This is a genomic window from Oribacterium sp. oral taxon 078 str. F0262 (genome assembly GCF_000160135.1).
Taxonomy (GTDB): Bacteria; Bacillota; Clostridia; order Lachnospirales; family Lachnospiraceae; genus Oribacterium.
The window spans coordinates 389199-445291 of sequence record NZ_GG729935.1; the positions used below are offsets into that span (position 1 = coordinate 389199).

Below are 56093 nucleotides of genomic sequence, written 5' to 3' on the forward strand. Positions count from 1 at the left end.
GCACAGACCGTCTGCCGCCCCGGCGTTTAGCGATTTGGTCCTGTAAATCGCTTATGCGCCGCTGGCTGCGGCAGTCGGAGTGAGAACGCCCTGTGCCGGACGAACAAGACGGCGGGAAAACAAGGGACTTATGCGGCAAATCCGTCCCTTATTATACATAATTTTTTATTCTTTTCAACTTTTAATCATAATAAAATCTTTTCCGTCTCTTCCGCCGTCTCCCCCGAGGCGCCACCAATAGCCCTTCCTCCGGCGGCATCCGAAGCACTAAAAAGCCGCCCGCAGAACGCGGGCAGCGAAAAGAGCAGTGCGGCGGCTCTTAAAAGTAGCTCATGCTTCCCGGTCTTAGAATTCGGTTCAGAGCCTCCATGAAGAAGTAATCCCCCCAGATGACGCATTCGTCCACTCCGCTGTTTTTACAGGTATTAAAGGGAGTTTTCTTCGCATAGGTGCCGTGGAGAAGCTGTCCGTCGGACTGCTGCCTGTCCTTCACCTGGTAGTGATCGATCAGGCTCTTCAGCAGCTTCTTTGAGAGGGAGCTGTAGTATTCCGCCTCCTCCCGGGGGAGATATCTGCTCATCTCCAGAAAACCGCAGGCCGCGATCGCAAGAGAGGAGGAATCCCGCGGCTCCTCCTTATCCCCGTCCCCAAAGGAGAGATCCCAGTAGGGACAGAGGTCCTCCGGAAGGTGAGAGAGAAAATACGCGGAAATCCTTCGAAAATCCCGAAGATAATCGGCATTTTTCGTATTCCTGTACGCAATCGCCGTGCCATAGATCCCCCAGCTCTGCCCTCTCGCCCAGGCCGAGCCGTCCTGATAGCCCTGGCAGGTCGCACCGTGCGAAAATTCCCCGCTCTTCGGGTCAAAGAAAAGAGTGTGCCAGCTGGACCCATCCTCCCGGAGGATGTGCCGCATGGTGGTTTCCGTGTGAATCTCCGCGATCTCCCGGTATTCGGATCTCCCGCTCTCCTCGGACGCCCAGTACAGAAGGGGAAGGTTCAAAAGGCAGTCGATGATCAGCCTGGCATTTCCCTCGCTCCGCATCTCCCCCCAGGCCTGAATGTATCTCCCCTCCGCGCGGTAGCGGGATTTCAGTTGCTCCGCCGCAAGGAGTGCGGTCTCCCTCGCCGTCCTGTTTCCCGTGAGGCGCCATGCGTAGACACAGGAGGGTAGGAAGAGGAAGCCCATATCGTGATGATCGATATAATGCCGCTCCTCCATCCTGCGGGAAAAGGAAAGAACCGCCTTCTCCCCCTCCGAGAGGAGAAAGCTCTTTTTCTCTGGACCCTTCTCATAATCATAGGATATCCAAAGCTCCCCTGTCCAAAAGCCGCTCGTCCAGTCCGTATTTTTCCCTGTCGGGTAGAATCCGCCCACGCTGTTGGCCTCGGGAAAGGCCCCCTGATAGAGCCGGAGATTATCCTCTGTCTGCTTTACGGCCCTGTCCATGGCCCCTTCCAGCTCCTCGAAAGAAGCCTCCTCCCGCTCCCTGAGCGCCGCTTCCCCGATCCACTTTTCCATTCCTATCCTCTCCTCGCTCTCTGTCCTTCTCTATGCTTCTCTATGCTTTTTCGTCCCGCTTCGCACAAGGATCGCTTCCAGAGCAAAAGGGCGGTCGATTTTGTCTCGCTCCCCGTTTTCACAAGCTGTCACAGGCTGTTTCCCAGCTCCTATAGAAGCCGTCCTGCTGCCGGCATAGCCAGTCCATGACCCGCCCCTCCAGCTCCTTCATCAGATCCCGTCTCTCCTCTTCGCTCTCCTCCCTCTCCTCCAGGGGATGCTTTCTGAGGTCATAGAGATGCCGCCTCGCCTTCTCCCCCGGATGATAGCCGAGCTCCATGATATAGGTATAGTCCTGCGTCCGGATCCCCCTCCAGCCAAAGTCCTGAGGGCGCAGGCCCTCCCGGGCAAATTCCTCCACAAGCTCCAGTCTCCCGGGGCAGGCGCAGAGAAAACAGACCCGCTCCCTGTCCTCGAGCTCCTCCGTCAGATAGCGGGAGAGATCTCCCCCTTCCACCGTATCCGGAACCGGGATATCCAAAAGGGAGAGCACCGTCGGCATGATGTCCTGACTGCCGATGCAGGTACGGCATCTATCCTTTCGGTTCTCCGGGATATGTATCACAAGCGGAATACGGATGGCCTCCTCGTACCAGACGTGCTTTCCCATCAGGCCGTGCGAGCCCATCATATCGCCGTGATCCGCGGAGAGGACGACGATGCTCTTCTCGTAGAGACCGCTCTCCTTCAGGAAGCGAAGGATCCGTCCGAACTGTTCATCCAGCCCCGTGATGGCCGCGTAGTACTGCCTTGTGGTCAGGCGGAGCTCCTCCTCGCTCATCTCGCTCCTCTCCCCCGTGTGGTGGTGGAGCCCCGTCAGGCTGATATTCTTTTTTAAGGCCACATCGTCGTACTGCTTCAGATAGCGCTCCGGGACCTCCGAATAGATGCTGTGGGGCGGATTCCATGAGAGGTAGAGAGCAAAGGGCCTTTCATCCTTCCCCTGCTTCTCGAGATACGAAATCACTTCATCCGTCTCATACTCCGGAGACCACTTTCCGGGGCAGATCATTTTATCGTCATCTCTCCAGTAATGGGGTGAGAGATGATGATCGTAGGTCCCGTAGGAGCACCAGTAATCAAAGCCGTGCCTTCGGATCCCCGGGGGCGTGTAGGCATCCCAGTCTCTCGCACCGGAGGCGGGAGCGGGGCAATGATTTTGCTCCGGTTCATCCAGATGCCATTTCCCGATATAGGCTGTCCGATAGCCCTGCCCCTTCAGAACCTGTGCGATGCAAAGCTCCTCATCCCGAAGCCTCAGCGGAAGCCCTCTCTTGCAGTTTGTATAAAAGCCCGCGCTGAGCGGATATTTCCCCGTCATCAGGCTCGCCCTGTGCGGGGAGCAGACGGGAAAGGTGCTGAAGGCGTGGTCGCAGTAGGTGGACTCCTCGCAGAAGCGGTCCATATTCGGAGTATATACCGGATCCTCCCCGGCAAAGCCCATCGCGCCGGCTCTCCATTGATCCGCGAAGATAAAGATCAGATTCCTTCCGTTTGCCAAGATAAGACCTCCTCTCCCCTGCTTCCTCTAGCCCTTGATGCCTCCGCTGATCCCGCCGATGATCTTCTTCGAGAGGAAGAGATAGAGGATAAAGGTCGGCAGGAAGACGATGATGACCGAGGCGAAGAGACCGGCCCATTCCCCGCTGTACTTCATCCCGTTGATCATGGAGAAAAGTCCCAGCGCCACCGGACGGAGCGCATCGGAATTCACGAAGAGGAGCGAGAGAAAATATTCGTTCCATATCGCGATGAAGTTAAAGATCGTCACCGTGCTGATCCCTCCCCTTGCGAGAGGAAATACGATCCTCCAGAAGGTTTCGATGGGATGACAGCCGTCGATCGCCGCGGCCTCCTCATAGGATTTCGGAATATTGGAAAAATACGTCCCGAGAAAGGTGGTCGTATAGGGGATCTTCGCCGCGACAAAGAGAAGAATCAGTATGATTCTATTGGAGGAGGGGTGCTTCAAAAGCCCCGCCCTCGCCACAACGGTATAGATCGGAATGATGACCATGACGATCGGAACTCCCATCGCCGCGGCGAGGGAGGAGCGGATCCAGCGCCTTCCCGGGAACGTAAAGCGCTCCAGAGCATAGGCATAGGGGGCGCTGATCAGGATGAGGAGCGCGCAGGACACGCAGGCGTAGAAGAGAGAATTCCCGAAGAAAACGGAGACATTCGAGCTGACCCACGCCTTGACATAGTTTTCGAAGTGGAAGCCCGTCGGGAATTTCAGCACCTCTCCGGAGAAAATCTCCGCCGTGGTGGACAGGCTCGCCGCGAGGACCCAAAAGAGCAGCGCCGCGGTAAAGAGGACCCAGGCGATGAGCACAAGATAGCCCGGCAAAAGTCTCAGCTCCCGCCCCAGATGAAGAGTCGAATACCTTTTCCTCTCGATCGCTCTCATTCCCGTTTTCTCCATTTTTCCCCTCTCTTCCCGGATCTCCTGCGATGGGCAGTCCCGTCTTGCTTAATACTCCAAATCATCATCCTTCAGCAGGCGGTTGGTCAGCTGGAATACGAAGAGAACGAAGAGGCTCAGTATGATCCCGATCGCCGCGCCGCTTCCGGCGTCCCTTGAGATCGCATCCACGCTTTCCGCACCGAAGAGCTTGACATACAGATAGACCATGGGCACCACCGTGGAGGTGTCCGGCGTCAGCGGCGAGAAGAGCTGTGACCAGACGAAGAAGCCGGCGATGCTGATCGACCACATCACGATATTGGTCTTCAGGATCCCCCGGAGGAGGGGCAGCGTGATATGGAAAAACTGCTCTCTCCTCCCGGCCCCGTCGATGCACGCCGCCTCGTAATACTCCCTGCCGATTCTCTCGATCCCGCTGATCCAGATCAGCATATGATGCCCGATCATCCCAAAGCAGTAGGACAGAAGAAGAGCCCAGAACTTATGCTCCCCGTCCAGCCATTGGAGCTCCGCCAGCTGCTTCAGGCCGACTGCCCGGAAAAAATGAGTCAGGAAGCCGTAGCTTGGGTTAAATACATATTGGATCCACATCGTCGCCATCGCGACGGCGCTGATGACATTGGGAAGGTAGATGGCCGCCTGGAAAAAAGACTTTCCCCGAATCCCGCTGCTCAGAATGACCGCAAGGAGCAGGGATATCGTCAGAGTGATCAGCCCTCCCAAGGTCCAGATTTTCAGTAAATTCCAGATCGACTGCCGAAAGAGGCTCGCCGAGAAAAGCGAGCGGTAATTCCCGAGGCCGTTGAAATGCCAGCGGGAAACCGGATCGGTGATTTCCATGATGGAGAAAAAGCTCATGAACACCGTCCGGATGAGGGGATATACGAACATTCCCAGAAAGAGTATCGTCCCCGGAAGCGTAAATGCCAGAAGCATCGCCCTGTTTCGTTTCATCTGTCCGTCCCCCTCTTCCCGCGGCCTTCCTTACTTCGCCGCAGCCTCCATATTCTTCGCAAACTCCTCCGCCGTGAGCTTTCCGGCGTAGAGCTTCATCAGATTTTCCTTGAGCGCCGGCGTGAGCTCGGGATTGTTTTCCGCACCGCCGGAGATCGCGAAGATCTCTGTGCAGTTCTCAAAATACGGCTTTACATCCTTGAGCTGCTCCGGCCAGGACTCATTTTCCTTGTCCGCCGGAAGTCCGATCGTCTCCTTCGCAAGCATCGCATCGTACTCTCCCCGCGTGATCTTTTCGATCAGAGCGAAGGCCGCCTCCGGATTTTTGCACTTCGAGGTGATTCCGAAGCTCTGCGCCCCGATCACCATGGCGTTCTCCCCGTTGATCCCGTCCGGGACCTCCGGATAGTTGAAAAATCCCCACTCAAAGTCCGGCCCCGTAATGCCCTTCACCTCGTTGGGAAGCCATGTCCCCACACAGTACATTGCGACCTTACCCGTGGCGAACTCCGTGTTCTGTCCGGTCGGCCAGACATTGGAACCGACCATGGAGGAGAAGTATCCCTTCGATGCCAGATCCTGGAAAGCGCCCGCGGCCTTGAGCACCGCCTCCTGATCCCAGCCTCCGTCCTTTACGAGCTTCTTCACCTGATCCGTCCCGATGAGCCTCGCCAGATGGATTCCGAAGGCCTGCGGCGCGTAAGCGTCGTCTGTGGTCAGCGGCGTGATGCCGGCGGCCTTCAGCTTCTCACAGGCATCGAGGAACTCCTCCCAGTTCTTTGGGGCCGTCTCGATGCCGGCCTGCCGGAAGAGCTTTTTGTTGTAGAGATATCCGTTCGCCTTGAACTGATAGGGAATCTCCCTCAGCTTTCCGTCCTCATAATAGCTTCTGCTCAGCGCCATCATGGTGGGATTCGTGCCCGCCTCATAGTTATGGGACTTAACCAGCTCCTCAAGGTCAATCACACGGTCCCCGTAATTGCTCTTATTGCCCTGCCCGTCGAAAAGGTCCACCTGCTGGTCCGCGTCCAGAGCGGGGATCAGGCCCTCCTTGATTCCCTTCCGCCCCTTAAATTCCAGGTCGACCTCTATGCCGCTCTCCTTCTCATAGGCCTCCACTGCCTTTGTGATGACCACGCCCTGCGGCTCTGTGGCCTCCCAGTTCGACCAATAGACGAGCTTCTCTCCCTTTCCGGACTGCGCGGCCTCCGACTTTTCCGTCCCCGCCTCTCCGGAAGCGGCATCCGTCTTTGCCTCCGTCGTCTTTCCGCTCTGCTCCCCGCTGCCGCCGCAGCCGGAAAGCAGGTTCATGGCGAGCACGGCACAAAGCAGCGCTCCCGCAAATCTCTTCTCTCTTTTTTTCATAATAACTCCTTCCTTATAGATAATCCCGGAGTATTCCGGGCCCTCCGCATCCGCTTTCCTTTTTTCTGACTTTATTCCTTTTTTCCTGTTTGCTCACTTCTCTGTTCCTTATTCCCAGCTCTTTTTTCTTTCTTTTTCTGTCTTCTTCTCTTACTTCCTTCTTTTTTCCTGCTTTCTTCTTTTCTTACTTTCTTACTTTCTTACTTTCTTACTTTTTCCCCTACTCCCCGTTCCCTTGCTCCCTTTTATAGCCATCGCTCGATTTCCTTATTCTCTCCGCAGCATTCTGCCTCCGATATCCTCCTGCTCCCTCAACCTCCACGGCGTGTGGAAGTCCAGATTTGCCTTCATAACGATGTCGATCGGCTGAGGGGAGCAGCGGCGCCCCGGAAGACACTTCATGATCTGATCGCTGATCAGCTGAAAAGCACGGTAGCCCTTCTGATAAGCCGCCTGATCGATCACCGCGTCCATCCGCCCCTGCCGGAGCAAAAGGATGCTCTCCTCATTGAGATCGGTCCCCAAAAGCCGGATCCGTCTTCTCCTCCCGCTCTTTTCGATCGCCTCTACAATGGCCCGGTTATCGTGTGAAGTCAGGGCATAGACCGCGCTGACCTCCCCCTTTTCCCGGAGCCTCTTCGCCATATTTTCGCAGAGCGGCACATTGGATTCCCGCTCTCTCGAATACCCCTCAATGATCTCCTCTCTTAAGTCCGGCCTTCTCTCCCGAAGAGCCGCGATAAAGCTTTCCCTCTTCCTCTCGTGAACCGCGGAATCCAGTCTCCCGCTGGAGAGAAGCACGGAGGAGTTCTCCGCGGCGACCAAAGAGACAAAGTCCGCCGCGACAGCACTGCTTATCGTCTCATTCGACGGAATGCAGCTGACATCGCTAAGCTCCGGGGGATCATCGTCGATCACGAGGACGGAGACTCCCGTCCCGGAAATCCTCCGCACAAGATCGAAAATCCGCTCATTCCTCGTAAAGAAAAAGGTAATAAGCCCGGCGTATTCCCCGCTCTCCGAATGCAAAAGCTTCTCCAGAATCCGCTCCTGCTCTCTCTCATCCTCGCAGATCAGCCTCTCCGTCTCTATGTTCAGATAGCGGAGCTCCTCCGCACTGTCGGAAATTCCGAGCCAGAGATAGTTAAAATACAGGTTGAGAGTGCCGTGATCCCTCGGAAGAACGATGCCGATCCTGGAGATCCCCCTCTTCATGCTGGCCGCGGCATAATTTCGGATATATCCCATCTCATCCGCCGTCCGGATCACCTTTTCTCTGAGGCTCTCGCTGACCCCGCTCTTCCCGCTGAGCGCCCGGTGGACAGAGACCGCGGAAACACCGAGGCGCCTGGAAATATCCTTAAGCCTTATCTTCCCCCCGCGTTTATCCTCTCTCTGCCTCATCCAGCCCTCTCCGCACTCACCGCACTCACATCAAGCTTTAAGCTTCATCTCCATCAAATACCTACATCGGCATCAGCATCAGCATCAGCACTAGCATCAGCATCAGCACTAGCATCAGCATCAGCATCAGCATCAGCATCAGCATCAGCATCAGCATCAGCATCAGCATCAGCATCAGCATCAGCATCAGCATCAGCACTAATGTAAACATCCTCATTAACGTAAACGTTTACGTTAATTGTATTGTCATTTTCCCCTTATGTCAATTCATTTTTTTCAAATTTTGAGATATAATTCCAGTGTCGAAAGTCCTTCCTTCACGACGTGCCTCTGCACAGGAGAGTAAGGAAGGACTTTATGACACGTCTCTCTATGAGCATGAAGCGGGGGATACCCCGCGAAATGCGAATAGAGGGCTGCATGGTGTGAGCTGCTCCGCTGCGAACCCATGCGGAATTATTCTTTCATGCCGAGCTCAAAAGTCCTTCCTTCACGACGTGCCTCTGCACAGGAGAGAAGGAAGGACTTTATGACACGCCTCTCTATGAGCATGAAGCGGGGGATACCCCGCGAAATGCGAATAGAAGGCTGCATGGTGTGAGCTGCACCGCAGCGAACCCATGCGGAATTATCCTTTCAGGCCGAGCTCGAAAGTCCTTCCTTCACGACGTGCCTCTGCACAGGAGAGAAGGAAGGACTTTATGACACGCCTCTCTATGAGCATGAAGCGGGGCCTTGAGAAAGATCGTTCGGCTCCATAGGGAAGGGGGACAAACTTACAGAAGTATCGCCCAGGAGTATGGGATATCAAAAGCTGCCATCTCCAAATGATAGGAAGTGTTTCCCAAAGAATGCCAGACGGAAAGCCGTCTGCGAATAGATGGGCAGATCCCCGGACCGGATACCTGACATCCTGCTCCGGGCTGATGGCTATGAAGTTTTCTGATATCTCAAGGGCTGATCCTTGACTAACTGCATGAATAAAATTTTTCGATTTAGCCAACGAGGATCCCAAGGTTTTCAGCATTTCTTGGCTCCTTGTTGACTTATATTTTATCCTCTTTGACTAATTCCTTGACTAAACTCTGTATTCCTTGACTATCCTTGACTACATATTATTGATGAGGAACCATTCAGCATGAACAGCTCTGCCTCGAACAGCAACAATCCCTTCATTTTTCATTTTCTGAAGCAGATTAGACAGTTTTTTATATTGCTTCTCCTCAGAAAGCACTTCTGGAAAAGCATGTCTTACAGCTTCATATATGTCGGCCTTCTTCAAAGGGCCATTCTGAAGAGCTGAAACCATCAGTTCCTTCAGGATCTTTTCATCAAGCCCTTTATTTCTCACATAACCGGCTTTATCCCCTACAGCCTCAGCAATCTTATATGATACATACAATGCCGGATATCGTCCTTCAACCAGCTCACTCTTCTTCAGTGCCTTATAGTCTTCTTTTGATATGGTCTTACGCTTCTGCACCTGATCCAAAAGAAATACCGTTTTCAGATCCATATCTCCCTTGGAATGCAACAACTGCGTATAATTCTTATCAAGCACTTTTCCATGTATGGTGACGCTCACACGGTTCACAACGTCCAGATCGTATGACGGAAGCGGGAAGCACCTGACTTTCTGTATATTATAAATCATCGGAATTCCCATAGAATTCGTATCGATCATATACATATTCACCATTGCATTACAGAGAAATGCATTCCTGTAATATGGCGGCTTGTATCCAGGCTCCAAAGCTTTCTCTATAGTTTCCGGAATAAAGGCACCCTCATTTATAAAAACAAGATGATCCTCAAATTCTTCAACATTAATCTTACCATGACGTCGGTAGTCAGAATGTGCGATACAATTGCGGAAAAATATCTGCGGAATCGCGATAAGCATAATCCTCTGCGCGTCTCCTTGCGATCTTCGCAGCTCATGAATATAATTAGATTCTAACTTCAATTTGTGCCATAATTCAGCTTATGAACAGCGCATCCTAAGGCAAAGATCTCCGGAGGTAATGTCATGCTCTTCCTTTTGCTGAAGCCGGTCTCCGGCCTTTGCAATATGAACTGCTCCTATTGCTTCTATCGGGATGAAATCTCCCAAAGAAGCTCCGGGAGTTCCGGAATCATGTCGGAGAAAACACTGAAAAATATCCTGAAAAGGGCACTGGACTACAGCCCGGATGCCCTGCTCCTCGGTTTTCAGGGCGGAGAGCCCCTGCTCCGGGGGCTTCCCTTTTATGAGAGGCTGATCGAGCTGGAGGAAAAGCGGGGAGAAAAAGGCCGGAGGGTTCAGCACAGCCTCCAGACAAACGGCCTTTTGCTGGATGAAGCCTGGTGTCGCTTTTTCAAAAGGCATCATTTTCTCATCGGCCTGTCCCTGGACGGAGTCCGGGAGAGTCACGACAGATACCGAAGAGAGCTCTCTGGCGCCCCCAGCTATCAGCGTATCCTCGAGAGGCTCCGCCTGCTGCAGCGCTGGAGCGTGGATTTCAACCTCCTCACCGTCATCCATGAGGACAGCGCCGCCCGGATCACGGAAATCTATCAAAGCTACCGGAGTCTGAACTGTCTCTACCAGCAGTATATCCCCTGTCTGGACCCTCCGGCAGCTTCCCGCAGGGGATGCGGCTCTTACCTGAGCCCGGAATCCTACGGAAGGATGCTGATCGAGCTCTTTCAGCTTTGGTATGACGATTTTAAGAAAGGAGATCCCCCCCATATCCGAATTTTTGAGAACTATCTCTCTCTCCTCCTCGGTGCGCCTCCGGAGGCCTGTGATATGCTGGGGCACTGCAGCCTGCAGTACACCGTCGAGGCGGACGGCTCCGTCTATCCCTGCGACTTTTACTGCACGGACCCCTATTGCCTCGGGAACCTGAATCGGGATTCCTTCCCCGATCTGAACCGGCGCTTCCGGGATACGGATTTCGTCCAGCGCTCTCTTCCCATACCGGAGGAATGCAGACGCTGCTCCTTCTATCCGCTCTGCAGAAACGGCTGCTATCGCCAAAGGTGCATAGAGGGAGGCGACCCCCGCCCCAGAAACCGTTATTGCAGGAGCTTTCGAATCTTCTTTGAGGCCTGCCTTCCGCAGCTGATCGAGCTCTCCGAGCTTCTGATAGCACAAAGCGAAGGCATGCATAAAATCCCATAAGGCTGCCCAAGCCCATGACAGCCCGAAGTCCGGAAGATCGGTATCCGGGACAGCTTCCCAATATCCGTTCCCTCCTGTAGTACCGACTCTCTCTTGACTATTTCCGGCAGAATAGACTAAGCTCTTTAGCGCTCGGCAATGCTCCGCCAAAAAGGAGCAAAGAGGCAGAGGCATCATGAAGAAAAGAAGCTCTAATATAGAATTATTGAGAATCACAGCGATGATTATGATCATCGCGTATCACCTGTTCCTTCACTGCATCAAGGCTCAATTAACAGATTCAGAGTCCATTGCGGCTTTGGGAAATGACTGCTTCTGCCATCCCTATTTTTCAAAACGATTATGCATACTGGCTCTCATCTCCCCGATGGGATAGGCGGGAAATGCCATTTTCCTGATGATTTCCGGATATTTCATGGCGCATAAGGACTCGATGGATCTGACTAAGATCTCAAAGAAATTGCTGCTTCAGCTTGGCTTTTCGGCAATGCTGCTGGGCTTTTTGTCGATATACGCTTATACGAATATAGATCGATTTCCGCCCAGGCTGATACCCTTCACCGTGTTTAACAACATGTCCTGGTTTGTCGGATATTATTTTATTGTAATGGTGATCGCAAAGGTATTTTTGAATCAATTTCTGAATAAGCTGGATCGGAAAAATTATCTTATGTTCCTGCTGGTTTTGTTTTCTCTTCTTCAGTTTGGCTGGAGCGCGATCATCCTTTCCAATTTATGCGGAGGGCTGGATGTCATAGCCACCGGCATATTTTTATACTCCTTGGGCGGCTATGTAAGGAAATATAATCCGTTTGAAAATATCCGCTTATGGGCCGTCCTGGCCGTCATCCTCTCGACGGATCTTATCGTTATCGGAAATTTCTATATCCATACCGCGAGCAATATCCTGGAATACGATGCGGCAGGCGGCGGCACATTTGTCCAGTCCATTCCGGAATATGCGAACAATCATCTCTTCCCGCTTCTTCTCGGGATCGCTGTCTTCGAATTATTCCGAAGAATAAAGCTTCCGAGGAATGGCATGATTAACTTTATCGGAGCTTCAACATTTATGGTATATCTTCTCCATGACAACGAATTAGTGTATAAAGCCTGGTGCAGGCAGAATTGGATCACCCTCCTGCATGAAAATGTGATCTCATTTCTGATGGTCTACATCATCTGGATCCTGATCACATTTTCGGCCGGCAGCTTATCCTACTGCATATTTTTATTGGGTGGAAGACTGTTAAGGCTCTGCAAGCCACTTACGTTAAAAAGAGCCGAGGCAAATGCGGAGAAAGCGTCTCCCGAAAAAGACGCGAAAATATAACCTGATCTAAAAGCATAGCCTGACCTAAAAGCATATCCTGATCTAAAACCACAGCGCAATCTTCTAAAATCCGATAGCCTGCCGTCAGGTATGGAGTCTCAATGTCATCCCCCGGTATTGGGATTATAGGGCATCACAGCACAGAAAAAATTACGGGAAGGGCGGCGCAGCGCAGAGAGAATTGGACAGGGCGCCGCAGACGCCGCGATAGCTTGAAGGCCATGCCTGCGCCGCCCCGCCGGACTCCCCTAGCCGGACGGCTTTAAGCTCTGCATCCACCTCTTCTTCCGGAATACAAGGACAGAGATTCCGAAGCGGACGCATTCCTCCAGAGAGAGGATGAAATAGACATACGGGACCTCAAGCTTCAGGGTGAAGGCCGCAAAGAGTCCGAGGGGAACCCCGAAGATCCAGGTTCCGATGATATCGATGAACATGACATACTTCGTCCTCCCCCCGCTCCGGATGATTCCGCCTCCCAGTATCATATTGAGCACCTTAAAGGGAGCGACCAGCGCATAGGCGATCAGGATCTGAGCGGTGAGGAGCTTCACGGAGTCCCCCACCTGATAGATCCCCGCATAGAGGCGGCTTGTCAGGATAATCAGGACGGAGAGAAGCAGGGATCCGCTCAGTCCGTAGAGAAGCAATCTCTTCGAGGCGGCGTAGGCTCCCTTATAGTCCTTATTTCCCAGCCTCTTTCCGACGATGACCCCCGCCGCCTGGGACAGGCCGCAGAGCGCGCCGATCATCAGGCCTTGTATGGGTCCGGTTAAAATCATCGCGGCGCTCGCCTCCGTTCTCATATGACCGTAGATCGCGGTATATACATTCTCGCCGAGACTCCACAGAAATTCACAGATTAAAACAGGGAGAAGCATGGCCATATACTGCTTCCAGCGAAAGCTCCCTCCCCGGCGGCTTCCCTTTTCTGTCTGCCCCGCTGCCTCGGCTCCCCTCAGCCGGAAAAACATAAAAAGCATCAGAAGAAAATTCATACCTTGCGAGAGCAGCGTCGCGGCGGCGGCCCCCCTTTCTCCCATCGGAGGAAATCCTGCCTTTCCGAAGATCAGAAGATAGTTCAGCGCGGTATTGAGAAGCGCGGCCGCAATACTCGCATACAGCGGGAGGCGCGCCTTTTCCATACAGCGAAAGAGGACGGAAAGCAGCGTCGCGCCCGCGAGCGGCAGGAAGCTCCCTCCGATGATGAAGAGATATCCGGCCGCCGCTCTCCGGACCCCGGAATCCTTTGTATAAAGCCCCATGATTCTCTCCGGAAAGAAAAGGCAAAGTCCGGAAAAAAGGACTGCCATGCCAAGACTCAGAAAAAGATTCAGGAGAAAGCTGCGTCTTACCTCAAAGCGGTTTTTCTGACCAATGTATTGAGAGATCATGATCCCCGCGACGGTCCCGACGGCAGAGGCCACGACGGAAAAAATAGAGGCGAATTTTCCCGCTATCCCAACAGCTGCGACGCTGACATCGCCGAGCTGTCCGATCATGATCTGATCCACAGCGGAAAAGGAGGACTGCAGGATAGACTGTAAGGCCACCGGCACCGCAAGGCGGCATACCGATGCGAAAAAGGGATGTTTTTCTTTTCTGTCTCTCATAAAATATCCTCCCGGCAGCATATCCCGCCGTTCCTTCTTCTCGTTCTTTTATCCTCTTATTCTCTTATCCTCTTGTCATTTTACCTTGCCGAATGACAAAGCACAAAGGTTAAGCGCATAACCACAGCCAAAAATGCGCGCGAAAAATCAGAGGAAATGACGAAATCCCCGCTGTCCGTCCTCTCTCATTCCCCCGCTGCTCTCTCGCTCGATCAAATGCACGGGAATCCGGATCTCCGGCTCCCGAATCCCGCCCTCCTTCAGAGCCAGGAGCTCCTCCAGGGCGAGCTTCGCCCGAAGCGCAGCGTCCTGCCGCAATGTCGTGAGAGAAGGGGAGATCATTTCGGAGAGCGGGATATCATCAAATCCGACGAGAGCGAGATCCTCCGGGATCCGAAATCCCCTCCCCTTCAGGAAAAATAGCAGCTCTATCGCATAGTAATCCGATACCGCAAATACCGCTGTTGCGCTCCGAAAGCGCTCCTCCATGAGGAGATAGGCGTTACAGCGCTCCTTCTTTCGGATCGGCACCCGCATAAGCTCCGCTCTTCCGGGAGAAAAGCCCTCCTGAAAGCCGTCGATCCTCTCCCGGTCGATCCCGATTTCATTATCGGAAATGCAGATCGCTCTTCTGTGCCCGAGCCTCCGGAAGAGCTCCCCCGCCTGCCTTCCCCCTCCGAAGTTATCGAGACTGATATTGACGATCCGCTCTGTCTTCTCACATAGGCCGTCGTAGACCACAAAGGGAATCCGGATATGCTCCCTCAGATATCGGTAGTCCTGACGGCAAAAGCCGATCACCACCAGACCGTCCATATTCCACATAGAGGCAAAGCGCAGGATTTCCTCCGCCCTCTTCGCCTTCTTCACCATCATAAACTGTCCCCGGCTCTCGATCTCCGCAGAGAGATGATTGAGGGAGGAGGCGATAAAGGCATCCTCCAGTGTATGCCCCTCGTACTTCTCATGGTCGTTGAGGAAGACGCCGATGATCCGGGAGGAATTCTGCGAGAGAAGAATTCCGGCCATGCTGGGGATGTAGCGCCGCTCCTCAAGGAGCGCCTGCACTCTCCTCTGCGTCTCATCCGAGACCTTCTTTGTCTTCCCATGGATCACATTGGATACCGTGGCGCTGCTGAGTCCAAGCTCCTCCGCGATATCGCTGATCCTCACTCGCCTTCCTTCCATGACAGAGCTCTGCCTCCTCTCTTTCCTTACTGCCGCTCCCGCTCCTCCGGGGAAAATGCGGACTTATCTCCTTCCTTGCCTCCCGCGGAGATCCTTCCCGCTCTTTCTGATGGGATAGCAGACCTCGACAACCGCCTCCCGCTCCGCTTTCGGCGCGACATGATAGATCGAAAACATGGGGCCGTCCGGCTCATAGTCATTTTCCATCAGCCAGCGAGGGAGGAAGCGATTCAGCCCGCGGTAAAAGGACAGCTCCCCCCGCATGGTCACCGTCGCAGCGAGCACCGGGCCCCTGACAGAGATAAAATCCGTGGGAAGCACTGCCCCGGTCTCTCCCTCTCTCTCCAAAAAAGAAGCGGAGATCCCTCTTTGGACCTCGACATCGACCTCTCCTTCCCGGAATCCTCCGTCGTGATAGACCGCGATATTAAAAGGCGGAGAGGAGAAGGAGATGCGCTGCTTCGCGGCATAATCCGAAAGTCTTCTCCAAAGAGCGGATTCCATCTGATAGGAGGCTATCCTCCGACGGAGCCGGACGATCCTCCTCCTCGGAAATTCCTTCACCGTGATATTGAACGCATAGCGATAGCCTTCGTCCTCCAGATGCCCTGACGCCTCCTTTAGAAGCTGAAGCTGCTCTTCTGCCTTTACGATCTCCGCCTCCTTCCGCGCGATCTTCCGGAGAAGAAGCGCTCTGAGTCTCTCCTCGCTTTCATAGTCCTTTAAGATGTCTCCGATCTCCCGAAGACTAAGACCCATGGAGCGGAGCGCCTCTATCCTGTTTGCGAGCACCAGCTGCTCCTCCTTATAATAGCGGTAATTGCTCGCTTCATCGATATAGGCGGGCTCCAGAAGACCGAGCGCCGCATAATAGCGAAGCGTCCGTATCCCGATATTGGATAATGCAGAGAATTTCCCGATCGGCAGCATGGCGTCCTCCCTCCCTGAGCTTTTATATCCTATAAAATAAAAAACACAGTCCCGGGAACTTGTCAAATCCTTTCCGCTCGCCTCCGAGCTTTTCCGCCTGAGTTCAAGCTCTTTTCTCTCAGAATCGGAAGTATTTTAAATCCGACGGGCCCCGGTCGTTTCCGCTTGACTCTACATCGGATGCAGAGCTTAGAATATTTCCCGAGAAGCAAAATATTCCCTGGCGAGCAAAATCTTATGTAAAAGGCAAAATCCTTCCCGGAAGGAAAGGAGAGGTCTTGTGCCTTCTTTATTAAAAAAACGGATTTAAAAAAGCGGAAAGGAGAGAAAAGATGAGTACAATCTGCGAGGAATGCTATTCCGAGAGGAGACGAATCACACCTCTGATCGAGCCCCGGCACTGTCTGGAAAAGCATCTACAGTATATCTGCGGATCCTGCGGCAGATGCATCTGCATCGACCGGGATGAAAAGAGGGGACTGCAGCGATGGAACTTCCCCTTCCGCTCCCTAAAAATCGCAGGGCTCTATCTCCGCACTGCGGATGTGAGCAGAAAAAAGTCCTGCGGGATTTATGAGATAACTTCTCCCGGAGGCAGAAGCTCCTTTAAGATCTTCTGCGGCTCTGAGGAGCTCCGGGAATATCTTAGAAAAAACAAGGGAAAGCACTGTAAATCCATGAAGTCGCTGCTCACGATGAGCCCCTATCGGGAATTTCCGGACTCCCAAATCAGAAGGCTCTCTTCGGAAGAGGTGGAACGGTATCTGAAGGAGCAGCAAGAAGAGAAAAACGACGGAAAAGACGGATAATAGGAGAAGAAAAGGATAAGAGAAAGGGAAAGGAACAGCGGAAAAGAAGAGTGGAAAAGGAGAAGAGAGAAAGGAGGAGAAATGGAGCGAAAATTCATCTCTCACTGCACGGAGCTAAAGGGGAGTCATTATGCGATAGGCTACCAGCTCGGCCTTCTGGTACATTCTCTGGCCCCCCTAAGAGAGCGGCTTCTCTCCGAGAGCAGACCGATCAGCGAGAGGAAGCTGAAGCGCCTGAAGGATATCTTCCGCTCGTATTGCCCGGGGCTGAATGAAGAGCTTCAGGGCTTTTCGGATGCCAATGAGATTTGCAGCTCCCAGGTTCTCTATTATGCGGCAAGCTGCATCTCCCCCGGATGCAGCCAGCTCGTCCTGTCTCCAAGGCTCACGGAAAACGGCCATGTCTATCTGGTCAGGAATTATGATTATTTTCCGGAAATGGATGATTGGGTCCTCTGCAGGACAATGGTAAAAGGGCGCTATGCTCATCTTGGGACAAATATCATGCAGTTTGGCCGGGGAGAGGGCATCAATGAGCACGGGCTCGCCATAGGCTGCAGCGCACTTCCCCCCTTCGATAAAAAAGAGTTCGCGGTCGAGGGACTGCAGTTCTGGGCCGTCATCCGAACCATCCTGGAGAATACAAAAAATGTCGAGGAAGCGCTGTGCCGGATGAAAGAGATCCCCATCGCCTGTAATGCCAACTTTCTCCTCGCTGACAAAGATGGAGAGCTGGCGATTTTTGAGAGCTTTGAGGGCCGGAAGGCATTTTTCCGCATGGAAAGGGAAAATCCCGAGGGCTTTCTCGCCGCCGCAAATCATGCTCATCTTGACGCCATAATCCGCCTTTCCCCATTCGCCATGAAGCATTCCGTTCAAAGGATGAGAATCCTCCGGAGCTATCTCGAGAAAAAGCCTGTCTCTTCGGATAGACTTCGCTCTCTTCTTTTGACGGATTTTCCGGACGGATGGAAAATGAGCTATTATCCATGCTCCTTTGGGACATTAAAGAGCATGATCTTTGATTTAAATGAGGCCTCCCTGGAGATCTGCTGGGGAGGACTCTTCGAGAATCGCTGGGAGCGCCATTTCCTGAGGGAAGCGCTCCCGGATTCCGAGCGGGAAATCAAAATCATCGACCGCCCCTGCCCGGAGGATTTCTCCGAGTCCGTTCGGCTTTCTCCTAAGGACGAAAGCTTCCCCCTTCCGCCGCGCAGTTAACCGCTCGGAAATTCCGCCTGACAAGGCGAGCTCCCGATCGCTGTAAAGCGAGAACGAGCTCCCACGAAAAGATAACTGCAAGCTCTGACGAAGAGCCGCGAAAAGGGAAGCTGCAAATATCCCCTTTCGCGGCCCTGCTCCTCCTACAGCGTCACGGGCCTTTTCTCCCGGAAGGACTTCGTCGTCGCGAAGCTGAGCTCCGTGGCTCTCGTCCCGTCATAGACGGAGACCTCCGGCTGTTCTCCGCTTCGTACGCAGCGGATAAACTCCTGCATCTCATTTCGGTAGGCCTCCCGGAATCTCTCCGGAAATCCCTCGACGCACTCCGTCACGACGCCTCGTTTATCATAGAGCAGCGCGAGATTCTTCGCCGGCATCGGGCTGATCCGGATGCTTCCCTCCGTCCCGACGATCTCCGTCTCGATATGGTAGCCGTGGGCGGCCGTCCTCCCCACGTGCAGCATTCCGATCGCGCCGTTTCGGAACTGGTAGAGCGCACAGCCCGTCTCCACATCCCCCGCCTCCGGAAACTCCGGATGCTTGAAATTCGCGCCCAGGGCATAGACCTCTCTGGCCTCGCTCCCCAAAAACCAGCGCATGAGATCGATGTCATGGGAGGCCATATCGATATACAGTCCTCCGCTTGTGGGAGCAAAGCGGATCGCACCCTCCACAGCGCTCTCCGGATCGATGCCGGTGGCCTTCACCAGATAGGGCCTTCCGATCGCGCCCTCCGAGATCTTTTTCTTCGCGTAGAGATAGGAGGGATCGAAGCGCCGCATGAATCCGAGGAAGAAAATCCGGTCCGGATGCGCCTCCACGGCCTTCTCCGCCTCTTTGCATTCCTCTACATTGACACCGAGGGGCTTCTCCGTAAAGACATGCTTCCCGCACTCCAGAGCCTTTTTCAGCTCCTCACAGTGGAGAGGACTGCTGGTCACGATGACCACGGCGTCCAGCTCCGCCTTGGAAAGCATCTCGTCGTAGTCGGAAAAGACGGACTCTGCCCCCAGGCGGTCTCTCGCAAAGGAGAGCTCCTCCGAGACGATGGAGCAGGCCGCTGTGAGCCTGACCCCGGGGATATGGAAGGCCAGATTCTCCGCGTGGACCTTCCCAAGTCTTCCGAGCCCCGCGATGCCGACTCTGATCTCCTTCATGCTTTTTCCCCTCCCTTCTCCTGTCCTGCCTCCTTCTGCCTCTTATTCCGCTGCATTCTCTCCCTCGTCACATCCAGAAGGACCGCCCCGATAATCACAAGGCCGAGGACCAGATTCTGCCATGCGGACGGCACGGAGAGCAGGGTGAAGCCGTTTCGGAGCACCGCGATGATCAGCGCTCCCAGCATAGTCCCCACCATGGTTCCCTTTCCGCCCATAAAGGAGGCGCCTCCGATGATGCAGGCCGCGATGGCATCCGTGTCGTAGGGCTGGATCGCATTCGCCCCGTTGCAGATCCCGGAGCGCCCAATGGAGACGATCCCCGCAAAGCCCGCCATGAGGCCCGACATAATATAGCAAAAGGTCAATACATTCTCCGCATGGATGCCGGAGAGCCGGGTCGCCTCCATATTTCCCCCCGCGCAGTAGATCGACCTTCCGAGCGCCGTCCTGGTCAGAAGGATATGCATCAGGATATAGATGAAGAGGACGACCAGAAAGCTGATGGGAAATCCCCCCAGAATCGTCGCCGAGCCGAGGAGCATGATCCCCTCCGCCCCGGTATTGCTGAAGCTGATCATCTGTGAGGCCGTGATGATGAGAGCCGCTCCCCAGAGCACGTTCTTCATGCCAAGCGTCGACACGAAGGGGTGGGGAAGATGAAGTCTTGTGAGAAGCAGCCCATTGATCAGTCCGATCGTCCCGCTCACAGCGAGGACGGAGAAGAACAAAACGATGGGATTATGCACGCCGAGCCTCACCATCGCGCCGGCCACACAGGCGCCGAAGGTCGCGGTAGCCCCCACGGAGAGGTCGATCCCCGCCGTGATCAATGTCAGGAGCATCCCGGTGGAGAGCAGCGCGTTAAAGGAGGTCTGCTTCAAGATGGACATCAGATTCGTCTTGTCCAGAAAATTCGGCGAAGCGATGGAGAGCGCCGCACAGAGGATGATCAGAGCGGCAAAGGTTCCGATATAATTCGCAAGTCCGTTCCATTTATTTTTCATCACTTATACCTCCCACGCCGCCTTCATCACATCTTCCTGATTAAAGGCATCGGTTTCCCGTCCCATCTCCCCGGTGATTCTTCCCTCTCTCATCACGATCACCCGGTCGCTCATTCCTAGGATTTCCGGCATCTCCGAGGAAACCATGATGACGCATTTCCCCTCTTTTACCAGCTGATTGATGACCTGATAGACCTCCACCTTCGCCCCGACATCGATGCCGCGGGTCGCCTCGTCAAAGATATAGATGTCCGCATCCGTGTTGATCCACTTCCCGATCACGACCTTTTGCTGATTCCCTCCGGAGAGCTGACTGACCCTTTCCTCCTGCCCTGTCGCCTTGATGCTGAGCTCCGACATCCTCTTTTCTCCCTGCGTGCGGATCTTATTTTTGTTCAGAAAGAGCCCTCTGGAGAAGCCCCTGAGATTCGCGAGGATCAGATTATTCTGGATGCTCTCCGCGAGAACCAGCCCCTGTCCCTTCCGGTCCTCCGTCAAAAACGCGATCTTCTCCCGGATCGCATCCCTGGGGGAGCGGATCTTTACCTTCTTCCCCTTCACGAGGATCTCTCCGCTGTCGATGGGGTCCGCGCCGAATATCGCTCTCATGGTCTCGGTCCGGCCGGCCCCCACGAGCCCGGAAAATCCGAGCACCTCCCCGCCGTAGGCGCGAAAGGAGATGTCGTGGAGGACGCCGCTTCGGCTTAGATTCCGGACCTCGAGCATCGGCTTTTCGCTTCTTTTCCCGTACTCCTTTGGAAACTGGTTGTCCAGAGAACGCCCCACCATGGCCTTTATGAGAGCATCGTTGTCCCAGTCCTTGGTCTCCCTGGTATCCACATATTTTCCGTCCCGGATCACGGTGACGCGGTCACAGAGGAGGAAGAGCTCCTCCAGCTTATGGGAGACAAAGAGGATTCCGATCCCCCTCTCCCGAAGTCCCCTGCAGATTTTCAGGAGCTGTTCTACCTCCTTCTCCGAGAGGGAGGAGGTGGGCTCATCCATGATGATGCACTTTGCATCTGTCAAGAGGGCCTTGGAGACCTCTATCATCTGCTGCACGCCCATGCCGTAGAGCCCCGCCGCTTTATGCACATCGACATCCAGTCCCAGGCCCTTTAAAAGCTCCGAGGCCTTTTTGTGCATGGCGGCATAGTCCAAAAGGGCTCCCTTTCGGATCCACTTATTGATGAAGATATTGTCTGTGACGCTCAGAAGCTTCTCGATATTGAGCTCCTGGTAGACACAGGCTATCCCCGCCTCGATCGCCTGCTCCGGATTCCGGAATACCCTCTCCCTCCCGTCCACGATGATTTTTCCGCTGTCAGGGCGGTGAACGCCGGTGAGCACCTTGATCAGGGTGGATTTTCCCGCTCCGTTTTCGCCGATCAGCCCGAGAATCTCCCCCGGCTTTACGCCGAGCTTCATGGCATCCAGTGCGACTACACCGGGAAAGCTCTTCCTCACATCTCTTAATTCCACGATATATTCACTCATCGGCACTCACCCTTCCGTATCGCTCCCTCTCCGGCGGCAAAGCTGAGGCCGCGCTCCCTTTTGCCGCCGATCCCTCTGTTTCGTCTGTCCTCCGCCACATCGCCCGGCGATTCGTCCTTTTCCCTCGCCGGGCAGATCCGGATGCCGCTTAGTTTCCGAGGTAGGAATTCAGAGAATCCAGCCTCTCCTTCGCATTGTCCGCGGTGATGATGGATACCCGGAGTTGATGAACTTCGGGAGCTCCTTCCCGTTCAGATTCGCCACTGCGGCGGCCACAGACTTATATCCCATCTCATAGGCCTCCTGCGCCACGGACATCGTCTCGCTTCCCTCAAGGATTGCGTCGCAGGCGGACTTGATTCCATCAAAGCCCATGAATACCGTATTCTTATAGGCCTCATTCCCCTTGGCCGCTCTCGCAGCGGCGATGGCCATGTCATCATTGTTGCAGCAGATGATCGCGACCCCCTCCGGGTGGTTCTGCATGATCGCCTCCATGGAGGTGACAGCCTTATCCGCCACTGCATCCGCGTATTGAATCTCCGCCTCCAGGAAGGTGCCTCCCGCGGACTCGATCCCCGCCTGGTAGCCCTTTAAGCGGTCTGTCGCGGTGCCGTCTCCCTGCACGCCGGAGATGGAGATCGCCTCGATCTTTTCCCATCCGGCCTTCTTCGCGGCCTCGACAGCTGCCTTTCCGCCCTCCTCCGCCGCCGTCTTGTTGGAGGTTCCGACAAAGGACAGCACCTCCGGCGCGTCGATATTGGTATCCACCGCGAGGATGGGCTTCTTCTGTCCCGAGATCAATGTCTTCACAAGATCCGCCTGGAGAGGCGCGATCACATAGCCGTCGTAAGTCCCGGCGTTCAAGTCGGTCTCGATGATATTCTGCTGCTCGTCATAGGCCGTCTCGGAGCTTGCGCCCTTGACATCGACCTTTATATTGCTGTGTTCCTTTTCGAAGGCCTTGGCCCCCGCGACGACATAGCTCCAGTACTCCGAGGAGGTCGTCTTAAGAATCACGTCGATCTTGTAGCTTCCGGAAAGGTCCGCTCCGGCAAGAGGATCCTCTCCCTCCCGGCTCTTCCCCTCCGCCTTCTCCGCGCTCTGTCCGACAGAGCTCTCGTCCTTCTTCTCCTCCGTCATGGCCTCTGTCCCGGCCTTTGCCTCTGTCCCGCTCGTTCCCGCCTTCTCCGCGCCGCTGTCCTTGTCGCAGGCTGCGGCAGAGCCCAGAAGAAGCACCGCCGCCGCTATCACACAAAGTCCTCTCCTAAACATCTCTCTTCCTTTCTGTCCTCCCGGACCTTCCGCTGGCCTCCCCTCCGGGAAATGCGGATCGCTTTTCCCCCTTTGTCCCGGTGAAAACGCCGTTCTCCCGGGAAAGCCGATCTTCTTCCTCTTTCGCTATGCCTCTATCTCCGACAGCTTCACGGCTCTCCCCTCTGAGAGAGACCTTCCCGCTGCTATTGCGACTCTCACGGACTCAAGCCCGTCCCGGCCTCCGACCGGAATCTCCCCTCCCTCCCGGACAGCCCGGATGAAGGCCCTGAGCTCCTCGATGAAGGCATCATTATATCGCTCCAGGAAGAACCAGGTCGGCTTCGCGGACTCCACTCCGGCGGAGGAGCTGATGAAGGCCTCATCCTCCAGGTGATTTTTATCCTGCACGCAGCCCTTCTCGCAGTGCACCTCCACTCTTTGGTCGTAGCCATAGGGCGCCTGTCTGCAATTATCGATCACTCCGATCGCGCCATTTTCGAACTTCAGCGTCACGACCGCAGTGTCCACATCCTTGTACTTTGAGAAGTCCGGATTGATCAGGCAGGCTCCAAACGCGGAGACCTCTTCGATATCGCTCCCGGCCAGGTAACGCGCCATATCGAAGTCATGGATCATCATATCCAAAAAGATTCCTCCGGAGACCTCCACATAGGACATCGGAGGGGCCTCCGGATCTCTGGAGCAGACCTTGATTACACAGGGCTTTCCAAGCCTCCCGGAGGCGACGATATCCCGGACCTTCTTATGACTTTTGTCAAATCTTCTCACAAAGCCGAGCTGAAGCCTGACCCCCGCCTTTTCCACGGCAGAAAGCGCCTCCTTGATCTTCGAAATATCCGTGTGAATCGGCTTCTCACAGAAGATCTGCTTCCCCGCCTCCGCCGCTTTAACGATGAAATCCGCGTGCGTATCCGTCGAAGAGCAGATGAATACGGCGTCAATCTCCGGATCCGAGAAAATCTCCTCTGTATTTTTCGTGCATCTCGGAATGCCGATTCCCTTCGCAAAAAGCTCCATTTCCTCATTCAGAAAGGGATCCGCCGCAAGCGTGATCTCCGCATCCGGGATCGCATTCTGAACATTCGCGGCATGCAGCTTCCCGATCCTCCCTAGTCCGAGAAGCCCGATCTTCAGCTTATCCTTCATCCTATTCCTCCCTTTTCCTTTCATAGACGATATCTGCACTTTCTTTTCTGCCCCGATCCTCTTACAGTCCCGTATGCTCCGCAATATACTTTCTCGCCTTGATCGCGTACTCCAGCGGATTCGCCCTTGCGGGATCCTGCTCCGCCTCCACGAGCACCCAGCCCTCATAGCCGGATTCCTCTATGATCTGAAAGAGCGGAGCGAAATCGACATCCCCGTCCCCGGGCACCGTAAAGCAGCCCTCTCTCACGCCCTTTAAGAAGCTCCATCTCTCCCTCGCGGCTCTTTCTGCGACCTTTTTCCTGAGATCCTTTAAATGGATGTGCCGGGTCCTTCGGATATATTTTTTCAGGACCTTCTCCGGATCGATCCCGGCAAAGGAGCAGTGTCCGCTGTCGAAGAGAAGAAATACAAGCTCCGGATCCACGCTGTCCATAAAGCGGTCGATCTCCTCCTCCGTCTGCACCACCGTTCCCATATGGTGGTGATAGCAGAGCTTCATGCCCCTCTCCTCCGCGAGCTTCCCGAGCCTGTTTAAGCCCGTGACGAGCCTCTCCCACTCCTCCTCGCTCATGACATGCTTTCCCTCCAGTATGGGCTGATCCAGTATGCCCTGAGTGCTGTAGCTTTGCTCCGATACGCCGATTCTCTCCGCACCGACCGCCTTTAGGAAGGAAAGCTCCCGGAGGAAGGCGGCCTCCGTCTCCTCATACGGTCTGCTGATCAGAAAGGAAGAAAACCAGCGGTTGCAGATCCGAAGCCCTCTGAGATCCAGCGCCTTTTTCAGAACGATCGGGTCGCTCGGATAATGACTCCCCACCTCCGTCCCCTGAAAGCCCGCGAGGGCCATCTCGCTCACGGTCTGCTCAAAGCTGTTTTCCTTCCCAAGATCCGGCATATCATCATTCGTCCAGCCGATCGGCGCGATTCCCAGTGAAATCTTATTCTTGTCCAGCATATCCTCTCTTCCTCCTCCTATCCTTTCTGTCTCCTCGAAGAGACCTGCTGCCGCCTTCTCCGGCATCTGAGCGCCCACAGCAGGTCGGTCTCGGTCTCGCCCCGGCTCTCCTGTACAGCGATGCGTGGGCACCCCGAAAGATCAAATCGCAAAATGCCGGGACGGCAGACAGTCTGCTCAGGATCCGCAGCGGCGCTGAAGTCTCCGGCATGGCCGTCACCCGCATAATCCGACCGGAGACATATGTCTAAAACTTCGCATCGTGGAGCCAGGTATATCTTTCGTCCTCACAGCGGTCTGTCTGAAGCCAGGGCCTTCCGTCCAGATGCCGGATCATCCAGCAGGTATACATCTGAAAGCCCGGCGCGGCCGCCTGCGGATGGAGCTCGCCCCCCGGGATCGCAGAAAAGCTTCCGTCCACGCTCTTAAAAACCCGGTCCCCGACAAAGCTCGCCCCGAAGCCTTCCGGCCTGTCAAACTTAAAATAATAGGTCTCCGGCTGCGCGTGTCGGTGCGGAAGATATCCGGACCAGTTCCCCGGATCATTCAGGACCTCCCCCAGTACCATATTGGACTTTGGGGAGATCTCATGGTCGAAAATCGTATTCACCCGCCGCTTCGCTGTATTTCCGAATTTTCCCACGCAGCTGTACTTCCAGGGTGCCTCCTCCGGGCGGTAGAGATGAGACGGAAATTTCGCTTCATTCTTCGTGCACTGCACCAGGATCTCTGCCTGTGTTTCGGCCCGGACGCAGACCGGCGTCCCTCCGGGCACATGCAGGGCATAGGGTCCCTCGCTGAAAACGTCCTTCCTCGATGCGGTCTCCTCCCTCCCCTCCCAGAGATAGCGGATCTTCCCGGAGAGAAGGAGAATTGCCGTCTCCTCTCCCTCCCTGTGGAATTCTCTCTTCGATCCCTCCTTCATCCGGTAGACGCGGATGTCCATCAGCATATCCGCATACTCATTGTCATAGCTTGTGAGAAGCTGCTCTCCGTTTTCGTCAAATTCCGGATATCCAAAGACCTTTTTCATAGATGAGCTCCCTTCCCTAGTATTTTCTCGCCTCTTCCCGACAGCGCGAAAGTTCCCGATAGGCCTTCCTGACGCTCTCCTTTTCCGAGACCTCGGCCAGCCCGGTATCCCACCAGGCCTCATAGCCGTCCGTCATGGTCTTCGGAAGGACCTTTAAATCGAAAAGGCAGCTCCCGCTCTCCTTCTTCGCATCCTCCAGCGCCGCCGTAAGCTCCGGGATCGTCCGGCAGCAGTAGCTCTTTAGTCCATAGCCTTCGCCGATCTTCTTATAGTCCACGAGGATCAGCTCTCCGTCCGGCTTTCTCCCGCCGCTGTAGCGAAACTCCGTCGCGAGGCTTCCGATCCCCCTCGTCATCTCCAGATTATTGATGCAGCCGAAGCCGCAGTTATCAAAGATCAGGATATTGACCTTCCTCTTCTCCTGCTGTATCGTCATGATCTCACTGTGAAGCATCTGGAAGCTCCCGTCTCCCACCACGCAGTAGACCTCGCAGTCCGGCTCCGCCATTTTGACGCCGAGTGTCGCGGCGACCTCGTAGCCCATGCAGGAGTAGCCGTACTCCGCGTGATAGGCTCCGCGCTTGTCCGTCGTCCACATCCTCTGCATGCAGCTTGGGAGAGATCCCCCCGCCGTGATGACGATGCCGTCCTCCGGCATGCACTTTCTGAGCGCCGCTATCGCCGCGGTCTGCGTGATCTGCCCTCCTGTCTTTTCCAAGAACTCCGGAATCGTGCGGGGATCTCTCTCCCGTATCATCGGTTCAAAATCGGATCCGGTATAATGGATCTCAGAGAGTCTCTCCATCTCCCTGCTCCACTCCTCCTTAGCCTCCCGGATCTCTGTCGTATAGGAGCTGTGATAGCCCCTCTCTCTCAGCCTTTCCGAGAGCGAAAGCAAGGTCCGCTTCGCGTCCCCGACTGCCTTTACGGCGTCCATCTTGCAGGCGTGAAAGCGGCTGTTGTTGATCGTCACGATGCGGATATCCCGTCTCCCGAAGAGCCACTTGGATGCGGTCGTGAAATCGGACAGGCGGCTTCCCACCGCGATGACGCAGTCCGCCTCCGCCGCGATCCGATTCGCCGAAAGGGTACCCGTCACGCCGATTCCTCCGAGGCAGTTCTCATCCGAGGATCGGCACGCGCTCTTTCCCGCCTGCGTCTCCCCGAAGGGGATTCCGAATTCGCGGCAGAAATTCTCCACCGTCTCCCCGGCCTCGGAATATTTCACACCCCCGCCCACGATCAGGATCGGCCTTTTCGATGCGGAGATCGCCTCCGCGATATCCGTAAGCTCCTCCTCCGCGGCGACAGGCCTAGTAATGCGATGCACTCTTTTCCGGAAGAAATACTCCGGAAAATCATAGGCCTCTCCCTCGACATCCTGGCAGAGGGAGATCGCGCAGGCCCCGGTATCCGCCGGATCCGTCAGGACACGCATCGCCTGGATCAGCGCCGTCATGATCATCTCCGGGCGGGTGATCCGATCCCAGTACCGGCACAGAGGCCGGAAGGCATCATTTGTCGTAAGGGCGAGGCTGGACGGCTGCTCCAGCTGCTGCAGTACCGGATCCGGACGGCGGCTCGCGAAGCTGTCGGCCGGGAAGACGAGAAGGGGGATATTGTTCACTGTGGCAGTCGCACAGGCCGGAAGCATATTGGCAGCCCCCGGTCCGATGGAGGAGGTACAGGCGATGATCCTCTTTCTGTTGCTCTGCTTTGCGAAGGCGATCGCCGCATGACACATCCCCTGCTCATTCCGCCCCTGCATCACGCGAAGAGAGCCCGGATCGCTGTCCAGCGCCTCCCCCAGTCCCACCGCGATCCCGTGTCCGAAAATCGTAAAGAAGCCCTCGACGAATTTATTCTCTGCTCCGTCCATCAGGATGTACTGCTGGTCCAGGAACTTTACGATGGCCTGCGCCACTGTCATGCGAATCGTCTTATCCATTGTCCTCCCCCCTCGCGATCCTCTCCCCATAGACTGCCTTTTCTTCTTTCATGAAGCGCTCCAGCTCCTCCTCATCCGGAAGGTCGAGGGAACAGTTATTGCTCCTCACCATCATCGCTGCCTCGGCGGAGCCGTATTCCAGGCAGTCCATGATCTCCCTTCCCTTGAACAGGGAGGAGAGAAATGCCGCATTGTAGCCGTCACCTCCGCCAAAGCCCTTCCTCGCTTCCACCGGGAACGGCTTTACACTGTAGCTTTCCCCATCGTCCGTGTAGGCGCTGGAGCCCTCCATGCCATGCTTTATGACGACAATTTTCGCATTATGCCTCATCCAGTACGCGGCGCTCTCGCGGTCCGTCATCCCCTCCCGGATCAGGCGCTCTGTGAGGTCAAACTCCTCCCGGGAGCCGATGATGAGATCCGCCTCCTTTGCGACCGCAGCATAATAGATGGAGATCTCATCCTTATTCTTCCAGTTATAGGCCCTGTAATCGATATCAAAGAAGACCTTCACCCGATTCCTCCTGGCGAGCATCACCGCCTTTAATGCGGCCTCCCGGGAGGGGCTCTCCGAAAGAGCCGTGCCGGAGATCAGGATCGCCTTTGCCTTTTTCAGATAGTCCTCGTCGATATCGGAGACATCCAGCTGCAGGTCCGCCGCCCGGTTCCGGTACATTAAAATCCTGCTCTCCCTGGAGGAAAGCATCTCCGTAAAGGTAAGCCCTATATTCTCCCCGTTTTTGCAGCGCCGGATATGACTGACATCAATCCCTCTCTCCTGAAAGAAGTGAAGCACGAAATCTCCGAGCTGATCCTCCGAGATCCTTGCGAAAAAGCCCGCCTTCAAGCCGTGCCTCCGGACACCGCAGGCGGAATTTGCTGGAGAGCCTCCCACAAACATCTCAAAATAATGCACCTCTCTGAGAGGCTTGAAGTCCTCCTTCACCTTCTCGCTGTACGCCGGATTGAAATCGACGGCGATGCGCCCGAGAAAAATGATATCCAGCTCCCTGTCTCTCTCGAAATCAAGATATCCCATGCCAGAACCTCCCCTATTCAAAGCTCTTCCCCATTGAAGACCCGGATATGATGCTCCGCCACCTCGCGCACCTCCTCCGCGATCCTTCCGCTCATCCGGTAGAAATCCGCCCTTCCATCGCGCTTTACCGAAGAGAGATAGTCTCCGGAGGCCCGCACCACGGCATCCGCAATCGCCGTTGCGATATTGATCTTTGTGATTCCCTCCTTGATCGAACGCTGAAAATCCGCATCGGAGATCCCGCTCCCGCCGTGCAGTACCAAAAGCTCATCCGGAATTCTTCTGTGGATCTCCCGGAGGATATCAAAGCGGAGCTTCGGCTCCCCGGTATAGTTCCCGTGCTTATTCCCGATCGCGATTGCCAGGGCATCTACGCCGGTCCTCCTTACGAATTCCTCCGCATCATCCGCCCTTGTATAGAGAATCCCGTGGTCCTCCCCCCCTCCTTCTCCCTTTCCGATCAGCCCAAGCTCCGCCTCCACATCGGCATCAAAGCCCCTCGCCATCTCCACCGCTCTCCGGCTCCCCTCCACGTTTTCCTCGAAGGGAAGGAGGGACCCATCATACATCACAGAGCGAAAGCCCAGCTCCAAGGCTCTCTGAATTGCGGAAAAGCTGGTCCCATGGTCCAGATGAACCGCGATCTCAAGCTTGGAATTCTTCGCCGCCGCGATCATCATGGGACCCATCAGCTCCAGGGGCGCCGTCCCGAATCTCGCCTCCGCAAGCTGCAGAATGAGAGCCGTCCCGCTCTCCTCCGCCGCCCTCATCACGCCGATCAGAGATTCCATGCTGTAGACACTGAAGGATGCACAGCCTCTTCCATCCCTCCGAGCACGCAAAAGCAACTTACTCATTTTCACCAATGGCATGGTTATTTTTACCTCTATTTTCGCCCGACCAACTCTGATTTACGTTAATATTATCTGGAATACCCCTTTTTGTCAAGCAAGTTATGGGTATATATTTGTATTATATTTGTATTTATTGGGTATATTATGGATCTGAACGCAAAAAATCCCCCACTCCGTGCCTTCACGAATGTGGGGGGAAGTCCTATGACAAAAGCTCTATATTCTGACTTCGGAAGTAATCCCGATACTCCGCCGCCGGGGGCATATCCGTGATTACGGCGTCCAGATTTTCGAAATCGCAGAAGGTGTAGAGCGCCGTCTTTCCGAACTTACTGTGATCCGCCATCAGAAATCTCTTCCGGCTTCTGGAAATTACCTCCTTCTTGATATTATACTCGTAGACCGAGGCATTCGTCAGACCGCGGTCCAAAGAGAGGCCGGTCGCCGCCATGAAGGCCTTGTCAATATTATAGATCCGGAGCCGCTCCACCGTCTCAATCCCCACAAAGGACATGGTCTCTCTCCGAAGCGTCCCCGGCAGCATGATAAGCTGAAGCTTCTCGTAGGGCTGCGCATTGCATGCCACCCTGAGACTGTTGCTGACGATGCTGCAGGGGATCTTTCCGATATATTTCACAAGATTCGTGCAGCTCGTCCCCGTATCAATAAATATCGTATCCCCCTCCTTCACGAGGGCGGCCGCCTTCTTGCAGATCAGATCCTTTTCCTCCCTGTGCGAGATCGTTCTTTCATCGAAGGCGGAGAGCTCCACCCTCCCCGCCGCGTCTCCCGCGAGCTTAACCCCTCCATATACCTTTTGGATATTGCCCCGGCGGCTAAGCTCCTCCAGATCCCTCCGTATCGTATTCTTGGAAACCTGGAACTCCTGACAGAGAAGATCCAGACTTGCATTCTTCTTCTCAAAGATATATTGCTCTATCGCATCCAGCCGCTTCTCTCTCATCTCCTCTTTGTTCCATCCTTTCCGCCGTCCGATCTCCATTCCTCGGGAAAACGTCCGAAGACATGCCGCAAAGTCCCTCCTCGTAGTGAAGTCCAAGCCTTGACGGCGTTCTCATAGGCTTCCTTTTCTCCTGCTCTTTCTATCATTATAATTTTCCTTTCGGAAAACTCAAGTTAATTTCCGGAACAAGGCTCTTGATTTGCTCATTTTTTTATTCTTTTATTGTTAAATTGTGCTCTTATTTTGCTATTTTACTTGAAAAATATTGACATATGACCATTTTATGATAATATTATACCCAATAAATACTCATTCCGGAATTTCCGGCATCACAAATATGGATAAGTCCCACGCGCGCCTGTGCAGGCAAGGCTGCTTCGCATTTACCCGCCGGGCAGGGGCTTATACACTTATATCCATGGCCGCCTTCTCGCGGTCAAAGGCTCTGTTTCATAAGGAGATCTGTGCTATGGGAGAAGTAAAACGATTAAAGTACTGCATCGACGGGGAATGGCTGGAATCCAAGGCGGAACGTTATATGCCGATCACCGACTCCAGCACCGGAGAGCTGATCGCCGAGGCGCCGTGCTGTACGAAAGAGGAGGCAGAGGCGGCCATCGAGTCTGCGGACCGCGCCTTTCCGGCCTGGAGCTCCCTCTCCATCTCAAAACGCCAGCAGTATATGTTTACCTGGAGGGATGTCCTGGTCCGGCATAAGGAGGAGCTCTCCCTGCTCTGCGCAAAAGAGCTCGGAAAAACCATAGGAGAGGCCCGCGGCGACGTGCAGAAGGCCATTGAGCCGACAGAGCTTGCCTGCAGCCTCCCGGCCCTCATTCAGGGCGACGCCTCCATGAATGTGACGACAGGCTATGACAGCACAAGCTACCGCTTCCCGCTCGGCGTCGTAGCCGGAATCGTGCCGATGAATTTCCCGGCCATGATCCCCTGGGGCTGGATGGTCCCTCTCGCCATCGCCACCGGAAATACTGTAGTACTGAAAGCGAACAGTCAGACTCCCCTCACCTCCATCCGCATCCTGGAGCTTTTCTATGAGGAGGCGGGATTTCCGAAGGGCGTCGTCAATCTCGTGACCTGCGGCAGACAGGAGGCCGAGATCTTCCTCACGGACCCGCGCATCAAGGCCGTGACCTTTGTCGGGACCACCGGCGTCGGAAAGAAAATCTACTCCATCGCCGCAGAGCACGGAAAGAGAGTTCAGGCTCAGACCGAAGCGAAAAACCACGCCCTCCTTCTCGAGGACGCCGATCTCGAGAGTGCCACAAATGCCATTATCAATTCCACCTATGGCTGCGCCGGAATGCGCTGCATGGCTCTCCCCGTGATCTGTGTCCAGGAATCCATCGCAGACCGCTTTGTCTCGCTCCTGAAGGAGAAGGCCCAGGCCATGAAGGTCGGCTGCGCCTATGAGGAGGATACCAGGCTTGGGCCTGTCGTCTCCGCCGCGCATCAAAAGAGTGTCTGTGACTGGATTCAGAAGGGAATCGATGAGGGAGCCAAGCTGGTTCTGGACGGAAGAGATTTCAAGGTCCCCGGCTATGAAAACGGCTTCTTCGTCGGTCCTACCATTCTCGATCATGTCACAGCGGAAATGTCAGTCGGAGACTGCGAAATCTTCGGGCCGGTCACCTGCATCAAACGGGTTCGGGACTATGAAGAGGGCATCAAGATCATGAATCGAAACCCCTTTGCAAACGGTTCCGCCATTTTCACACAGAGCGGCTACTATTCCAGAAGATTCGTCATGGATACCGACGGAGGCATGGTGGGAATCAATGTGGGCATCCCCGTTCCGACCGCCTACTTCCCTTTCTCCGGAAATAAGGACTCCTTCTTCGGGGATCTGCATGTGCTCGGAAAGGACGGTGTCCGCTTCTACACGAGGGCAAAGACCGTGACCACCCACTGGTTCGACGAAAAATCCGCGAAGCGGGAGGTCGGAACCTGGGAGGGGAGCACAGAGATCTAGGGAAATACTGATTTATTCATGACTCATGCGCCATGCCTTGTGCCTCAAAGGACACTCTCGTTCGGGGCTCCACGCAGCGGTACTAAATTTACACCTTTTTACACTCGTGTTCATTAAGCGCCGGCGTTCCGCACGTTTTTTCGGCATCAGGCCCGTTGGCACGAAATTTTTCTGATTGAGTCAGTGTTTCCCTGGGGGAGCGCTGCTCCATCCCTCCCCCGGTCTACAGCCCGGTTCCAAGCTTTCCCGTTCGGCCTGTACAGCGGCGTATCTGCATTACAGTAAATGCAAAAACGCCGCTTTTTTGATTCTTTATGAAGCTCTCCCGGCGTCTCTTCCTTCTTCCTCGATCTTTTTAAATGCGCTCCGTGAAATTCCACCTCCGGATTCCCGTGCTTTATCGGAACACAGGACATTTTACACATCCATTTCTCGCTGCTGTCCGTGAGATTCGATCGCTGCCTTATTATCTTCGCAGCTTATACCGCTGCCTCCGCAATATATTTTGCGGCTTTACAAATATTTAAAAAAAGTGTAGAATGCGTTTAACAGAGCTTCAGGCAGAAGCTTATCCATAGGCCACATGTCTTCACTCTGTATCTCTATGGGCTTGTACCGGTTTCGACGGGGACAATGCAGCTTTAGAAGCTATCCGAAAGACAGTTGCGTTAAACTTCAAATTAAATTTAAACGCTAACGACAACAGTTACGCACTGGCAGCCTAAGGGCCGCCGGCCAGCCTCAGTCCACTCATAGTCTGAGAATCTGACCTCATTTATGTGAGAAACGACATGGGCGCTTCCCCTCGCTCATGGGCGTATCCGGGGATACCGGCCGCAGCAGGACGTGCGCATCCTTCTGCGGCGGGGAATCACAAAAGCGTACTATGATAGTAGAAGGAAAGGGAATTTGTTTTCGGACACGGGTTCGACTCCCGTCAGGTCCATCCATAAAAAAGCAAGGAAATCCGCCGGAAATGGCTCCTTTCCTTGCTTTTTTCATGTTCGGATATGATGAAAATATCGCTTCAGCGGATGAAAAATGCGCTTTGGCGGTGCATGATGCAACACGAAATGCAACACGAAATGCAACACGAAATCACCGCACCCGCTCTCCGGAAATCGATACGAGAGCTCCGCTGTCATCAGTCTTAATCACTGGATCTTTCACACAGTAGCCGAAGACGTCGAAGAAGTAAAGTTTCCCCTCGATCCGGACCGCATTGTTAATGTGATACTCTCCTTTACGATGCCCGTAGGCATACCACCATCCGGTATCATCGTGGATCCACCCCAGTTTCTCATAGTCCGGCTTCGCTGCAGGAGGCATCGGATTATCTGTCGGGGCGGGATCCTGTGCCATCACTCCGCGATCCAGATTGATTGCTGTGTGATGCCCAGTGCAGAGCAGGACATCCCCAGGAAGAAGGCTCCGATCTGAGGTAAGATACTTCGGATCCTTCAGCACGATAAATCCGGCCCGTCTGAGCGTCTCCGTCTCATTGCCGGTATACATGTCTGGGCTCACCGCCTGAAGCGCCTGATCTCCCAGACGATACCCTGCTGCCTTTACGATTGCCGCCACTCCTGCGGAGCAATCGGCATCACACGGAGTTGTGATCCGAAGGGGATCATATCCAGACCGGGAGAGCTCCCGCCAGAATGTCGTCCGCTTCGCCTGATTATAGCCGATCAAGTCATTTCTTGCGGCGCTCTTCGCAAGATAGACAATCATAAGCCTAACCTTCACGCCCGGATGCCGAAGGACCGTATCCCATGGGCGGGAATACCACGGGATCACGGCCCATTCCCTTCCGGTCTGATCTCCTGCGCGCCCTCCGCTGTACTTTCCTCTTTCATCGTGCCCGCTATTTGCGATCATATCTTTCTCCTTTCTACTCAAAAGAGGAGAGCTCGCGCCCTCCACCCCTTTCTTTGTCTCACTTCTTTACCCCGGGCCCATTCCCAAGATCCTGCATCTCGTTGGGATCCTGAGACAGCGGACGCTTTGGATCCGGCCCCACATAGCTCATCTTCGGATCTCTATGGATTTCCGTTCCTGGTCCCTGCCTCTCATCCTTCCGCTTCCCATCATACCCGCTTCCCGGCTTCTTCGTATTCGTCTTGAGTCTCTGTACCTTTCTCATATCAGATCCCCTTTCACTTTTCTCTCCGTATTGATTCTGTATTTTAAGCGGGTTTGCAGGGTGGTCTACTTTTAAGTCTTTGTCCGCCCCGCTTTGCTTGAGGAGCTCCCGCATCATGCCCCTCTCTCAATATTTAATCAAACACCAGCGGTCATCTGTCGCCCGAGCTGATTGACGCCCGTAGCCGCCAGGCCAGATACAATCCCGATCGCCATGGCGTTAATGACGTCCTTTGCCGGATAGTCCGGCATGAGCTGCAGAGCTGCAATGCCGAGCAGCATCCCGGATACGCCGCATACGGCGGGGATCGCCTTGTCTGGCACAATCGGCCATGCCTTGCAAAGCATCCCGATCAGATAGCAGATCACCGTAATTCCCACAACACTCGTAAGCCCAAAATCCATGTTCTTTTCCTCTCTTTCTTAATCAATGCATGTGCAGAGCCAGCCCCTGCGCTACCCACATGGCAATCCCTCCGGCCAGGGCGGAAACGATCGCCGTGATTGCCGTACGTATGATCGCGTCCCAGGTCTGCCCCGGTTTATCCTCTAAGCTCTTTACACGTCCGGACAGAATCTTTTGCTCATCAAGCATTCTGGCCATGTTCAAGGCCAGTTCCTTCACCGACAGGATGATGTCGTTGATCTGCTTGCTGGCAGTTTCCTGATCGTTCATTCGGCGCTTTAGGCTTCCGATCTCCTTATCGTGCCCTTCGAGCTTTACCGCTACCTCCTCATCCGTCACATTTCAGCCTCCCTTCTCTTTCTTCAGTCCTTCTTGACGCCGGGGCCGTGCTCCTCATCTGCTGCAGCATCCGGATTGTGCTTTGCCCCGTTCGGTCTCCCGATATCATCGTCCGGGACGTAGAACTTGTTACCGTCGGAGTCCTCATGGATTCCGGCGTAGCGGTCTCCGGGCCTTACGTTGTTCGGATCCGTGTTGCGGATGATCCTTGTTTTCCTCATGCTTTCACCTCTTTCTTTGTAAATAAAAGGCAGGGGAGATTCCCCCGCCGGTTTTAAATTAGTTTGTAGTGCGGCTTCTCCTCTCCGAAGAATCGCCATCGCAGATAGTCGTCCAATACAATGCCGACAATGCTGATCGGGATCCAGAGGAGCGTGAATTGTGGGCAAATCTGGCCAAGGATATTCCCCGGCATGTGCGAGTAATCCCAGACCTGCCAGCCGAAGTGCCGATTGACGATCATCCCTGTGACGAACTCCAGGAGCGTTATAATCCCGGAGCCAAGCACGGCCTGCTGCCAAAGCGGCGTCTCCCAGGGGATCACCTTGTTAATGAGGCCGAGAGTGATAAAACAAACCCCGCCAAGCAGAAACATGCTCCAGTGGGACCGTCCCCGCCACATCAGCTCCATTACGACATAAATCAGACCTCCCGCGCCGAAGAGCCCGGTGTACTTCCCTAGCATCTTGCTCATGCTGCCCCTCCTTTGATCTGCTTTACAAGGTCCTTCAGGACCGGGTTTTGATGCTCCTCCGGGATCTCCGCCCCGTAAAAGATGGAAGAGAGCTCCGCCTCATCCTGGCAAGCATCCAGCCAGCGGTGCAAAGCGTTAAGATAGGTCGTGTGATAGGACACAAACCATACTGCACGCTGTACAATGGCTCTCATATCCTCCGCCGAAAAGTAGGTGCAGGGCTCCCCGTCTGCATGGTAGGCGCAGAGAGATGCCCCTGTGGTCAATTCCGCAAGCTTCCCGAAGAGATTCAGCTGGTCATGCTCTGACAGCGAGAAATGTTTTGTCTCGCCATCATTTAGCTTTACAGATATCCCACGCTGAATGATCTCAGAGCAGGCACGGTCGAGGGCGGCTTTCTTTTCCGCCTTCAATTCTGCTAGAGATGGACGGTGATCCTCTACGCTTCCTGCTCCTTTTTGATTGGCGATCCAGGCACTGAGCCCATCGCGCTTGCAAAGTATGTATCCAGTAAAGGTCCCGGCCTCCTCTCCTCCTTCTGTCAAAAGCACAAAGTGAGAAAGAGTTTCCGGAACTTCTTTTGCAAAGTCGACTCGAAGGACATGTTCTCTTTCCGGATAGATCCCCCGGATCCCGTATTCCTTATCTTCGATTCTTATCCTTTCCATGCTGTCCTCCCTTATTAGCCGTCCTTTAGAATGTCGATATAACCGACATAAGTTCTCTCTGAGAAAAAGTGGATCCGGTTCGGATGCTCCGAAGAACTCTCTCTCGTGATTTTCATGACTTTTTGATCAGAAGTAGCTCCTTCCGTCTTGATGGAAGCCGAGTCTACCCGGTTTAGCTGCTTCTGAAGATCATTCGTTACATGAGAGGATGCCGGCATATCTGTACGGTCGATAGAGGTGTTATTGACAAGGGAAGATCGATCCAGCTTTTTCACTTCCTCCCCTAGCGCCCGCTGAATCTCAGCGTCCAGTCGAAGGGAGATCCTGTCCTCGACCTCCTTCGCCCGGTTATATTCCCACTGAAGATTTTTAGACGTAGTGCTAATGTCCGAATCCAGGACCGATATTTGCCCGGCAAGTTGGTTTTCGGCTTCCGATGAGCGGTTTTGCTCCTCGGAAATCCTTTTCGATAAGGATGTAAGACGACCTTTCACGTCTTTGAAGAATTTCACGATCTTCCCCAGCAGCGTCTTCGTGACGTCCCCTGCAGCAGGGAGCGGCATCTCCTCCGATATTTCTTCGATAATAGACGCCACTGTGTCACTGATATCCCCGCCGGCACGATTTAGCTTTTCAGCGATTGCACTATCGAGCAGATCGAGATCTTGATTCAGATCTTCGATATCCACAAAATCCTCATATTCCGGCTGTTTTAATTGCAGATTCGTTGTTTTTCTCACTTTAACTTCCCTCCTGCCACTTCCTGTCTTCGTGAAGGCTTTTCCAGCTTTCCGTCCGGAGCTCTCCCCATGTAATGCGTCGGAAGCGCTCCCAGCGATTGTAGATCACCCGGATATCGAGCAGCATATTGGACGGAACCATGATGCCGGTGATCTCTCGGATAAAGTCCAGAGAACGAATTGAGGCGAGCATCACGGATACTGTCACGGTATAATGCTCATAATCCACGGTGCACTTCACGTTTTTGCTTCCGCACATCTGATAGAGCACTTCCTGAAGCTTTTTCAGAGTATACGGAAGCCCGGTCATTTTAAGCCCGAGCAGCCTTCTCCTTCGATCCTCCAAAGAGTCCGTATCAAAGGGGCGGATCCTCAGATACTCCTCAAAGCGTTGGATCCCTTCGGCGTCTGCCTCCAGAATGAAACGATTTCTAAGCCACCTCTGCAACTTCTCCCACGCGAGTACAAATTCCGGTTCCTCACTTTTCAAGATCACTCGGAGTTCCCGAAATTCCTGCATGTACTGCGGCAGGTAGCTCAGGAGGTCAACTTCTCTCTCTTCGCTCATATTGATCAGCCCCCCTTAACCCCTGAAAAAGCCGGGATCTCATTTTCCTTCAGGGAAAGATTCTCACTCTTTCCGTTGATGAAAACCGAGGTCACATCGACAATCCCCTCGATGGAAAGAAGTCGAGAATAAATTTGCGCCTGTCGGACAATGCATGGCCGCTCTTCCCAGCCCTTCCTAAGCTCCAGGAAGTAAGCTTCGATAGCAGCCTGAACCTGAGAAGCAAGGGCGGAATAGTGATACCCCGGGGCAAAGGTAAAAGATATCGTAAATTCAACAGGAACCTCCGTCGCAGTCTCTACATGGACAAGATGCCCAATCGGAGCCAAGCCGTAGCCCTCGCCAACGGGGCCAGGATCCAATGTTTTCTCTACTGTAGCGATGAGCTCCGAGGATGCCTTCCCATAATCCGACGCGAGGATCGTAAGTTTGACCGCGCCACCGGTTGTAAGCCAGTGTTTCTTCGCTGCTTCGTAAAGAGCAAAAACCCATTTTTTGACGTCAGGAGGGAGACTTTGCACCGCTGTGCTGTACCAGCTCTCGACATTTGCGTTTGGAATGAAATCAGAGGGTTTCATGCCATAATTCCACGCACGTTCCACCTTTACTGCTCCTACGCCGGGGATTGCGTTCACGCGGGAAAGATAGTCTGCTCGATTTCCCCCGAAGGAAAGATTCCGAAAGCTATCGTAGTAGCGCTTTCGAAGGGACTCGTCACTCTCCTCATCCTCCCCGGGGATCAGCACCTCTTTCAGCGTTGCTGTTTCCAGGCCGGGGATAAATTCAATCGGAATCAAAAGTCCGAAGTTCTTGTTCCCCGCCGTGCCAGGCGTCTCGCACAGCAGTTTATACTCTCCCGGCGCGATTTTCTCCGTAACGTGATAGTTCAGAGTCTCACAGGAGAAGCGGGCCCCGATCGGGACCTCTAAAGTAGCAGGAGTGCACACGGCTTTTAAAATACTTCCACTCGCCGGTTCCGGGAAAATACCTCGATCCTTCGCGTGCCGTATGAGATATTCTCGAGATGCGGTATCCGCAAAGGCCTGATCCAGCATCCAACGAAGAGAAATATAGAGACTTGCCAACTCTGCCGCGGCAGGGGCATTGCTGTCCCATACCAAAGAGCCCTCTCTTTTGTCGATATTCCCGGATATCCTGTCCAGCATCCTCCCAAGGATCGCCTCATAGTTCTGGTCCTCATACATCAGATTCTCACCGTCCTCTCTGCCTTCAGCTCTCCGAAGATCGTGTGCACGGTAAAGACTACGTGCACGACTCTCTTTTCCGGAAAGTCAAATTCGAAATCCGAAATCTCTGTGATTCGGGTATCCTGCAGAAGTGCTTCCCGGACTCTTCTCTCCAGCTCAGGAACCACCCATGTAACCGGCTCTCCATAGAGATCTAACGTCTCTATTCCGTAGTCCCAAGAATAGATTTCGTACTCATAGCGCTCTGTGTTGAGGATCTTGTAGATTGCCTGCCTCATGGCATCTTGTGCGTCTGTCATCCCCTGGATGCTTTTTCTTTCGATGTCCATCCAATGCGTAAGGGAGGGACGCTCTTCAATAGAAAAATCTCTGTCCAAAAGTCCGCTTGTTATAGGAATCATTTCGCCACCCTGTCGAGCGCCAAAAAGCTCTGCCCTCCCTGCTGACGCAAAAGTATCAGCTTATCTCCTGCTTTCAGTGCGCCGTAGAACGTCACATTCCTCTCTCCAATCCGGACCGTATGATCCGTTAAATATTCGGGGAGGATCAGGACGTCTCGCTCAAGCCTTAACTGCTGGTCCGTTATAACGACAAGAGGATTTACGCTGCCTACCGTCCCGTACAGGATGTGGACCGGATCCCCCGCCGCCACTGCATCCGCCGCCTGCTTCTTCATCAGCTCTACAAATCGCGTCATATCAAGCATTGATCTCTCCTCCTCGCAGGCTTAAATCCATCCAATGTTCCCCATCCTTATAGTTGTGGCTGCACTCCTCTACGAGCATGAAGTTCTGTATAGAACTCTCCTCCAGCATAAGCTTCACCACAATCAACGAGCCGGCGCGAACGCGATCGTCCCCCAGCACGTTTTTCAGCTTCAGTTTCTTTGTCTTTTTATTGTAGAGGGCCAAAAGGGCGTCTGCCTTTGCCTGCCCGTTTTCGCCCTCCTTTAAAGTATCGAAATACTGCAAAAGCCCCCATTTGTTGATATTCTCCCCGGACTTTGCGATATAGGTCTCCCGCTTTCCAGCCTTCTTATCCTCATAAGACAGCTTGATCTGGTTATAACTGTTCCCGTCAATGCTGATCGAATAGTCATAATCCTGCCCGCTCTCCTGATCGATCAGAAGATATTGTTCCCCAGATCCCACCTTCATACTCGAAATATTCTTAAGCGAAAGTTTTCCGAAATCGTCATATAAAACAAACATCTCCTTCGTGTTTTGCAAAGTCAGATCCAGGGCGTTTTCTATCATTTCGAGAAAGCTCTTTTTGTCCTCTGATCTGACCGGGATAACGTAGCGGGAGTCTTCCAGATCACCAATTTTAAGCTTTGCGTCCTCCGCGATCATACGGATCAGCTGGGACGCGGTTTTTTCTCGATAGACCCAAGTGTCTTGATATTTCAGATAGCGCAGCTGATCATAGGCCGTAATAGAGATTACGCCGTCCCGAGAGCACTCCCTTTGAAAAATAAATCCGAAGAAAATCGGATTCCCATCATGAAGAAAACGTACTTCGCTCCCCTCGCCGAATTGAAGAACACTGTCTTTTCTTACCTTAAAGCTCAGTTTTCCCGGAGTGCTCCTCCGCTTTGTACTCCAGCTGATCCCCTCCAAGACCGCGGGAGAGAAAAATTTTTTATGGTCCTCGCTGCTTACGATCAAGTCAATTGCCATTTGTTTTTCTCCTTTAAGCGGGGATAGTCAGAACCTGGCCGGCATAAATCAGATTGGGATTTTTGATCTTATCCCGGTTTGCTTCGAAGATCTTTGCATACTGCGCTCCATTCCCGTAAAGCCTTTTTGCGATCTTCCAAAGGCAGTCTCCCTTCCTTACGGTATAAGTCTTCGTTTCCTGTGGAGGCGACTTTTGCTCTCTCGGAGGTTCCGTACTTGCGGCAGGCGGGGCTTCCGGGGCGGCAGGAGGCTTGATTGTCACGGTTTTCGTTCCGAAAAACTTGTACTGCTTTAGCTTAAACTTGACCTTCACATCCAAGCCTTCCTTCGCATTTTCTGTGATCTGATACTCCTCGAGGCTTACCCTTATATTCGTGTTATAGAGCCTTCGCCCGCGAGGAAGACGGCGACAGACAATGAACTGTACCGGTCTTCTCGCAATTTTCAGTTTTTCAAAGATAGAGAGAAAGTATTCTGCCTTTTTGAATCCTCCCTTGTACCTCGCAAAGGGGTAACGTACCTGAGGAATCAGTGCCTCGAACTCGATTTCCGTAAGCTTCGGCTGTTTCAGGATATTGATTTCCCCGTCATTCATCAGGACCGTTGTCGAATTGTTGTTTCCGATTTTTACTGTGAGCTTCTCCGGGGCCAGCGGGAAAAGGCACTTCCCAAGATAAAAGTCGTAACCGCTTCTTTTCCCCATCAATGCACTCCTTCCGCAATCCTTTCGATCGCCTCTTCCGCGGAGTCCGTCATTCGGGAGACGATGCCGTCGAGGTCCAGGTTACTTTGGATAGTATTGTGGTTTACCATCTCAAGCTTAACCTCCGCCGTGGTAAAGCGATTTATCGTCTCCTGCTCAGCGATATCTCTGAGATACTTCAGGTCCTCCTTGCTATCGGCGAGAGAATCCGCAATTTTTTCCGTGTTCCCGGCAGTGATGCCAGAAGATCCCGGAAGCCCGGATCCCGCTATCGCGTCTCCCGCTCCGTTCTGAACCGCATTTTGAAGCCCACCTATGCCGGCGAAATTCGGAAGGGCTCCTGCTCCGCCTCCGCCCTTGAAAAGGCCGCCTAAGCTGTGAAACTTATCCGCAGCACCATCTCCCCACTTTGCCCCTGCCTGGAAGGCGTCACTGTACTTTGTTCTTTCCAGCTGGTAGTCTGCGGCGTTTAAAGTCTTTGCCTTCTCTCCTCCGGCGTTTTGAATCGTCGCGTCGATCTGTGCCTGTACTTTTCCCTGGAACTTCGCGACAGCGCCCTGCAGGTTGCTGCCGAAAAGTGCATCCAGCATGCCGGCTGCCTTACTGACGACACCCACGATGAAATTAAAAAGAGAGAGCATCACAGCTTTAATCGCCGCCACGGGGCGATTAAACAGCACGCCAAAGGCCGCCGCAAAATTCGCCGACGTGTTATAGAAATTGATCACATAAGCGATCAACGAGTTGATCAGCCCGACGACCAGATTCCGGATGAAGGCTCCCGCTGTAAATACGACTCCCATAATGATACCGAAGCCGCTTCGCGCTGCTCCTGTGGCCTTCGCGACTGCCCCCGCAATCGCGAAAATTACGGCAATCAGGGCGATGATTGCCAGAATGATCCAGGTAATGGGACAAGCCATTAAGGCCGCATTAAACCCATACTGAGCCGCGGTAGCAGCAAAGGTAGCTCCCGCCTCCATCATCATGGCCGCAGCGTGTGCGGTCGCTGCCGCCGTCTGCACTGCCTGTACGGCCGCAGCGATGCCATTGATCACGTTTACCGCAAGCATCATCCCGTAGTAGAGCCCGAGTGCTGCAACAATCCCGAGGATGATCGGTTCGATTGCCCCCCAGTTGTCCGCAACAAAAGTCGCAACCTGCCCCACCAGGTCAAAGATACCTAAGACAGCGTCCGCGGCGAGGTTCATGCCGTTGACAACACCCTCAAAAAAGGACTGGAACATCTCACTGTTTGCCATGGAATTGATCCTTTGCAGTACCGGCTCAAAGGCCTTCAGTGCCGCGTTTTGCATCATAGTCCATGCCTGAGACCAGGTTAGAGGCATCTCCGCGAATTTTTCATTGATGCTGTCGGCATCTGCGAAGACCGCTGCCTTTACAATGTCGGCAGACAGTTTTCCCTCCTGTGCCATGTTTCGGATCTCTCCAATTGGTACCTGCATATAATCCGCAATCGACTGGATCAGATTCGGGGCCTGTTCAAAGATAGAGTTCAGCTCGTCTCCCCGAAGGACTCCGGAACCCAGCGCCTGAGAGAGCTGCAGCTCTGCATTCGCGGCCTCTTGCGTAGATGCTCCTGCAATAGTCATCTGCTTCTGGATGAGATTCGCGAAGGCCACTACCTCTTCTGTTCCGGAAAAGGCGTCCTTTGCGTTGTTTCCAAATCGAGCTACCACTCCCGCCATATCGGCATAACTTCCGCGGGCATCCTGAGCGGAAGCATAGATGAGGTCCATGACCTCATCCGTGGAACGGAGTCCGTCGTTCATCAGATCGATGCGGGAACGGGTCTGCACGATCTGATCCGAAATTCCGGCGATCGTTTGCACAGATTTCATTGTCGCATAGGCCGCAGCTACCCCGACAATCTTCTGCATGAGGGAATCCGCTGCTCTTGCCCCCTGCTTTATAGCTTCATTGTGCTCCTCCTGGCCCTCTTCGTTATCCTCGATCTTCGGGTAGAGCCTTGCAATCGCCTCCTGCAGGCGCTCCGCAGCGCTTTCCGCTCTCCCGAGCTGCCCCGCCATCTCATCGCCTACCGGCGAGCTGATTGGCTGCGAAAGGCTGCTATGCAACTCATCCATCGCGCCGACGGTATCATACAGTGCGCCGATGATCCCATAAAGCTTCCCCGAAAGCTGGTCATTTAAAGCAATGCCGGTCTGTATACTTGCCATCTAATGCCTCCTCCGGGAATTTCGCATCATGCGGTCCTGCTCCGCTTTATCGTGCTCTGCCTTCAAGCGGATTGCTGCGATTACAAAGGCTTTTTCGTTTTCATCCATTTGAAAAAATACTGAGGGGAGGATGTGGAGCCTCAGAAGTGCGTGATAGGCATAGCTTGCTTCCGGGTCCTCATCCTCCCCTTCAATTAGTTTTTTGCCGCTTCCACCTTGTCTTCCAGACTCTGTGTGAAGCCCTGGAACTCCTGGATCCAGAGCCCTAGATCCTGATACTCTCCCGGATCATCCACAAGCGCGTACAGGAGCTCCCGCGGCGTTTTGACATCGTAAGAATCCTGCAGCTCTGAATCAAAGAGATCCGGCGTCACGGTCGAGGCAACGATCATCTCTGCGAGATATCGGTAGGTATCGACCTTCGGCCGGAAGATGCCAGGCTTTCCGGTGACAGGAAGTTCTGTCGTGCAGGAATCCCGAATCTCATCGTTTTCCCTTGAAGTAATATGCCGAAATTCCCACATAAGGGGCTTTCCATCCTTATCCAGGAGGCTTTTCGTCGGAGCGTAGAAGGCATTCGGCTTATCTTTTTTGTTCTGCCTCATGAAGAGCGCAAATTTTGACATGATTTCTCCTTTCTTTTACCGATCAGTTCGCGAGGAACCCGTTCAGAAGCGTGAAGGACTCGGGAATAGAGAAGTCCTCAAAGGTCCCCTTAATCGATTCCTCTATCGTATCCCCGTCTGCGTCAAAGCTGGAAAGGATCCCGCCGTCTGTATTGCAGTCGTAGAGCACAACAGTCTGTCTGCGGGCCCGGGAGGTCTTATCATCATTCGTGATCTGCATCTCGAAGTAGATATCCTCCCCGCTGTCCTTATAGTCCTTCAGCGCCTGCCGCAGCACGGACTGATTGTAGTGCGCCGTGCCTGAGAAGGTCCCCTCCATGCCGCAGGACTTATGGCCTACCATCATGGCACCAAGTCGTGCGACCTTAGATTTCGTCTTCTCGATCTTTACTTCCATGTCCTTCATCATCATGAAGTTATAGCGCCTGCCGCGGATTGTCAGAAAACACTCCGCCGCCTTTGCCATGATCGTATCTCTGGCTTTCATTGTGATATTCTCGGCCATTTCTCCTCCTTACTGGATGACAACGCTCATATAGAGCTTCCCCATCGCGTTGACGACAGAGATATCCGTATTTACCACAACGGATTTCTTTGTGCTCCCCCGCTCCACTGTGACGGCCTTGTCCTCGAAATCTTCAATCGCACCGAGATCCTGCAGTTCCTGACAAAGCTTCACAATATCCGCCCACAGGGACATCCTGCCGGATGCTTTGTTCGGAATCACACCGAGATACTTCGAGGCAAAGAGGGATGCGATATCGTTTCCGATCTGATCAGCCACGCGAACTGTCTGATTATCCTTAAAGATCTCCCCTACGGTCTCTGTCACAGACACCAGAGTATTGATATCCTCGAGCACCCGAGGGACACCGTTCACGAGGTGGACCAGAAACTTCCCTGCGAGAATTCCCTCGATCAGCTGGGACTGCGTCTCCTTCGTCTCCACCGTAAATTCCCCGTCATACTTTCGATTCTGGCAGGAACGATTGACCTCGCATCCGGCTTCCAGTCCCGCTACCCAGTAGACAAGAGACGCCTCATCCCATCCGGCGTCCAGGACCTTGTTCTCCACGGAGATCACGCCGAAATTATCAGCGGGATTTCGATAGCTCACGAGCTGAAACTTTACCCCGACCTCGTCCCGGAGGCGTTTCTGGAACGCATTAAACAGCTTCAGCGTGGTGCCATCCGTACTGAGAACTCCCATCACGTTGTAGTGATAGGCCTCGATCTTCTGAAGATAGCCCTGATAGGACGCTCCGTTTACCGTTCCGTTACTCCCGCCGGTCAGGGGCGTTGCGGCGGTTTCCGCAAGGGTCGCCCCGCTCTTCCAGGTGACAAAATCATTTGCTGTAAGCTCAGAGGCCGCCGATACCGTCTGCAGGTCCTCCCGGGAGTCCAGCAGATAGGTCATAACGTCGAAATGGGAAGGCTCGTCTGCATTCTTCCGGATCACGATCCGAAGATCGTTTCCCCTTTTCCCCGGATACTTTGCCTCTGCAAAGGTATTCGATGCCTTTGTTCCGCCACTGTTCAGCCGATAGGTATAGAGCGTCTTCGCGTTCAGGAAGAGATCTCTGAGACCCTTCAGCTTCTCGTGCCCATAGGAGTAACCCAGAAGCTTCAGGCTGCTCTTCTGGAAGTCCTCGCTGGAAAGGGTAAAGACTTCCCCCTCCGGCCCCCAGTCAAGCTCCAGCGGCAGCGTGACAATTCCTCGATCAGAAAGCGCCGCTCCCGCCATAAACTTCGAAATAAAATTGATATAAGCTCCCGGCAGAACCTTGTTCTGCGTAAGGAAGCTTCCTCCGCCAAGTGCCATTCTCACACCTTGCCTTTCCTATAGTCGTCGATTCTCTGCTCGACTTCCTCCATCGTGTACTCTTTTCCGTCCAAAAGGATTGCCTCCAGGAGATCCCTTTTGTCTCGGAAACGCCGGGACTCTAAAAGCTGTCGCTTTTCAAAGAAATCCGGAGACGTCTTCCCGTTTTCCTTTTCCATAATCACCTTGCCTTTCCATTTTGCAAAAGCTCTCCCATTTTCTCCTGATCCTCCTTTCGAAGGACAAAAAGATCGTAATCCAGGAAAAAGCTCATCACACCGTCATGGATTTCATAGCGAGGATTCTTTCCCCAGATCGGCTGCTCCTCTCCGGGAAGTGTGATGTACTCCAGGCATGCGATCATCCTCTCTGCGACCTCATGGCATATTTCCTGCTTCCCGTCCTCGGGGAAGAATTGGATCAGGATGGGACAGCGCCTAAGATATCTTCCTTCCAAGAAGTGCTGGCTGGAAGGATTCTGGGCGGAAACAAAAAAGCAAGGCTCCTGCAGGCCCTGCCGAATTTCCTCCACATAGATTTCATATTCCTTTTCTGTAAATTCCCGGGAAAGTGCAGTGCTGATTCCCCGGAGGATCTCATTTACCATCCATCGCTCCTTTCAGAAAATCCTTCACCTTTTTTTCCAGCAGCGCGGGCGCCATGGCACGAATTTCATTCTCGGATAGCGTCATCATAAACTGCCCCTTTACCCATCCCTTCTTAAGCCGTTTTCCGAGAGCCGGGACATAGCGCCCCGGGGTCTGCCGATGCCCGAACTCTACATAACTTGCATACTCCGTCGGATTGATGATATCCACGGTATAGAGATCCCCGGATTTTGATACCTCTCCGATCGTCCAGCCATGCCGAAGTGTTCCGCCTTTTCTCCCAGTAGGATTGATGCACTTCTGATAAGACTCTCCTTTCTTATGCTTTTTTCCGTTTCGTTTCGCAACGGCAGTGACTTCTACGGAATAGTTTCCGACCGGTGTGCGCTTTATGACTTTCCGCAAAAGCCTCGCGGATAATTCTTTCGCGCAGTCCCCCAAAAAGACTTCCCTTTGTTCGTAGAGTGCCTTCATCCTCTCTGCAAACTCTTCCAGTGCCTTTTTATCTACCCCTCCTTGTCCCATCTCAGCTCCATTTCTGAAACAGCGTCAGTATAATCTCCTGATGCGTGGCATAGACCGCAGGGACGCCGCTGCACTGATACGCCACTGTTTTTCCGTTCTGTGTGACTACGATCTTTGATCCCGGTTTTATTGCGGCGTCAGGAGCTAGGAAAAGCTTTATGACCTGCGCGGTATCGGCAGCGGAATCGGTCTGGCTTACGGAAGAGATCTCGTAGAAAGAGAGCCGACACGGCAGCCCTCTTTCTACCGTCTCTTCTTTATGCGAGATAATTCCGCTCTCGGGATCTTTCCGCTTCCGGTACTCTATAATGTCGGCCCGGCCATCGTAGAGCATCCTCTGTGCCGATTGCGCGCTTCTCCTTGCCCGCTCCAAAGCACTCACCATCTCAGCCTCCGGTAACAACTGAACTGCGGCGTGCCATAACTGAGAAGATAAGAGATGAACTCATCCAGACGCTGCTCTGTACTCTTTCCCTCCGAAAAACTCACGTCGGTATCTCCTTCCTTGATCTGCGTCACCACGGCGCTAAAATCCAGCCCAGAAAGATCATTCGGTGAAAAGGTCTTCTTCGTTTTCAGGAACTCTCCTACGGCTATGTCAATTGTGACAGAGAGGAGGCCCTCCGGGACCTCCTCTGTATTGCACTCATTCTTGACATAGGACGCGGCCTTTTCGCAGCAATGGGAAAGCAGGGCCTCGTCAGAAGCCTTCCAGGTATAGCTCAGTTGCTTAAGCCTTTCCTTTCCGCGTTCCAGCGTCTCCATCCGACACCTCCTCCGGTTCTGCCTCTTCCGGTTCTGCCTCTTCCTCTGGCGCCTCCACCGGAAGCTCGTCTTCTGTGACAGGAGTAAGACTCGTCTCTTCCTCCGCCACATCCGCTTCCAGTTCGTCCGGGATCTCATAATGCCTTCTCAGCAGCATTCCCATTTACCCCCTCCTTACTTCTTGAACTTTGCAAGCACGACTTTCGACTCGTTGGAAAGCACCGCCGTATAGTGCTCATCCGCAGAGAGCACGGTGGTCTTCTTCAGGATATCCCTATCGGTCTCCGTATTGACATCCCTCTTAAGGTAGATCGTGAGCGCCGAAGAAACGGTTGCGGTCTTATCCGCCGCAGGATCCTCGTTCGGATCTGCGGAATCATCTACCATGATCGGGTTCAGGTAGTAGGCGTTTCCCGAATCCAGAGCGACTTTCTTGGACTTCACCACTCTGCAGCCCGCGATGCTCCCGATCGTCCCGGACATGATGACGCCGTTCGCGATCGGGTACTTATTGATATCCAGAAAGTTCGGATCCTTCCGAAGCTGCGTGACCTGATTCGGATGCACGAAGATAATCTTGTTTACTCCTGCGTCCGTCTCGTCCCCGAACTTATCCACCGCATCCACGATACCCTCATAGCTGATGATCTTCGCGGAGCCGTCATACTGCAGCGTAGCCCCTTTCAGAGCCTCATAGCAGTCATTATCCACCTTTGCCGCGATCGCCATAGTCAGCTGATTCGCCGCCTCTCCGATCGGGTCGCCATAGCCAGAGAGTGCGGCCTCATCCGTAATCTCGACAGCTTTTGCCGCCTTTTTGACCTGCGCCGTCGTAGTGGAGGCCGTAAGCACCACGGTTCCGATCGCTACTCCCTCCGCAACATCCTCTGCATCCCCGATATAGGCATACTTTGGTACGGTAATCGTATCCCCCGGCTGCCCCGAGAGAGTGGTATCCACTTTTGCGAACGGCGAAAACTTGATCTTCTTCGGGAGCGTCGCGCTCACCATATCCGCCATAACCTGCGGATTCACAAGGCCAGACAGTTTTGTCATTCCTGCCATTACTCTTCTCCTTTCTTCATGCCGCTCAGAAGATCATAAGCGTCGCGATCGGAATTATAGAGCTTCAGCCGCTCCTTGTATCCCATCTTCGCGAATTGCTCCTTAGTGACTCCTGACGGCTTTTCATCGTCCGGATCCGCCGGACTTGCACCAGTCATCTTCGGTTTCTGAGGCTTCTCCTCCTCGAAAAGGAATTTCGTTGCCTCGTCCTTCTGAAGAGCCTTGATCTGTTCCGAGAGGCCCTTGATACTGCCATCCTCCGAGAATTCTGCCTTGTCCAGATCCTTCAGCATGGCTTTCGCCGCAGTGACGTTCTTCGCCTTTGCGGCAGTCAATGCCTTTTCGACTGCATAGCTTATCTTCTCTTTCCGGTTTTCTGCCTGGAGAGCTTCGATCTGCTTTTTGAGATCCTCTCCGCTCCCAGCGGATTTCTTCAGCGTTTCGATCTGACCTTCTCTTTCTTTGATATCCTGCTTCAGCTTGTCCCGTTCCGCAGTAACATCTGAAAGCTCCGCCTTTGCGGCATTGATATCATTTCCGTTTTCTGTCATGATCTTGTCAATGACATCCTTCTCTAGCCCAAGCTCCTCCAAAAACTTTCTTTTCATTGTTTCATCCGTCCTTTCTTTTACACTTTTTACGGGGTAGCTCCCACATGATTGTTCGGTTCCGTCTTTTTACGCCATCCGGCAGGGCATACAAAAAGACACCGGCTTCCCGGCGTCTTAAAGACTCTCAAATGTTCCGAGGTTCTCGAAGCCCCTCGTCTTTCGTTAAATCATAACCCCTTTAGGAATTTTTCGATCAGGTATTACATGAGGGTTTCCTGATTTCAGACAATTCCTCATAGTCTCCATATGTTCTGCTGATGACCGATTATCGCCAAATTCAACAGGATAAAAGCTACCGAACTTTTCCTTGTACTGCAGGTCAAGCCTTGCATATGCCTTTTCTTGCTCAGTCATATAATCACATCCTTTTCAGCATTTTCAAATACATGTTATATGCATCTGGTAGATACCTTTTAATTAACGCAAGCGCACCCGGTGAAGCAATCGTTGAATCTGTCATTTCGGCAAATCCCTCTGCACTTAGATTTCCAGTGCCTGTGATATATGCCGGATCATGACCAAAACCAAATGCGTAGCTACTTCTGCCGCACTGAACTGAATATCTTCCGAACATATCTGACAAGTTTGAGTACTCTTTCATTGTGTGATTCATTTTGATGTAGTCTTCAAAAGAATCTAGCACTTTGCTTTTATCATATATGAACTTACTGAACTTGTCAAAATGCTTCGTGTAAAAACCTCGTATAGCTTCTTCGGTTTTTGCAGCATCTAATTCATTTTCCAGAAGTTGATAAATCGGGTCTGTTCTTAGCATTCCGGTTGTCAGTCTATAATTATGCAACAAGTTTCTTACGTATGCTTCTGCACCTACGCCACTAATCTTTAGCTGGGCATCGAATGCTTTTTGATATACACCATTCGCATCAGCAGCACTATCCTTAAAATACTGTTTTATGGTTTTTTCACAGTCATCCATTATGACATCTTCAAGTGTTTTCTGTGCAGCATTCTTATATGCCCGTGAAAAGTTTTGCCCGCCACCGGCAAGATAATCAAGATTATGCGCATATTCATGAAAGTGCACTTGAAATGGCTCCTGATAGCTATTCCCTGCTGCGGCATCAGCTTTATGCATATGTACGCGTCCATCCGACGGACTGAAATATGCTTCACCAATGCTAGGATCAACGTTTTCATCGACCGGCTGCAATTGGCCCCCGTATTTGACATACAAGGCTTTGATTTCCTGTGGCGCGTTGTTATAGATTTGTTCCAGGTCATCTTGCTGCGCTTGGTTATACCCGGCAAAGGACTGACCTACCGTCGTCGGCGTTGCATAAGCGCCCGATTCCACAAATGCTTTCTCCCACTCCTCATAACCCATGTTTGCCGGCACATAATAGGTCTTCCCCGACTCCTCATCTCTCGCAGCCCTCTCTCCGATCTGATCGAGATCCTCCTCAAAGTAGGGAGCCGTCGCCGTGCGGCAGTTTACGTGAAAGGGCGGGGCCGTGACGCCAGTCTGCCACTCGCTCATCTTAAAGTGCTTACCATCCATATGGCGGCATATCTCCGACGTACGAGAATCCAGAGTCGCAACAATCTCATACTGCTCTACACCGAGTTCCCGGAAGCTGTCCCGCTGTGCAGCATTCCCGATCGCGGCGGACTCTGTCATAACAAGACGCCCTGCCGCAGTTTGCGAGACTTTAAGGCGCCTGGAGATGGCCTGAATCGCCTTCTGTGGATCTTTCCCGAGGATGATGTTCTGCGTCATCGTCGTATTGAGCTCATGGACCAGGAGTTGCTTGTTCGACCATATCCGATCCGAGAAGTTCCTCCCATCCGGAGCCCAGGGGCGTGCTAGAACCTTTTGTATGCTCCGTTCATCCAGCTGAGAAAAGCTGCGGCCGATGGAAACCCCCTTCTGGAGCTCAAAAGCGGTATGATAGTAATCTCCCTCATAGACCCTTCGCATGGTCTTGTCTACGCTGTCCAGCTGACCTCCGAAGAGCTTTTCCATCTGCTGCTGGATCTGAAGCTTCAGCGCGTCCAGCCTGCTGATATGTGCTCTTGCAGAAGCATTTTCCAGCTGCTTTTTCCAGATCGGTGTGATCGCATTCTCCTCCCCCTTTCTGACGTACTCTTCAATATCCCACTGAAATTCCTCCCGCTGTGCTTTGCTCAGGAACTTCCGGGCCTCCTGCATCGAGATCCCATTGTTTGCAGCAAAGCGCTGATACCACACAGAAATCTGCCGCTCAAGCTCCCTCTCTGCCTCTTGATACTGACGGGAGATCTCTTGATACCCTGCAGCTGCCTCCCCATGTCGAAGCTCTTCGAGCTCAGAGAAACGCTTCTGCCAATACTCACTCGTCTTCATGCTCCGCGCCTCCGTGTTCGATCATCGGGTGATACTCCGCTTCCGAAAGAGACGCCTCCTCTGCCTTCAAACGGTCCATTTCTGCATTCGCATCCGTCACATAGGGATGATGAGAGAGGAGCGTCTCTTTCGAGATAATTCCCACACTGTTCTGGATATTTTGAATCGTAAGGCTCTCATCCATCGGCATATTTGTGTTGAAGGTGAAGGTCGCTTCGACCGTCCGGAAGTCTCCTGCTCCGCTGTTGAGCAGATGCAGATCCACAAAATAAAGCAGCTCGTCCAACGCCGCTTGGAATTCGGTCTCCATGTCGGATGCATCCAGGTCGATGTCGCTATACATGGATTGAATGTTCATCTGATTCGGCGTTCCTGTAAGCTTCTCATTCTTCGCATCGTACCCCATGCAGTTCTCGATAATGGCGCGGCGGAAGATATCCGAAATCACCTTATAGTTCTCCGCATTAACCTCTACTTGCAGAGTTCTTACATCCCCGCCGGCCCCGTTTGCGTCGGAGCGAACCTTAACGGCGCCATAGGTTGCGAGATTCTGTCTAAACTCCCCCAGATTCTCCCCGTCGTAGTTTACAAGTACCAAAATGGTATTCCGACTGTCCTCCTCCATGTTGTCGTCGAAGTGAGAGAGGATCCGATTCAGACCGTCCTGAAGGCTCTTGCAGTTTACAACCAGCGGAATTTCTTCGTCGTTATACCGAAAGGGGACAAAGGGGAGCTTGTCCCAGTTATACCCCTTCCCCTCCACCATGAAATAATCCTGGTGCCAGGGCGCACAGGGAAGAAGCATGCCGTTATGGTACTCGAAGAAATCAATCCCTCCTTTCGTATAAAGCTCCGCCTTTGTGATCTTCGTGTCCCGCTCTCCATCGAAATTGAGGACCTCATAAAATCGAATCACCCGGTCAAGCTCGGTATGATCTACATCCTTCCACTCGGGGATGATCTCAAACGGTCGGAATTTCTTGAAGCGAAATTCTCCGGTCTCGTCATAGTACGGATAAAGCCAGGCGATCCCACAATTCAGGGCATCCCGTCCAACGTTCTTAAGCTGCCGGAAAAACGCCTTATCGAAAAGCTCTGTCAGAGCATCCTGATAAGCTGCATTATCAGAGGTCACAGAGATCGGTTTTCCCAGAAGATAGTTCACTTTCTGCTTTACCATACGACGATACACATTGTCGATCTGACGGTTGTTCGGAAGATTATCAAGTTCTATGAGCTTCCCGTCTCTTCCGATCGCTGTCCTCCGTTTCTTCAGGATATCCTGGCGGCCGAGATAGTAATCATCCCCCTTTATCATCCACCGCCACTCCTTCGATGATTTCTGGCGAAAGATCTCATGGGATATCAGCGCCCGATCGGAGATCCTCCGCGCCCCTTCCCGGATTGCCCGGTTTGCCCTGTCAATCAATGAGAAATCCCACATTCCTTTTCACCCCTTAGTCAAAGCTGAATCGATCGGCTCGCAGCAGCCTGGCAACACCATACCGCATAGAATCCATGCCATGAGAAAACTCATGATCCGGCTTATCTGTCATTCGACCGTTCCGATCCTTTTCCCAGCAGTAATTTTCGATTTCCTTGTAAAATTCCGTGCACCTTGGATGCACGATGATCTCATAGTTCTGGATTAGCTGGATCCCGTGCTGCACGCTGTCCCTGCCCTTCAGAGAGGCCTCCGCGCGGATCCCCTCATCCTGCAACTCAGCGATCGATTTCGGTTCTGCACAGTCACAGATAATTCTCTGCCCACCATAGCCCTTTTCCTTGATCGTCTCCGCAATGATCCGGTTTGTCACCCCGCTCTGATACCACTCATCAAAGATATAGATCTTCTTCGCCTGGCCATCGACAAGCTCGCAGACAAAAGCATTCGGATCCGTAAAACCGAAGTCTAAATTAAATGCTGCCTTTACCCCTTCCTGGGCCCTGATTTCCCCGACATCAAAATCTTCCATCCGGTGATTCGGATAGATCAGTCCCTCGGCAATTCCCCATTCTCCGTCCCCTTCGATTCGGTAGCGCCTGGGATTTTGCCGCCGCATCATCTCAAAGATATGCCGGTCAGCATCATCCAGCCACTCATTACACTGCCAGGTCGTCGTCTTCGTGAAGATGGTGTCATCCGGTGCGTCAAAGAATCGGGCCTTCAGCCAACTTGTCGCTGACCAGGGGTTAAAGGTGAGCGTGAGCTGCTTAAAATACCCCTCCGGCACTTCTCCTCGGATGGACATATCCAGCTTATTGAAATCGTCCTCTGCGACTTCATAGGCCTCCTCGATCCAGACAAAACAAAGACACCCCCTCTCGACAGAGATGGAGGTGATCTTAAGGCTTTCATCCAGGCCACGAAATAGAATCTTCTGTCCGGTGCTCCTACGGACGATCTGCAGCGGAGACACCAGGCAATCAAAATAGGCGTCCAGCTGCAATCTGTGAATCGCCCATTTGAGATCGGAAAACACGGAATCTCGAAGCGTATTAGCATACCTCCTGACGCAGAGTCCGCTGCTTTCTGGATAACGGTAAAGCCGATAGATCATGTTGAGGGCTGTAGTCTTCGATTTCTTGGATCCGCGGGATCCCTTACACACCCGGTAGCGCTTCTTCGTGTTCCAGAAATCCACATAATTTTTCCCGACGACCTCTTGCAACGAAAGTTCCATACTTCTACTCCTTAAGGTCATCCATAATCGTGACGGGCTCCACGGAGAGCTGCACGCGATCACCGAACAGGGCATACCGTTTTCCCAGAAGCTCCGCTGCCTTCAGCCGCTCCTTCTCGTCGGGCGCTTTCTTCATCCTCTTTGCCGAAGAGCAGCCCTCCCCTATACATTCCACAACGACGACCTCGGCGGAAGACTCCCCGCGAAGAACAGAGGTGAGGTACTCCAACACCTCCTTCGCATCGGCGGTCCTTTCGTCGTGCAGCTTCTCCAGTTGCTTCGCGATGTAGGCCGAAACATTGACATTCCTTAGCAGCCTGCTTCCCGACTGCGCCGCCGTCTCATCCCGCTTCACTGCGGGGTATGCGGTACGGTAAGCCCGAGTGGCATTCAGGTCGATCAGGTATTCATCCGCAAATTTCTTCTGTTTTTCTGTCACTTGGGCTCACCTCCTTTCCGCGCACAAAAAGAGACCGGTCCCCCGATCTCTCTGTTTAGGCTTTTTCGAAGAAAAGGGACGGCCCCGATCCGGCGCCGTCCGACAAAACTTCTAGTTTTAATTCTATCGCGGACAAAGCGAACAAGCAAGCCCTATCAAATCTTAAGAATCCCTTACGCCTCTCCTCCTCGCTGGAGGCGGGGGCTGAAGGCGCGCACCTGGTAGCAATCAGGCCTTACCCTAATCCCGACTTAGTCAACAACTAGCCACAACTAGCCACAACTGCGGATCAACTACAGGCACAACTGCGGATCAACTGGATCAACTACAAGTCAAGCCTTAGTCAACGACTAGCCAATACTTAGTCAAGCCTTAGCCAACGCAAGCGGGGACGTCTGGACACGACAGCAATA

General features: G+C 53.4%; 59 protein-coding genes and 1 other RNA gene. 6 read left to right on the forward strand and 54 right to left on the reverse strand.

Annotated elements, in window-relative coordinates; all coding sequences use genetic code 11:
- Window positions 1–319: 319 nt before the first annotated feature.
- The 9 genes from GCWU000341_RS09175 to GCWU000341_RS09210 form a co-directional block, all read right to left on the reverse strand.
- Window positions 320–1522, reverse strand: coding sequence for a glycoside hydrolase family 88 protein (locus GCWU000341_RS09175; protein ID WP_009215684.1), 1203 nt, complete (start codon window positions 1520–1522; stop codon window positions 320–322).
- Between the two features lie 118 nt (window positions 1523–1640).
- The gene (locus tag GCWU000341_RS09180; RefSeq protein ID WP_009215686.1) at window positions 1641–3062 is read right to left on the reverse strand and encodes a sulfatase family protein; all 1422 of its coding nucleotides are present in this window, start codon (window positions 3060–3062) and stop codon (window positions 1641–1643) included.
- A gap of 27 nt (window positions 3063–3089) precedes the next feature.
- Complete coding sequence (locus GCWU000341_RS09185) at window positions 3090–3971, reverse strand: carbohydrate ABC transporter permease (protein ID WP_040654119.1); 882 nt, start codon at window positions 3969–3971, stop codon at window positions 3090–3092.
- Window positions 3972–4034: 63 nt separating this feature from the next.
- Entirely contained in the window at window positions 4035–4943 is a 909-nt protein-coding gene (locus tag GCWU000341_RS09190) for a carbohydrate ABC transporter permease (RefSeq protein ID WP_009215688.1), read from the reverse strand.
- 30 nt (window positions 4944–4973) lie between these two features.
- Complete coding sequence (locus tag GCWU000341_RS09195; protein ID WP_009215689.1) at window positions 4974–6308, reverse strand: ABC transporter substrate-binding protein; 1335 nt, start codon at window positions 6306–6308, stop codon at window positions 4974–4976.
- Window positions 6309–6575: 267 nt separating this feature from the next.
- Complete coding sequence (locus tag GCWU000341_RS09200) at window positions 6576–7712, reverse strand: substrate-binding domain-containing protein (RefSeq protein WP_009215690.1); 1137 nt, start codon at window positions 7710–7712, stop codon at window positions 6576–6578.
- Between the two features lie 61 nt (window positions 7713–7773).
- The gene (locus GCWU000341_RS13595; RefSeq protein ID WP_207635069.1) at window positions 7774–7911 is read right to left on the reverse strand and encodes a hypothetical protein; all 138 of its coding nucleotides are present in this window, start codon (window positions 7909–7911) and stop codon (window positions 7774–7776) included.
- A 429-nt stretch (window positions 7912–8340) separates the two neighbouring features.
- Window positions 8341–8739, reverse strand: coding sequence for a hypothetical protein (locus tag GCWU000341_RS09205; RefSeq protein ID WP_009215693.1), 399 nt, complete (start codon window positions 8737–8739; stop codon window positions 8341–8343).
- 81 nt (window positions 8740–8820) lie between these two features.
- Window positions 8821–9615 carry an ATP-binding protein gene (locus GCWU000341_RS09210; RefSeq protein WP_009215694.1) on the reverse strand — a complete coding sequence of 265 codons (795 nt, stop codon included), beginning with the start codon at window positions 9613–9615 and terminating at the stop codon, window positions 8821–8823.
- A gap of 126 nt (window positions 9616–9741) precedes the next feature.
- On the opposite strand from GCWU000341_RS09210, the gene GCWU000341_RS09215 reads away from it, so the two are divergent.
- Both GCWU000341_RS09215 and GCWU000341_RS09220 read left to right on the forward strand, forming a co-directional pair.
- Window positions 9742–10878, forward strand: coding sequence for a radical SAM/SPASM domain-containing protein (locus GCWU000341_RS09215; RefSeq protein ID WP_009215695.1), 1137 nt, complete (start codon window positions 9742–9744; stop codon window positions 10876–10878).
- 397 nt (window positions 10879–11275) lie between these two features.
- The gene (locus tag GCWU000341_RS09220) at window positions 11276–12211 is read left to right on the forward strand and encodes an acyltransferase family protein (protein WP_009215697.1); all 936 of its coding nucleotides are present in this window, start codon (window positions 11276–11278) and stop codon (window positions 12209–12211) included.
- 248 nt (window positions 12212–12459) lie between these two features.
- Here GCWU000341_RS09220 and GCWU000341_RS09225 read toward each other — a convergent pair whose 3' ends face one another.
- From GCWU000341_RS09225 to GCWU000341_RS09235, 3 genes are all read right to left on the reverse strand, one after another.
- On the reverse strand, window positions 12460–13824 hold the full coding sequence (locus GCWU000341_RS09225) for an MATE family efflux transporter (protein ID WP_050761992.1): 1365 nt from the start codon (window positions 13822–13824) through the stop codon (window positions 12460–12462).
- Window positions 13825–13971: 147 nt separating this feature from the next.
- On the reverse strand, window positions 13972–15012 hold the full coding sequence (locus GCWU000341_RS09230) for a LacI family DNA-binding transcriptional regulator (RefSeq protein WP_009215700.1): 1041 nt from the start codon (window positions 15010–15012) through the stop codon (window positions 13972–13974).
- A gap of 63 nt (window positions 15013–15075) precedes the next feature.
- The gene (locus GCWU000341_RS09235; protein WP_009215701.1) at window positions 15076–15942 is read right to left on the reverse strand and encodes a MerR family transcriptional regulator; all 867 of its coding nucleotides are present in this window, start codon (window positions 15940–15942) and stop codon (window positions 15076–15078) included.
- A 341-nt stretch (window positions 15943–16283) separates the two neighbouring features.
- Between GCWU000341_RS09235 and GCWU000341_RS09240 the strand changes: the two genes are divergently transcribed.
- Both GCWU000341_RS09240 and GCWU000341_RS09245 read left to right on the forward strand, forming a co-directional pair.
- A complete protein-coding gene (locus tag GCWU000341_RS09240) occupies window positions 16284–16751 on the forward strand; it encodes a hypothetical protein (protein ID WP_040654123.1) in 468 nt (155 codons plus the stop codon).
- A gap of 81 nt (window positions 16752–16832) precedes the next feature.
- Window positions 16833–17972, forward strand: a complete 1140-nt coding sequence (locus tag GCWU000341_RS09245; RefSeq protein WP_009215704.1) for a C45 family autoproteolytic acyltransferase/hydolase — start codon at window positions 16833–16835, stop codon at window positions 17970–17972.
- A gap of 143 nt (window positions 17973–18115) precedes the next feature.
- Here the strand turns inward: GCWU000341_RS09245 and GCWU000341_RS09250 are convergent, their stop codons facing one another.
- The 11 genes from GCWU000341_RS09250 to GCWU000341_RS09300 form a co-directional block, all read right to left on the reverse strand.
- Complete coding sequence (locus GCWU000341_RS09250) at window positions 18116–19129, reverse strand: Gfo/Idh/MocA family protein (RefSeq protein WP_009215705.1); 1014 nt, start codon at window positions 19127–19129, stop codon at window positions 18116–18118.
- On the reverse strand, window positions 19126–20136 hold the full coding sequence (locus GCWU000341_RS09255) for an ABC transporter permease (RefSeq protein WP_009215706.1): 1011 nt from the start codon (window positions 20134–20136) through the stop codon (window positions 19126–19128). The genes GCWU000341_RS09250 and GCWU000341_RS09255 overlap by 4 nt, the downstream gene beginning before the upstream one ends.
- A 3-nt stretch (window positions 20137–20139) precedes the next feature.
- Entirely contained in the window at window positions 20140–21633 is a 1494-nt protein-coding gene (locus GCWU000341_RS09260) for a sugar ABC transporter ATP-binding protein (RefSeq protein ID WP_009215707.1), read from the reverse strand.
- 168 nt (window positions 21634–21801) lie between these two features.
- Window positions 21802–22908 carry a sugar ABC transporter substrate-binding protein gene (locus GCWU000341_RS09265; protein ID WP_009215708.1) on the reverse strand — a complete coding sequence of 369 codons (1107 nt, stop codon included), beginning with the start codon at window positions 22906–22908 and terminating at the stop codon, window positions 21802–21804.
- 126 nt (window positions 22909–23034) lie between these two features.
- Window positions 23035–24057 carry an inositol 2-dehydrogenase gene (gene iolG / locus GCWU000341_RS09270; protein ID WP_040653955.1) on the reverse strand — a complete coding sequence of 341 codons (1023 nt, stop codon included), beginning with the start codon at window positions 24055–24057 and terminating at the stop codon, window positions 23035–23037.
- A gap of 61 nt (window positions 24058–24118) precedes the next feature.
- Window positions 24119–25015: a myo-inosose-2 dehydratase gene (gene iolE, locus GCWU000341_RS09275; RefSeq protein WP_040654124.1), complete on the reverse strand. Its 897-nt coding sequence runs from the start codon at window positions 25013–25015 to the stop codon at window positions 24119–24121.
- Window positions 25016–25262: 247 nt separating this feature from the next.
- Entirely contained in the window at window positions 25263–26048 is a 786-nt protein-coding gene (locus tag GCWU000341_RS09280; protein ID WP_009215711.1) for a 5-deoxy-glucuronate isomerase, read from the reverse strand.
- 16 nt (window positions 26049–26064) lie between these two features.
- Window positions 26065–27996 carry a 3D-(3,5/4)-trihydroxycyclohexane-1,2-dione acylhydrolase (decyclizing) gene (iolD, locus tag GCWU000341_RS09285; protein WP_009215712.1) on the reverse strand — a complete coding sequence of 644 codons (1932 nt, stop codon included), beginning with the start codon at window positions 27994–27996 and terminating at the stop codon, window positions 26065–26067.
- Window positions 27989–29035: a 5-dehydro-2-deoxygluconokinase gene (gene iolC / locus GCWU000341_RS09290; RefSeq protein WP_009215713.1), complete on the reverse strand. Its 1047-nt coding sequence runs from the start codon at window positions 29033–29035 to the stop codon at window positions 27989–27991. Before iolC ends, iolD begins: the two co-directional genes overlap by 8 nt.
- 17 nt (window positions 29036–29052) lie before the next feature.
- Complete coding sequence (locus GCWU000341_RS09295) at window positions 29053–29907, reverse strand: class II fructose-bisphosphate aldolase (RefSeq protein WP_040653956.1); 855 nt, start codon at window positions 29905–29907, stop codon at window positions 29053–29055.
- A gap of 184 nt (window positions 29908–30091) precedes the next feature.
- Window positions 30092–30853, reverse strand: coding sequence for a DeoR/GlpR family DNA-binding transcription regulator (locus GCWU000341_RS09300; RefSeq protein ID WP_040654126.1), 762 nt, complete (start codon window positions 30851–30853; stop codon window positions 30092–30094).
- Window positions 30854–31322: 469 nt separating this feature from the next.
- Here GCWU000341_RS09300 and GCWU000341_RS09305 point away from each other — a divergent pair, with 469 nt between their 5' ends.
- Both GCWU000341_RS09305 and ssrA read left to right on the forward strand, forming a co-directional pair.
- Window positions 31323–32840 carry a CoA-acylating methylmalonate-semialdehyde dehydrogenase gene (locus GCWU000341_RS09305; protein WP_040653957.1) on the forward strand — a complete coding sequence of 506 codons (1518 nt, stop codon included), beginning with the start codon at window positions 31323–31325 and terminating at the stop codon, window positions 32838–32840.
- 606 nt (window positions 32841–33446) lie between these two features.
- Window positions 33447–33789: a transfer-messenger RNA gene (gene ssrA, locus GCWU000341_RS13200) on the forward strand.
- A gap of 149 nt (window positions 33790–33938) precedes the next feature.
- On the opposite strand, the gene GCWU000341_RS09315 is transcribed toward ssrA, so the two are convergent.
- The 31 genes from GCWU000341_RS09315 to GCWU000341_RS09460 form a co-directional block, all read right to left on the reverse strand.
- The gene (locus GCWU000341_RS09315; RefSeq protein ID WP_050761975.1) at window positions 33939–34721 is read right to left on the reverse strand and encodes a hypothetical protein; all 783 of its coding nucleotides are present in this window, start codon (window positions 34719–34721) and stop codon (window positions 33939–33941) included.
- A gap of 58 nt (window positions 34722–34779) precedes the next feature.
- Window positions 34780–34986, reverse strand: coding sequence for a hypothetical protein (locus tag GCWU000341_RS13600; RefSeq protein ID WP_155812767.1), 207 nt, complete (start codon window positions 34984–34986; stop codon window positions 34780–34782).
- Window positions 34987–35123: 137 nt separating this feature from the next.
- On the reverse strand, window positions 35124–35390 hold the full coding sequence (locus GCWU000341_RS09325; RefSeq protein WP_009215722.1) for a phage holin family protein: 267 nt from the start codon (window positions 35388–35390) through the stop codon (window positions 35124–35126).
- Between the two features lie 22 nt (window positions 35391–35412).
- Window positions 35413–35730: a hypothetical protein gene (locus GCWU000341_RS09330; RefSeq protein ID WP_009215723.1), complete on the reverse strand. Its 318-nt coding sequence runs from the start codon at window positions 35728–35730 to the stop codon at window positions 35413–35415.
- Window positions 35731–35753: 23 nt separating this feature from the next.
- Entirely contained in the window at window positions 35754–35951 is a 198-nt protein-coding gene (locus GCWU000341_RS09335) for a hypothetical protein (RefSeq protein WP_009215724.1), read from the reverse strand.
- 53 nt (window positions 35952–36004) lie between these two features.
- Window positions 36005–36424, reverse strand: a complete 420-nt coding sequence (locus tag GCWU000341_RS09340; protein WP_009215725.1) for a putative ABC transporter permease — start codon at window positions 36422–36424, stop codon at window positions 36005–36007.
- Entirely contained in the window at window positions 36421–37092 is a 672-nt protein-coding gene (locus GCWU000341_RS09345; RefSeq protein WP_009215726.1) for a DUF4376 domain-containing protein, read from the reverse strand. Before GCWU000341_RS09345 ends, GCWU000341_RS09340 begins: the two co-directional genes overlap by 4 nt.
- A gap of 14 nt (window positions 37093–37106) precedes the next feature.
- Entirely contained in the window at window positions 37107–37781 is a 675-nt protein-coding gene (locus GCWU000341_RS12740; protein ID WP_155812769.1) for a hypothetical protein, read from the reverse strand.
- Between the two features lie 52 nt (window positions 37782–37833).
- A complete protein-coding gene (locus GCWU000341_RS09355; RefSeq protein WP_009215728.1) occupies window positions 37834–38400 on the reverse strand; it encodes a putative phage tail protein in 567 nt (188 codons plus the stop codon).
- 5 nt (window positions 38401–38405) lie between these two features.
- On the reverse strand, window positions 38406–39605 hold the full coding sequence (locus GCWU000341_RS09360) for a baseplate J/gp47 family protein (RefSeq protein ID WP_009215729.1): 1200 nt from the start codon (window positions 39603–39605) through the stop codon (window positions 38406–38408).
- Complete coding sequence (locus GCWU000341_RS09365) at window positions 39605–40009, reverse strand: DUF2634 domain-containing protein (RefSeq protein ID WP_009215730.1); 405 nt, start codon at window positions 40007–40009, stop codon at window positions 39605–39607. Before GCWU000341_RS09365 ends, GCWU000341_RS09360 begins: the two co-directional genes overlap by 1 nt.
- The gene (locus GCWU000341_RS09370) at window positions 40006–40314 is read right to left on the reverse strand and encodes a DUF2577 domain-containing protein (RefSeq protein ID WP_009215731.1); all 309 of its coding nucleotides are present in this window, start codon (window positions 40312–40314) and stop codon (window positions 40006–40008) included. Before GCWU000341_RS09370 ends, GCWU000341_RS09365 begins: the two co-directional genes overlap by 4 nt.
- Entirely contained in the window at window positions 40307–41287 is a 981-nt protein-coding gene (locus GCWU000341_RS09375; RefSeq protein ID WP_009215732.1) for an XkdQ/YqbQ family protein, read from the reverse strand. The genes GCWU000341_RS09370 and GCWU000341_RS09375 overlap by 8 nt, the downstream gene beginning before the upstream one ends.
- A gap of 13 nt (window positions 41288–41300) precedes the next feature.
- Window positions 41301–41990, reverse strand: a complete 690-nt coding sequence (locus GCWU000341_RS09380) for a LysM peptidoglycan-binding domain-containing protein (RefSeq protein ID WP_009215733.1) — start codon at window positions 41988–41990, stop codon at window positions 41301–41303.
- The gene (locus GCWU000341_RS09385; protein ID WP_009215734.1) at window positions 41990–44191 is read right to left on the reverse strand and encodes a tape measure protein; all 2202 of its coding nucleotides are present in this window, start codon (window positions 44189–44191) and stop codon (window positions 41990–41992) included. Before GCWU000341_RS09385 ends, GCWU000341_RS09380 begins: the two co-directional genes overlap by 1 nt.
- A 194-nt stretch (window positions 44192–44385) precedes the next feature.
- The gene (locus tag GCWU000341_RS09390) at window positions 44386–44817 is read right to left on the reverse strand and encodes a phage tail assembly chaperone (protein ID WP_009215736.1); all 432 of its coding nucleotides are present in this window, start codon (window positions 44815–44817) and stop codon (window positions 44386–44388) included.
- 22 nt (window positions 44818–44839) lie between these two features.
- A complete protein-coding gene (locus tag GCWU000341_RS09395) occupies window positions 44840–45322 on the reverse strand; it encodes a phage tail tube protein (RefSeq protein WP_009215737.1) in 483 nt (160 codons plus the stop codon).
- Between the two features lie 9 nt (window positions 45323–45331).
- Entirely contained in the window at window positions 45332–46639 is a 1308-nt protein-coding gene (locus GCWU000341_RS09400; protein ID WP_009215738.1) for a phage tail sheath family protein, read from the reverse strand.
- A gap of 2 nt (window positions 46640–46641) precedes the next feature.
- A complete protein-coding gene (locus tag GCWU000341_RS09405; protein ID WP_009215739.1) occupies window positions 46642–46824 on the reverse strand; it encodes a hypothetical protein in 183 nt (60 codons plus the stop codon).
- Window positions 46821–47246: a phage tail terminator family protein gene (locus tag GCWU000341_RS09410; protein WP_009215740.1), complete on the reverse strand. Its 426-nt coding sequence runs from the start codon at window positions 47244–47246 to the stop codon at window positions 46821–46823. Before GCWU000341_RS09410 ends, GCWU000341_RS09405 begins: the two co-directional genes overlap by 4 nt.
- Complete coding sequence (locus GCWU000341_RS09415; protein WP_009215741.1) at window positions 47236–47772, reverse strand: HK97 gp10 family phage protein; 537 nt, start codon at window positions 47770–47772, stop codon at window positions 47236–47238. Before GCWU000341_RS09415 ends, GCWU000341_RS09410 begins: the two co-directional genes overlap by 11 nt.
- A gap of 1 nt (window position 47773) precedes the next feature.
- The gene (locus GCWU000341_RS09420) at window positions 47774–48157 is read right to left on the reverse strand and encodes a hypothetical protein (protein ID WP_009215742.1); all 384 of its coding nucleotides are present in this window, start codon (window positions 48155–48157) and stop codon (window positions 47774–47776) included.
- Complete coding sequence (locus tag GCWU000341_RS09425) at window positions 48151–48537, reverse strand: hypothetical protein (protein WP_009215743.1); 387 nt, start codon at window positions 48535–48537, stop codon at window positions 48151–48153. Before GCWU000341_RS09425 ends, GCWU000341_RS09420 begins: the two co-directional genes overlap by 7 nt.
- Complete coding sequence (locus GCWU000341_RS09430) at window positions 48503–48694, reverse strand: hypothetical protein (protein WP_155812771.1); 192 nt, start codon at window positions 48692–48694, stop codon at window positions 48503–48505. The genes GCWU000341_RS09425 and GCWU000341_RS09430 overlap by 35 nt, the downstream gene beginning before the upstream one ends.
- A 17-nt stretch (window positions 48695–48711) precedes the next feature.
- Window positions 48712–49602 (reverse strand): N4-gp56 family major capsid protein, encoded by an 891-nt coding sequence (locus GCWU000341_RS09435; protein WP_009215745.1) that lies wholly within the window; start codon window positions 49600–49602, stop codon window positions 48712–48714.
- Window positions 49602–50210: a phage scaffolding protein gene (locus tag GCWU000341_RS09440; RefSeq protein WP_009215746.1), complete on the reverse strand. Its 609-nt coding sequence runs from the start codon at window positions 50208–50210 to the stop codon at window positions 49602–49604. Before GCWU000341_RS09440 ends, GCWU000341_RS09435 begins: the two co-directional genes overlap by 1 nt.
- A 165-nt stretch (window positions 50211–50375) precedes the next feature.
- A complete protein-coding gene (locus tag GCWU000341_RS13605; RefSeq protein WP_155812773.1) occupies window positions 50376–50567 on the reverse strand; it encodes a hypothetical protein in 192 nt (63 codons plus the stop codon).
- A gap of 4 nt (window positions 50568–50571) precedes the next feature.
- A complete protein-coding gene (locus GCWU000341_RS12745; RefSeq protein ID WP_009215747.1) occupies window positions 50572–52557 on the reverse strand; it encodes a minor capsid protein in 1986 nt (661 codons plus the stop codon).
- On the reverse strand, window positions 52544–54001 hold the full coding sequence (locus tag GCWU000341_RS09450) for a phage portal protein (RefSeq protein ID WP_009215748.1): 1458 nt from the start codon (window positions 53999–54001) through the stop codon (window positions 52544–52546). Before GCWU000341_RS09450 ends, GCWU000341_RS12745 begins: the two co-directional genes overlap by 14 nt.
- A 13-nt stretch (window positions 54002–54014) precedes the next feature.
- Window positions 54015–55241, reverse strand: a complete 1227-nt coding sequence (locus tag GCWU000341_RS09455) for a PBSX family phage terminase large subunit (RefSeq protein ID WP_009215749.1) — start codon at window positions 55239–55241, stop codon at window positions 54015–54017.
- 4 nt (window positions 55242–55245) lie between these two features.
- The gene (locus tag GCWU000341_RS09460; protein WP_009215750.1) at window positions 55246–55680 is read right to left on the reverse strand and encodes a terminase small subunit; all 435 of its coding nucleotides are present in this window, start codon (window positions 55678–55680) and stop codon (window positions 55246–55248) included.
- Between the last annotated feature and the right edge of the window lie 413 nt (window positions 55681–56093).

Coding starts and splice junctions, on each gene's coding strand:
- GCWU000341_RS09175 (WP_009215684.1), bottom strand. CDS start 1,522: ATGGAAAAGTGGATCGGGGAAGCGGCGCTCAGGGAGCGGGAGGAGGCT.
- GCWU000341_RS09185 (WP_040654119.1), bottom strand. CDS start 3,971: ATGAGAGCGATCGAGAGGAAAAGGTATTCGACTCTTCATCTGGGGCGG.
- GCWU000341_RS09190 (WP_009215688.1), bottom strand. CDS start 4,943: ATGAAACGAAACAGGGCGATGCTTCTGGCATTTACGCTTCCGGGGACG.
- GCWU000341_RS09195 (WP_009215689.1), bottom strand. CDS start 6,308: ATGAAAAAAAGAGAGAAGAGATTTGCGGGAGCGCTGCTTTGTGCCGTG.
- GCWU000341_RS09200 (WP_009215690.1), bottom strand. CDS start 7,712: ATGAGGCAGAGAGAGGATAAACGCGGGGGGAAGATAAGGCTTAAGGAT.
- GCWU000341_RS09205 (WP_009215693.1), bottom strand. CDS start 8,739: ATGCTGAAAACCTTGGGATCCTCGTTGGCTAAATCGAAAAATTTTATT.
- GCWU000341_RS09210 (WP_009215694.1), bottom strand. CDS start 9,615: ATGCTTATCGCGATTCCGCAGATATTTTTCCGCAATTGTATCGCACAT.
- GCWU000341_RS09215 (WP_009215695.1), top strand. CDS start 9,742: ATGCTCTTCCTTTTGCTGAAGCCGGTCTCCGGCCTTTGCAATATGAAC.
- GCWU000341_RS09220 (WP_009215697.1), top strand. CDS start 11,276: ATGATTTCCGGATATTTCATGGCGCATAAGGACTCGATGGATCTGACT.
- GCWU000341_RS09225 (WP_050761992.1), bottom strand. CDS start 13,824: ATGAGAGACAGAAAAGAAAAACATCCCTTTTTCGCATCGGTATGCCGC.
- GCWU000341_RS09230 (WP_009215700.1), bottom strand. CDS start 15,012: ATGGAAGGAAGGCGAGTGAGGATCAGCGATATCGCGGAGGAGCTTGGA.
- GCWU000341_RS09235 (WP_009215701.1), bottom strand. CDS start 15,942: ATGCTGCCGATCGGGAAATTCTCTGCATTATCCAATATCGGGATACGG.
- GCWU000341_RS09245 (WP_009215704.1), top strand. CDS start 16,833: ATGGAGCGAAAATTCATCTCTCACTGCACGGAGCTAAAGGGGAGTCAT.
- GCWU000341_RS09250 (WP_009215705.1), bottom strand. CDS start 19,129: ATGAAGGAGATCAGAGTCGGCATCGCGGGGCTCGGAAGACTTGGGAAG.
- GCWU000341_RS09255 (WP_009215706.1), bottom strand. CDS start 20,136: ATGAAAAATAAATGGAACGGACTTGCGAATTATATCGGAACCTTTGCC.
- GCWU000341_RS09260 (WP_009215707.1), bottom strand. CDS start 21,633: ATGAGTGAATATATCGTGGAATTAAGAGATGTGAGGAAGAGCTTTCCC.
- GCWU000341_RS09265 (WP_009215708.1), bottom strand. CDS start 22,908: ATGTTTAGGAGAGGACTTTGTGTGATAGCGGCGGCGGTGCTTCTTCTG.
- iolG (WP_040653955.1), bottom strand. CDS start 24,057: ATGAAGGATAAGCTGAAGATCGGGCTTCTCGGACTAGGGAGGATCGGG.
- iolE (WP_040654124.1), bottom strand. CDS start 25,015: ATGCTGGACAAGAATAAGATTTCACTGGGAATCGCGCCGATCGGCTGG.
- GCWU000341_RS09280 (WP_009215711.1), bottom strand. CDS start 26,048: ATGAAAAAGGTCTTTGGATATCCGGAATTTGACGAAAACGGAGAGCAG.
- iolD (WP_009215712.1), bottom strand. CDS start 27,996: ATGGATAAGACGATTCGCATGACAGTGGCGCAGGCCATCGTAAAGTTC.
- iolC (WP_009215713.1), bottom strand. CDS start 29,035: ATGGGATATCTTGATTTCGAGAGAGACAGGGAGCTGGATATCATTTTT.
- GCWU000341_RS09295 (WP_040653956.1), bottom strand. CDS start 29,907: ATGCCATTGGTGAAAATGAGTAAGTTGCTTTTGCGTGCTCGGAGGGAT.
- GCWU000341_RS09300 (WP_040654126.1), bottom strand. CDS start 30,853: ATGAGAGAGAAGCGGCTGGATGCGATAGAGCAATATATCTTTGAGAAG.
- GCWU000341_RS09305 (WP_040653957.1), top strand. CDS start 31,323: ATGGGAGAAGTAAAACGATTAAAGTACTGCATCGACGGGGAATGGCTG.
- GCWU000341_RS09315 (WP_050761975.1), bottom strand. CDS start 34,721: ATGATCGCAAATAGCGGGCACGATGAAAGAGGAAAGTACAGCGGAGGG.
- GCWU000341_RS13600 (WP_155812767.1), bottom strand. CDS start 34,986: ATGAGAAAGGTACAGAGACTCAAGACGAATACGAAGAAGCCGGGAAGC.
- GCWU000341_RS09325 (WP_009215722.1), bottom strand. CDS start 35,390: ATGGATTTTGGGCTTACGAGTGTTGTGGGAATTACGGTGATCTGCTAT.
- GCWU000341_RS09335 (WP_009215724.1), bottom strand. CDS start 35,951: ATGAGGAAAACAAGGATCATCCGCAACACGGATCCGAACAACGTAAGG.
- GCWU000341_RS09340 (WP_009215725.1), bottom strand. CDS start 36,424: ATGAGCAAGATGCTAGGGAAGTACACCGGGCTCTTCGGCGCGGGAGGT.
- GCWU000341_RS09345 (WP_009215726.1), bottom strand. CDS start 37,092: ATGGAAAGGATAAGAATCGAAGATAAGGAATACGGGATCCGGGGGATC.
- GCWU000341_RS09355 (WP_009215728.1), bottom strand. CDS start 38,400: ATGAGCGAAGAGAGAGAAGTTGACCTCCTGAGCTACCTGCCGCAGTAC.
- GCWU000341_RS09360 (WP_009215729.1), bottom strand. CDS start 39,605: ATGTATGAGGACCAGAACTATGAGGCGATCCTTGGGAGGATGCTGGAC.
- GCWU000341_RS09365 (WP_009215730.1), bottom strand. CDS start 40,009: ATGATTCCTATAACAAGCGGACTTTTGGACAGAGATTTTTCTATTGAA.
- GCWU000341_RS09370 (WP_009215731.1), bottom strand. CDS start 40,314: ATGCTTGATATGACGCGATTTGTAGAGCTGATGAAGAAGCAGGCGGCG.
- GCWU000341_RS09375 (WP_009215732.1), bottom strand. CDS start 41,287: ATGGCAATTGACTTGATCGTAAGCAGCGAGGACCATAAAAAATTTTTC.
- GCWU000341_RS09380 (WP_009215733.1), bottom strand. CDS start 41,990: ATGGGGAAAAGAAGCGGTTACGACTTTTATCTTGGGAAGTGCCTTTTC.
- GCWU000341_RS09385 (WP_009215734.1), bottom strand. CDS start 44,191: ATGGCAAGTATACAGACCGGCATTGCTTTAAATGACCAGCTTTCGGGG.
- GCWU000341_RS09390 (WP_009215736.1), bottom strand. CDS start 44,817: ATGTCAAAATTTGCGCTCTTCATGAGGCAGAACAAAAAAGATAAGCCG.
- GCWU000341_RS09395 (WP_009215737.1), bottom strand. CDS start 45,322: ATGGCCGAGAATATCACAATGAAAGCCAGAGATACGATCATGGCAAAG.
- GCWU000341_RS09400 (WP_009215738.1), bottom strand. CDS start 46,639: ATGGCACTTGGCGGAGGAAGCTTCCTTACGCAGAACAAGGTTCTGCCG.
- GCWU000341_RS09410 (WP_009215740.1), bottom strand. CDS start 47,246: ATGGTAAATGAGATCCTCCGGGGAATCAGCACTGCACTTTCCCGGGAA.
- GCWU000341_RS09415 (WP_009215741.1), bottom strand. CDS start 47,772: ATGGGACAAGGAGGGGTAGATAAAAAGGCACTGGAAGAGTTTGCAGAG.
- GCWU000341_RS09420 (WP_009215742.1), bottom strand. CDS start 48,157: ATGGTGAGTGCTTTGGAGCGGGCAAGGAGAAGCGCGCAATCGGCACAG.
- GCWU000341_RS09425 (WP_009215743.1), bottom strand. CDS start 48,537: ATGGAGACGCTGGAACGCGGAAAGGAAAGGCTTAAGCAACTGAGCTAT.
- GCWU000341_RS09430 (WP_155812771.1), bottom strand. CDS start 48,694: ATGCTGCTGAGAAGGCATTATGAGATCCCGGACGAACTGGAAGCGGAT.
- GCWU000341_RS09435 (WP_009215745.1), bottom strand. CDS start 49,602: ATGGCAGGAATGACAAAACTGTCTGGCCTTGTGAATCCGCAGGTTATG.
- GCWU000341_RS09440 (WP_009215746.1), bottom strand. CDS start 50,210: ATGAAAAGAAAGTTTTTGGAGGAGCTTGGGCTAGAGAAGGATGTCATT.
- GCWU000341_RS13605 (WP_155812773.1), bottom strand. CDS start 50,567: ATGACTGAGCAAGAAAAGGCATATGCAAGGCTTGACCTGCAGTACAAG.
- GCWU000341_RS12745 (WP_009215747.1), bottom strand. CDS start 52,557: ATGAAGACGAGTGAGTATTGGCAGAAGCGTTTCTCTGAGCTCGAAGAG.
- GCWU000341_RS09450 (WP_009215748.1), bottom strand. CDS start 54,001: ATGTGGGATTTCTCATTGATTGACAGGGCAAACCGGGCAATCCGGGAA.
- GCWU000341_RS09455 (WP_009215749.1), bottom strand. CDS start 55,241: ATGGAACTTTCGTTGCAAGAGGTCGTCGGGAAAAATTATGTGGATTTC.